This window comes from Acidovorax sp. FW305-C-20-28, from assembly GCF_058783375.1.
The window spans coordinates 111,511-163,061 of sequence record NZ_JBYSYM010000016.1; the positions used below are offsets into that span (position 1 = coordinate 111,511).

General features: G+C 68.5%; 48 protein-coding genes and 1 pseudogene (1 of these 49 running past the window's edge). 20 read left to right on the forward strand and 29 right to left on the reverse strand.

From position 1 onward, the window contains the following. Positions 1-591: the 5' portion of an alanine racemase gene (gene alr, locus AC3WOH_RS19020; protein ID WP_492230874.1), read on the reverse strand. The gene continues 516 nt to the left of window position 1, outside the view; only the first 591 of its 1,107 coding nucleotides appear in the window; its start codon is at positions 589-591; its stop codon lies beyond the left edge, outside the window. 134 nt (positions 592-725) lie between these two features. Between alr and lplT the strand changes: the two genes are divergently transcribed. Both lplT and AC3WOH_RS19030 read left to right on the forward strand, forming a co-directional pair. Then, on the forward strand, positions 726-2,030 hold the full coding sequence (lplT, locus tag AC3WOH_RS19025; protein ID WP_492230875.1) for a lysophospholipid transporter LplT: 1,305 nt from the start codon (positions 726-728) through the stop codon (positions 2,028-2,030). Between the two features lie 294 nt (positions 2,031-2,324). Then, a complete protein-coding gene (locus AC3WOH_RS19030) occupies positions 2,325-2,810 on the forward strand; it encodes a glutathione peroxidase (protein WP_492230876.1) in 486 nt (161 codons plus the stop codon). A gap of 13 nt (positions 2,811-2,823) precedes the next feature. Here the strand turns inward: AC3WOH_RS19030 and AC3WOH_RS19035 are convergent, their stop codons facing one another. Further along, complete coding sequence (locus tag AC3WOH_RS19035) at positions 2,824-3,264, reverse strand: GNAT family N-acetyltransferase (protein WP_492230877.1); 441 nt, start codon at positions 3,262-3,264, stop codon at positions 2,824-2,826. A gap of 49 nt (positions 3,265-3,313) precedes the next feature. Then, positions 3,314-4,537 (reverse strand): acyltransferase family protein, encoded by a 1,224-nt coding sequence (locus tag AC3WOH_RS19040; RefSeq protein WP_492230878.1) that lies wholly within the window; start codon positions 4,535-4,537, stop codon positions 3,314-3,316. Positions 4,538-4,679: 142 nt separating this feature from the next. On the opposite strand from AC3WOH_RS19040, the gene AC3WOH_RS19045 reads away from it, so the two are divergent. Then, complete coding sequence (locus tag AC3WOH_RS19045; RefSeq protein ID WP_492230879.1) at positions 4,680-5,618, forward strand: LytTR family DNA-binding domain-containing protein; 939 nt, start codon at positions 4,680-4,682, stop codon at positions 5,616-5,618. Here AC3WOH_RS19045 and AC3WOH_RS19050 read toward each other — a convergent pair whose 3' ends face one another. From AC3WOH_RS19050 to AC3WOH_RS19090, 9 genes are all read right to left on the reverse strand, one after another. After that, a complete protein-coding gene (locus tag AC3WOH_RS19050) occupies positions 5,619-6,182 on the reverse strand; it encodes a dihydrofolate reductase family protein (RefSeq protein WP_492230880.1) in 564 nt (187 codons plus the stop codon). It abuts the gene before it with no gap. Further along, positions 6,179-6,907 (reverse strand): helix-turn-helix transcriptional regulator, encoded by a 729-nt coding sequence (locus AC3WOH_RS19055; protein ID WP_492230881.1) that lies wholly within the window; start codon positions 6,905-6,907, stop codon positions 6,179-6,181. The genes AC3WOH_RS19050 and AC3WOH_RS19055 overlap by 4 nt, the downstream gene beginning before the upstream one ends. Before the next feature lie 12 nt (positions 6,908-6,919). Continuing rightward, positions 6,920-7,384: a GyrI-like domain-containing protein gene (locus AC3WOH_RS19060; protein WP_492230882.1), complete on the reverse strand. Its 465-nt coding sequence runs from the start codon at positions 7,382-7,384 to the stop codon at positions 6,920-6,922. 197 nt (positions 7,385-7,581) lie between these two features. After that, positions 7,582-8,508 carry a ProQ/FINO family protein gene (locus tag AC3WOH_RS19065; protein WP_492230883.1) on the reverse strand — a complete coding sequence of 309 codons (927 nt, stop codon included), beginning with the start codon at positions 8,506-8,508 and terminating at the stop codon, positions 7,582-7,584. 66 nt (positions 8,509-8,574) lie between these two features. Next, on the reverse strand, positions 8,575-9,825 hold the full coding sequence (glcF, locus tag AC3WOH_RS19070) for a glycolate oxidase subunit GlcF (protein ID WP_492230884.1): 1,251 nt from the start codon (positions 9,823-9,825) through the stop codon (positions 8,575-8,577). Between the two features lie 56 nt (positions 9,826-9,881). Further along, the gene (glcE, locus tag AC3WOH_RS19075; RefSeq protein WP_492230885.1) at positions 9,882-11,006 is read right to left on the reverse strand and encodes a glycolate oxidase subunit GlcE; all 1,125 of its coding nucleotides are present in this window, start codon (positions 11,004-11,006) and stop codon (positions 9,882-9,884) included. Between the two features lie 272 nt (positions 11,007-11,278). Continuing rightward, positions 11,279-12,709, reverse strand: coding sequence for an ammonium transporter (locus AC3WOH_RS19080; protein ID WP_492230886.1), 1,431 nt, complete (start codon positions 12,707-12,709; stop codon positions 11,279-11,281). A 35-nt stretch (positions 12,710-12,744) separates the two neighbouring features. After that, positions 12,745-13,083 carry a P-II family nitrogen regulator gene (gene glnK / locus AC3WOH_RS19085; RefSeq protein ID WP_007851823.1) on the reverse strand — a complete coding sequence of 113 codons (339 nt, stop codon included), beginning with the start codon at positions 13,081-13,083 and terminating at the stop codon, positions 12,745-12,747. A gap of 45 nt (positions 13,084-13,128) precedes the next feature. Continuing rightward, positions 13,129-13,839 carry a TorF family putative porin gene (locus tag AC3WOH_RS19090; RefSeq protein ID WP_492230887.1) on the reverse strand — a complete coding sequence of 237 codons (711 nt, stop codon included), beginning with the start codon at positions 13,837-13,839 and terminating at the stop codon, positions 13,129-13,131. A 215-nt stretch (positions 13,840-14,054) separates the two neighbouring features. Between AC3WOH_RS19090 and AC3WOH_RS19095 the strand changes: the two genes are divergently transcribed. Further along, complete coding sequence (locus AC3WOH_RS19095; RefSeq protein WP_492230888.1) at positions 14,055-15,590, forward strand: YifB family Mg chelatase-like AAA ATPase; 1,536 nt, start codon at positions 14,055-14,057, stop codon at positions 15,588-15,590. Positions 15,591-15,625: 35 nt separating this feature from the next. Continuing rightward, a complete protein-coding gene (locus tag AC3WOH_RS19100) occupies positions 15,626-16,093 on the forward strand; it encodes a MarR family winged helix-turn-helix transcriptional regulator (protein ID WP_492230889.1) in 468 nt (155 codons plus the stop codon). Positions 16,094-16,105: 12 nt separating this feature from the next. Here AC3WOH_RS19100 and AC3WOH_RS19105 read toward each other — a convergent pair whose 3' ends face one another. After that, positions 16,106-16,984 (reverse strand): amidohydrolase family protein, encoded by an 879-nt coding sequence (locus AC3WOH_RS19105; RefSeq protein ID WP_184854987.1) that lies wholly within the window; start codon positions 16,982-16,984, stop codon positions 16,106-16,108. A 158-nt stretch (positions 16,985-17,142) separates the two neighbouring features. On the opposite strand from AC3WOH_RS19105, the gene AC3WOH_RS19110 reads away from it, so the two are divergent. The 7 genes from AC3WOH_RS19110 to AC3WOH_RS19140 all read left to right on the forward strand — a co-directional run bounded on the left by AC3WOH_RS19110 (position 17,143) and on the right by AC3WOH_RS19140 (position 26,103). Next, positions 17,143-17,925 (forward strand): crotonase/enoyl-CoA hydratase family protein, encoded by a 783-nt coding sequence (locus AC3WOH_RS19110; protein WP_492230890.1) that lies wholly within the window; start codon positions 17,143-17,145, stop codon positions 17,923-17,925. A gap of 203 nt (positions 17,926-18,128) precedes the next feature. Then, positions 18,129-20,006, forward strand: a complete 1,878-nt coding sequence (locus AC3WOH_RS19115) for a feruloyl-CoA synthase (RefSeq protein ID WP_492230891.1) — start codon at positions 18,129-18,131, stop codon at positions 20,004-20,006. 26 nt (positions 20,007-20,032) lie between these two features. Further along, the gene (locus AC3WOH_RS19120; protein ID WP_492230892.1) at positions 20,033-20,818 is read left to right on the forward strand and encodes an SDR family NAD(P)-dependent oxidoreductase; all 786 of its coding nucleotides are present in this window, start codon (positions 20,033-20,035) and stop codon (positions 20,816-20,818) included. A gap of 53 nt (positions 20,819-20,871) precedes the next feature. After that, the gene (locus AC3WOH_RS19125; protein WP_492230893.1) at positions 20,872-21,864 is read left to right on the forward strand and encodes a Bug family tripartite tricarboxylate transporter substrate binding protein; all 993 of its coding nucleotides are present in this window, start codon (positions 20,872-20,874) and stop codon (positions 21,862-21,864) included. Positions 21,865-21,967: 103 nt separating this feature from the next. Continuing rightward, positions 21,968-23,707, forward strand: a complete 1,740-nt coding sequence (locus AC3WOH_RS19130; protein WP_492230894.1) for an acyl-CoA dehydrogenase family protein — start codon at positions 21,968-21,970, stop codon at positions 23,705-23,707. Between the two features lie 104 nt (positions 23,708-23,811). Next, positions 23,812-25,566 (forward strand): tannase/feruloyl esterase family alpha/beta hydrolase, encoded by a 1,755-nt coding sequence (locus tag AC3WOH_RS19135; RefSeq protein WP_492230895.1) that lies wholly within the window; start codon positions 23,812-23,814, stop codon positions 25,564-25,566. A gap of 108 nt (positions 25,567-25,674) precedes the next feature. Then, positions 25,675-26,103 (forward strand): VOC family protein, encoded by a 429-nt coding sequence (locus tag AC3WOH_RS19140; protein WP_492230896.1) that lies wholly within the window; start codon positions 25,675-25,677, stop codon positions 26,101-26,103. Here AC3WOH_RS19140 and AC3WOH_RS19145 read toward each other — a convergent pair. From AC3WOH_RS19145 to pcaB, 3 genes are all read right to left on the reverse strand, one after another. Continuing rightward, the gene (locus tag AC3WOH_RS19145; RefSeq protein WP_492230897.1) at positions 26,093-27,592 is read right to left on the reverse strand and encodes a fumarate hydratase; all 1,500 of its coding nucleotides are present in this window, start codon (positions 27,590-27,592) and stop codon (positions 26,093-26,095) included. The two genes, AC3WOH_RS19140 and AC3WOH_RS19145, sit on opposite strands and share 11 nt — an antisense overlap. A 16-nt stretch (positions 27,593-27,608) precedes the next feature. Then, on the reverse strand, positions 27,609-28,592 hold the full coding sequence (locus tag AC3WOH_RS19150; protein WP_492230898.1) for a tripartite tricarboxylate transporter substrate-binding protein: 984 nt from the start codon (positions 28,590-28,592) through the stop codon (positions 27,609-27,611). Between the two features lie 63 nt (positions 28,593-28,655). Beyond that, the gene (gene pcaB, locus AC3WOH_RS19155; protein WP_492230899.1) at positions 28,656-30,032 is read right to left on the reverse strand and encodes a 3-carboxy-cis,cis-muconate cycloisomerase; all 1,377 of its coding nucleotides are present in this window, start codon (positions 30,030-30,032) and stop codon (positions 28,656-28,658) included. 126 nt (positions 30,033-30,158) lie between these two features. Here pcaB and AC3WOH_RS19160 point away from each other — a divergent pair, with 126 nt between their 5' ends. The 3 genes from AC3WOH_RS19160 (at position 30,159) to AC3WOH_RS19170 (ending at position 31,863) form a co-directional block, all read left to right on the forward strand. Next, complete coding sequence (locus AC3WOH_RS19160; RefSeq protein WP_492230900.1) at positions 30,159-30,896, forward strand: GntR family transcriptional regulator; 738 nt, start codon at positions 30,159-30,161, stop codon at positions 30,894-30,896. Between the two features lie 87 nt (positions 30,897-30,983). Continuing rightward, a complete protein-coding gene (locus tag AC3WOH_RS19165) occupies positions 30,984-31,364 on the forward strand; it encodes a VOC family protein (protein ID WP_492230901.1) in 381 nt (126 codons plus the stop codon). Then, the gene (locus AC3WOH_RS19170; RefSeq protein ID WP_492230902.1) at positions 31,321-31,863 is read left to right on the forward strand and encodes an EVE domain-containing protein; all 543 of its coding nucleotides are present in this window, start codon (positions 31,321-31,323) and stop codon (positions 31,861-31,863) included. Before AC3WOH_RS19165 ends, AC3WOH_RS19170 begins: the two co-directional genes overlap by 44 nt. A 3-nt stretch (positions 31,864-31,866) precedes the next feature. Here the strand turns inward: AC3WOH_RS19170 and AC3WOH_RS19175 are convergent, their stop codons facing one another. The 13 genes from AC3WOH_RS19175 to AC3WOH_RS19235 all read right to left on the reverse strand — a co-directional run bounded on the left by AC3WOH_RS19175 (position 31,867) and on the right by AC3WOH_RS19235 (position 47,777). Beyond that, positions 31,867-32,304 carry a hypothetical protein gene (locus AC3WOH_RS19175; protein ID WP_492230903.1) on the reverse strand — a complete coding sequence of 146 codons (438 nt, stop codon included), beginning with the start codon at positions 32,302-32,304 and terminating at the stop codon, positions 31,867-31,869. Positions 32,305-32,614: 310 nt separating this feature from the next. Beyond that, positions 32,615-36,358, reverse strand: coding sequence for a molybdopterin cofactor-binding domain-containing protein (locus AC3WOH_RS19180; protein WP_492230904.1), 3,744 nt, complete (start codon positions 36,356-36,358; stop codon positions 32,615-32,617). Further along, a complete protein-coding gene (locus AC3WOH_RS19185) occupies positions 36,355-36,873 on the reverse strand; it encodes a (2Fe-2S)-binding protein (protein WP_492230905.1) in 519 nt (172 codons plus the stop codon). Before AC3WOH_RS19185 ends, AC3WOH_RS19180 begins: the two co-directional genes overlap by 4 nt. An 18-nt stretch (positions 36,874-36,891) precedes the next feature. Then, complete coding sequence (locus AC3WOH_RS19190; protein ID WP_492230906.1) at positions 36,892-38,067, reverse strand: ABC transporter substrate-binding protein; 1,176 nt, start codon at positions 38,065-38,067, stop codon at positions 36,892-36,894. Between the two features lie 198 nt (positions 38,068-38,265). Further along, positions 38,266-38,991, reverse strand: a complete 726-nt coding sequence (gene pncA, locus AC3WOH_RS19195; protein ID WP_492230918.1) for a bifunctional nicotinamidase/pyrazinamidase — start codon at positions 38,989-38,991, stop codon at positions 38,266-38,268. Between the two features lie 72 nt (positions 38,992-39,063). Then, positions 39,064-39,813: an ABC transporter ATP-binding protein gene (locus tag AC3WOH_RS19200; protein WP_492230907.1), complete on the reverse strand. Its 750-nt coding sequence runs from the start codon at positions 39,811-39,813 to the stop codon at positions 39,064-39,066. Continuing rightward, positions 39,813-40,607 (reverse strand): ABC transporter ATP-binding protein, encoded by a 795-nt coding sequence (locus AC3WOH_RS19205; RefSeq protein WP_492230908.1) that lies wholly within the window; start codon positions 40,605-40,607, stop codon positions 39,813-39,815. Before AC3WOH_RS19205 ends, AC3WOH_RS19200 begins: the two co-directional genes overlap by 1 nt. Then, entirely contained in the window at positions 40,604-42,499 is a 1,896-nt protein-coding gene (locus AC3WOH_RS19210) for an ABC transporter permease (protein WP_492230909.1), read from the reverse strand. The genes AC3WOH_RS19205 and AC3WOH_RS19210 overlap by 4 nt, the downstream gene beginning before the upstream one ends. A 133-nt stretch (positions 42,500-42,632) precedes the next feature. Continuing rightward, entirely contained in the window at positions 42,633-43,838 is a 1,206-nt protein-coding gene (locus AC3WOH_RS19215; RefSeq protein WP_492230910.1) for an ABC transporter substrate-binding protein, read from the reverse strand. Between the two features lie 91 nt (positions 43,839-43,929). Next, entirely contained in the window at positions 43,930-44,514 is a 585-nt protein-coding gene (locus tag AC3WOH_RS19220) for an amino acid synthesis family protein (RefSeq protein WP_492230911.1), read from the reverse strand. Positions 44,515-44,558: 44 nt separating this feature from the next. Further along, positions 44,559-45,200 (reverse strand): amino acid synthesis family protein, encoded by a 642-nt coding sequence (locus AC3WOH_RS19225; RefSeq protein WP_492230912.1) that lies wholly within the window; start codon positions 45,198-45,200, stop codon positions 44,559-44,561. Positions 45,201-45,220: 20 nt separating this feature from the next. Next, positions 45,221-46,144 carry a UPF0280 family protein gene (locus tag AC3WOH_RS19230; protein WP_492230913.1) on the reverse strand — a complete coding sequence of 308 codons (924 nt, stop codon included), beginning with the start codon at positions 46,142-46,144 and terminating at the stop codon, positions 45,221-45,223. A 10-nt stretch (positions 46,145-46,154) separates the two neighbouring features. Then, entirely contained in the window at positions 46,155-47,777 is a 1,623-nt protein-coding gene (locus AC3WOH_RS19235) for a 6-hydroxynicotinate reductase (RefSeq protein WP_492230914.1), read from the reverse strand. A gap of 175 nt (positions 47,778-47,952) precedes the next feature. Between AC3WOH_RS19235 and fdxA the strand changes: the two genes are divergently transcribed. The 5 genes and pseudogenes from fdxA to AC3WOH_RS19260 form a co-directional block, all read left to right on the forward strand. After that, the gene (gene fdxA / locus AC3WOH_RS19240) at positions 47,953-48,282 is read left to right on the forward strand and encodes a ferredoxin FdxA (protein ID WP_492230915.1); all 330 of its coding nucleotides are present in this window, start codon (positions 47,953-47,955) and stop codon (positions 48,280-48,282) included. 69 nt (positions 48,283-48,351) lie between these two features. Then, a complete protein-coding gene (locus AC3WOH_RS19245) occupies positions 48,352-49,125 on the forward strand; it encodes a ferredoxin--NADP reductase (RefSeq protein ID WP_184855012.1) in 774 nt (257 codons plus the stop codon). A gap of 61 nt (positions 49,126-49,186) precedes the next feature. Next, complete coding sequence (locus tag AC3WOH_RS19250) at positions 49,187-49,873, forward strand: TetR/AcrR family transcriptional regulator (protein WP_492230916.1); 687 nt, start codon at positions 49,187-49,189, stop codon at positions 49,871-49,873. Positions 49,874-50,117: 244 nt separating this feature from the next. Next, positions 50,118-51,305 (forward strand): amidohydrolase family protein, encoded by a 1,188-nt coding sequence (locus tag AC3WOH_RS19255; RefSeq protein ID WP_492230917.1) that lies wholly within the window; start codon positions 50,118-50,120, stop codon positions 51,303-51,305. Positions 51,306-51,402: 97 nt separating this feature from the next. Beyond that, positions 51,403-51,551: pseudogene (locus tag AC3WOH_RS19260) on the forward strand (electron transfer flavoprotein subunit beta/FixA family protein); the annotation flags it as partial.

Sequence of the window (51,551 nt, forward strand, 5' to 3'; positions counted from 1 at the left end):
GCGCAAGGTGGCGGCGCTGTTGGAGAGTGTGCGCTCACCCGGCAGATCGGCCGTGGCCTCGTTGAAGGCTGCCATCTGGTGGGCAATGCCGCGCGGGCCGTCGGCATCGCTGAAGTGGGTCATGAACGAGATCTCGTCCACCTGCGGCAGCGCATTGAGCCGTGCCCAGGCCGCGCGGTAGCGCTGGGGCGTGAAGCCCAGGCGGTTCATGCCCGAGTTCATCTTGAGGAACACGCGGTGCGGCACCTGGGTCTTGTGCGCGGCCAGCATATCGATCTGCTCGTCGCAGTGCACGGCATGCCACAGACCCAGTCGCGAGCACAGCTCCAGGTCGCGCGCCTCGAACACGCCTTCGAGCAGCAGGATGGGACCACGCCAGCCCAGCTGGCGCACGCGTTCGGCCTCGGCCAGATCGATCATGGCAAAGCCATCGGCGCCGCGCAGGCCTTCGTAGGCACGCTCGATGCCGTGGCCATAGGCATTGGCCTTGACCACGGCCCAGACCTTGGCATCCGGCACACTCTTGCGCACGCGCTCCAGGTTGTGGTGCAGGGCGGCGGTATGGATGGTGGCGTGTATCGGGCGTGGCATGGGGTTTGACCGGGTGGGATGCCCTGGATTCTGGCACCGTGACCGTTTACCCACGTGATATAACCATCTGTCGGCCACCCGGCTCCCCATATTTAACAGGGCATCAGTTCGCCTGATGCAGCACCAGCCATTCGATGAAGCGCGGTTTCTACACCATCATGTCGGCGCAGTTTTTCAGCTCGCTGGCCGACAACGCACTTTTCGTGGCAGCGGTCGAACTCCTTCGTTCCGAAGGTGCGCCCGAATGGCAGCGCGCCGCGCTGGTGCCCATGTTCGCGCTGTTCTACGTGGTGCTGGCGCCCTTCGTGGGGGCCTTCGCCGACGCCCTGCCCAAAGGGCGGGTGATGTTCGTGAGCAATGCCATCAAGGTACTGGGCTGCCTGATGATGCTCTTTGGCTCACACCCGCTGATCGCCTACGCGGTGGTGGGCCTGGGCGCAGCGGCCTACTCGCCCGCCAAATACGGCATCCTCACCGAACTGCTGCCGGCCTCCCAGCTGGTCAAGGCCAATGGCTGGATCGAGGGGCTGACCATCGCCTCCATCATCCTCGGTGTGCTGCTCGGTGGCCAGCTCGTGGGGCACAGCATCTCGGGCATGATGCTGAGCTTCGATTTCCCGGTGATCGACACCGGCGTGGACACGCCCGCCGAGGCGGCCATCGCCGGATTGATCGCGATCTACGTGCTGGCGGCCTGGTTCAACACCCGCATTCCGCACACCGGCGTGGAAATGCGCCCCATGCGCGCCGACCCCTCGCGCAGCATCCTGGCCAATACCCTGGCGCTGCTGCCCGACTTCTGGGCCTGCAACAACCGCCTGTGGCGCGACAAGCTGGGCCAGATTTCGCTGGCCACCACCACCCTGTTCTGGGGTGCGGGCGGCAACCTCAAGTTCATCGTGCTGGCCTGGGCCGGCGTGGCCCTGGGCTACAACACCACACAGGCCTCGGCGCTCACAGGGGTGGTGGCCATCGGCACCGCGGTGGGCGCCGTGGTGGCGTCCATGCGCATGCGGCTGGACATGGCCACCCGGGTCATCCCGCTGGGCATCGCGATGGGCCTGCTGCTGATCCTGATGGTGTTCATCAAGAACATCTGGCTGGCCATTCCCTTCCTCATCCTGCTGGGCGGGCTGGGCGGCTACCTGGTCGTGCCCATGAATGCCTTGCTGCAGCACCGGGGCCACAACCTCATGGGCGCCGGCCGCTCCATCGCCGTGCAGAACTTCAACGAACAGGCCTGCATCCTGGCGCTGGGCGCGTTCTACAGCCTGTCGCTCAAGTTCGGCCTGTCGGTCTTCGGCGCCATCACCATCTTCGGCCTGGTGGTCGCCGGCATCATGTGGATCATCCGCCGCTGGCACCAGAACAACTGCGTGACCCACCGCGAAGAGGTCGAGCACCTGCTGCACATTGCGCGGCAGGATGCGCACCACTAGGCTCCCCCTGAGGCGCTGCGCGCCTCGGTGCGTCCGCCAGAGGCGGCCGCTCTTCGTTGCCGTCCAAGCCTGCGCAGGCAGGCTTGGAGCCGCGGCACTCAGCCCCCTCCCCCGTATCGCTGCGCGATGCGGGAGGGGACGCCACCCGTGCGGCGGGGCGGCCCTTGCACGGCGGCGCTGGCTTGGGCCGCGCATCTGCATAGATTGCGCCTCCAGTAAAGCCCTGTGACATCGATGCAGGCAGACAAGCCACGCAGCGGCTACCATGGCTCCTTCATCCACCGAGGAGCCCCGATGCCCGAGACCATCTACGATTTCGAAGCCCTGCAGATGAATGGGCAGAGCGTGCCGCTCTCGCAGTACCGGGGCAAGGTGCTGCTCATCGTGAACACGGCCAGTGCCTGCGGGTTCACGCCGCAGTTCGGGGGGCTGGAAGAGCTGCACAAGGAGTACGGCGGCAAGGGCCTGGTGGTGCTGGGTTTTCCATGCAACCAGTTCGGCAGCCAGGACCCGGGCAGCAACGACGAGATCGCGAGCTTCTGCCAACTCAACTATGGCGTGAGCTTTCCGATGATGGCCAAGATCGACGTCAACGGCGCCGACGCCTCTCCGCTGTACAAGTGGCTCACCGCCGAGGCGCCAGGCCTTTTGGGCAGCAAGGCCATCAAGTGGAATTTCACCAAATTCCTGGTGGGCAAGGACGGCCAGGTGATCCGCCGCTATGCCCCGCAGGATGCACCCAAGAAGCTCGCGGGCGATATCGAGGCCGCGCTGGCCTGATCCGGCCGCCTACCTACCCCTGCCAGCGGCAGAGCACGCGCTCGCGGCCTGTGACAGGGTTGCGGTCGTGTGCGCCTTCCTGCAGGCCGCAGCGCGCATAGAAGCGGCGTGCGCCCAGGTTGCCGCTGGCCACGTGCAGCGACCAGCCCGCCGGGCACAGCGCGCAGACCCGGTCCACCAAGGCTGCGCCGATGCCCTGCCCTTGCAGTTCGGGCGCCACGAAAAGCTGGTGCAGATAGCCAGCCCCCACATCCAGCACCAGAAACGCAACGGCGCGCCCATGCCACTCGCCCACCAGGGTGAGGCACGGCGGCCCGAACTCCGCCTGCACCCGCTCCTGCCAATGCGCCAGCGGCGCGAGCTCGGCCACCGCAGGGTTGGCCGAGGCCCAGGCATGCCGCCACAGCGCGGCCAGTGCAGAGGCATCGTCCCTCCCTGCGGGGCGCAGGGGCATCGGCCCAGGCAAGGGGAATGCAGCAGTCTCCATGGCGTCGTCGTCTCATTCAGCGAACCGCCAGTATCCCTCCAGGCGCCGCCTTGGCCTGTGCCGCCCCGATCGGCGGCAGGCCGAACAGCGGCCGCAGCCAGCGCGAGCGCCGCACCACTCCCGTCAGTGCCCAGCACAGCAGCACCGTGCCGGCCAGCAAGGCGAGCGGTTCCAGCACCGGACCCAATGGCCAGCGCGCCAGGGCGACCGCGAGCACGATGGTGGCTGTCTGGTGCAGCACATACCAGGGGTAGACGGCCTCGCGCGCCCAGGGCAGCCAGCGCCAGGGCCGGTTGAGCCGGTGGTGGGCCCAGCCCAGGAGGGCCAGCAGCATGCCCCACAGGTACAGGTCGGCCAGCACCCGCACGGCGGTGCGTGCCAGCCAGCCGCCGTTCTGCACGGCAGGCCCGCGCAGGAGCACGAACAGCGCCAGCAGGAGCAGCGCCCCCGCCAGGCTGCGCCAGCGCAGACGCACCAGCTCGGCCCACAGGCCGGCGTCGAGCCCCATCCAGTACCCGTACAGGAACAGCGTGAAGTACACCGCATGCAGCCAGGCATCGTGGACCAGATCGTGCGTGGGCGGGAAGTGGCGCCACAACAGCAGCGAGTACAGCACCAGGGGCAGCACGGGCAGCAGGAACAATGCGCCGCCCCGCAACCCGGTGAAGGCTGCGCGCAGCCGCTGCCCCCAGGCCGACTCCAGACAGGGCAACAGCAGCGCCAGCACCACCGTGTAGGCCCACAGGTAGGCCAGGTACCACAGGTGGTTCCAGGTCACGCCCACCTCCCAGCCATCGAAGGCGCCGGCCGGCCAGCCGCCGCCGCCGCCGCCGCTGAAATAGCGGAGCAGAAAGGCCCCGAAGCCGGGAGCGATCAGACCGTTGGCAACGCCCTGGGCATAGGGCTGGTAGGGCACCACCACCGCCATGCCGAACGCCAGCGGCAACAGCAGGCGCCAGCTGCGCAGCCGGATCAGCCCCGGCACGGCCTTGCGGCCGCGCACCAGTCCGAACGCCAGCCCGGAGACCAGGAACACCAGGTCCATGCGCCAGAGATTGAGCGCCCGCATGGGCGCCTGCAGCCACTCGGCCGCATGCGGGCTCTTGAGGTGCCAGTGCCAGTCGGCCACGTAGTACATGGCCACGTGGTAGACGATGACCAGGGCGAAGGCGAACGCGCGCAAGGCATCGATGTCATGGCGGCGCGGGGCCGCAGAGGGAAGGTGGTGGGGATCGGTCATGCCCCCATGCTCGCGCCGCACGGCCTGTGCCCTGCCCCCTGCGGGACGGGGACCCATGCACTTTGGGATGGGCGGTGGCCGGCAGGGACGAAGATCGGGCCCGTGTTCCCACCCGATCCAGGCCCTTGCCTACACTGGCGGCATGTCGTCCCCGCCCACCCTGCCCTGGCCCGAGCGCTACCGCCCGCTGCGCCGCCGCGCCGAAATCGGCTTCTGGGCCACGGTGCTGCTGGTGCAGGCGGCCTTCAACAGCGTGGTGACCCTGATCGACCTGCGTTCCGCGGGCCGGCCGGTGGCCGCTTGGGAGCCGGCGCTGTGGGAGCTGTCCAGCGTGCTGGTGGTGGGCCTGCTGATCCCTGCCATCGTGGCCTTGGAGCGCCGCGTTCCCCTGCACTGGGACACGCTGCGCCGCCACCTGCCCTGGCATGTGCTGGCCAGCCTGGTGTATTGCACCGTTCACCTGGCGGCCATGATCGCGCTGCGGCATACCGCCTACGCCGCGCTGGGCGCCGAATACCGGCTGAACGGCCCCTGGTGGGCGCAGTGGGGCTACGAGTACCTCAAGGACGTGCGCACCTATGCACTCATCGTGTGCGCCCTGGTGAGCTACCGCTTCGTGCTGCTGCGCCTGCAGGGCGAGGCCCGGGTGCTGGACGCGCCCGAGCCCTCGCCCCTGCAGGAGATGCCCGCCACCCCAGCCGTGGAATCCGCAGAGCCGTCCCTCCCGCCTGCCCAGGTACCGCGGCCCGAGCGCTTTCTGGTGCGCAAGCTGCGCCGCGAGTTCCTGATCGCCGCCAACGACATCGCCTGGCTGCAGGCCGAGGCCAACTACGTGGGACTGCACGTCAACGGGCACGACTACCTGGTGCGTTCGACCCTCACGGACTTTCTCATCCAGCTGGACCCGGCGCGCTTTGTGCGCGTGCACCGCAGCTATGCCGTGAACCTGGACGCCGTGGCCGAGATCGAGCCCTTGGACAGCGGCGATGCGCGCCTGGTGATGCGGGATGGCAGCACCGTGCCCTGCAGCCGGCGCTACCGTAGCGCGCTCACAGATCCGTCCGGCACCACGCCTGGCTGATCAGCGCCCGGGGGTTAGCGCATCACCCACACGCTGAAAATGCTGGGTCAGCACACCGTTGGGGTAGGCCTGGTGCGTACGCAACGCCCAGCGCTGCGGCGGCATCGGCTGCTGCGCACCCCACAGGGGCAGGCCGGCGCCCAGGGTGACCGGAATGGTGGCCAGCATCAGGTGGTCCACCAGGCCCGCCTGCAGGAACTGCCCCGCCACCTGGCCACCGCCCACCAGCCAGACATGCCGGAGCCCCAGACCGGACCATTGCGCCACCAGGTCGCGGGGTTGCGCGGCGCCCCAGCGCACGCAGGAGGGCAGTGCCCCCTGCGCGGGCGCCAGCTGGCGGCTGAGCACCCAGGCCGGCCGTTCACCATACGGCCAGTCGCCAAACGACCGCGTCACCTCATAGGTGCTGCGCCCCATGGCCAGGCCATCCACCGTGGCCATGAAGTCGGCCAGCCCATAGTCGGTACCGGCCTGCTCGAAAGGGTGCAGCCAGTCGAGTTCGCCCTGCTGCCCGGCAATGAAGCCATCGAGCGTGGCGGCGACGTAGTAGGTGATCTCGGTCATGCGCAGGGGGCGGCTTCGTCGCCCATGGGGGTGGGCCGCCAGGCGTCCTCGGCCTCGACCTGGCGCAGCATGTCGGCCAGGGTCTTGCCGGGTTCCTGGCGGAACTGTTCGGGCAGCACCGTGAGTTCCGCGATGCGGTCGATGCGAAAGCCGCGGAAATCGTTGCGCAGCTCGCACCAGGCCGACAGGGTCCAGACCTTGCCCCAATAGAAGCAGCCCAACGGTCGCAGGCGGCGCACCGAGGGCCGGCCCTGCACGTCGGCATAGTCGATCTGCACCACATGGCGGCTGTGCACGGCCTCGCGCAAAGCCTGCAGGGTGGCCTGGGAGCGCGGCCCCAGGCCCACGGAAGGGGCATAGAGCGCCTGCGCCTCGGCCGCCACGCGTGCCTCGGGTGGCAGCACCGAGAGGATCTTGCCCAGCGCCCCTTCGACCTCGCGTGCCAGCCCGGCATCGAGCCAGGCCTGGGCCAGCCGCGCGGCCGCCACCAGGGCATTCGCCTCGCCCTGGCTGAACATCAGCGGCGGCAGATCAAAGCCTGCGCCCAGGCGGTAGCCCACACCGGCCTCGCCCTCGATGGGCACGCCCTGGTGCTGCAGGTCGGCCACGTCGCGGTAGATGGTGCGTTGGGACACCTCCAGCCGCTCGGCCAGGAAGGCGGCGGTGGACAGGCGCCGCCCACGGATGAGCTGGACGATCTGGAACAGGCGGTCGGCGCGGCGCATGGGATGGGGAGATCAGATGCCGATATGGATGGCCACGCGGTCGGGGCCGGGATAGGCCTCGAAGTCCGTGGCGAAGCGGCGCTTGATCTGCGGGTTCTCGGCAAAGTAGCGCCACACTTGGCCCCAGGCATCGATCACCATCTGCGGCATGGTGCCTTGGCCGTGGAAGACCAGGTAGTCGCCCGCCTCGATTTCCACCGTGGTGGCACCGCCCACGATCTCTGCGCCCGTGGGCGCGTCCACGCCGGCCGTGACATCAAAGGCACCATGCTCGTTGGATTCGTAGGCGCTGTAGACGCCGAAGATGCGGCCGTCGGCGCCTGGCTTGGGCAGCTTGTGCTCCCAGCTTTCGCTGAAGAAGCGGTCCCACAGACCGCCGATGCGCGCGGTCTCGGGGCTCATCTCGTCGCTGTTGCGGGTGCGCACGGCAATGCCGGCAACGCGGAAGGCAGGAATCTTTTCAGAAACGGGTGGCATGCGGTTCTCTCTCTCTTGGTTTGTCAGGAGCCGTGATGGTGCCGGCCCCCTGCTGACAACCCTGTGTCAGCAGGATGGCGCGGCGCGCGGCAAATTGCAACCAGAGGAAAGAGAGGCCGCCAACCCGCCCGAAGGCCGGGCTGCTGCCAAGGCCTTGTCAGCAGCCCACCCCGGGGGAAGTAAGCCTGTGCAGCGGCTCAGGCCGCAGGGGCGGTGGTCGCTGCAGCGGTGGCAGCCGCGGCCACCACGCTGCGATAACGGCGTGCGCGCTCCAGCGTCTGGCCGGCCGCTCGCGCGGCCATGCCGTACATGTCGGCGAAAGCCTCCAGGGTCTGGCCGCTGGCCTCGAACGCGCGCAGCAGGGCTTCGTCACGGGCGTTGCGCGCGGCCCATTCGGCAAACGCCTCTTCGAGCAGGGCATTGGCCTCGTCGTCGCGGCCGGTGACCAGCTCGGTGTAGGCCTCGCGCGTCAGGCCCGAGGCCTCGAAGGCCTGGACCAGGCGGTTGCGCAGCTTGGGCAGCAGGTCTTCGCCGGCGCGCGCCTTGCTGTTCTTGCGGCGGCGGTAGACCTCCAGCAGGGCATGGTGCACATGCTCGGGCGCCATGGCTTCCACCGGCTTGCCGGCGAGGTCGTGGCGCTTGTCGCCCGCGGCCACGCTCTGCAGGTAGCGGGTGGAACGGGTGTGGATGCCCAGGGCTGCCTTGAGCGCTTCGCGCTCGAACAGCTCGGGGTGGGCCGCCTGCAGGTCCTGGAAGATGCCGCGCTTGAGCGGGCGGAACACTGCGCCGAAGAGCTGTGGGTACAGGCCGGCCAGTTGCTCCAGCACAGGGTGGGTGCGCGGTGGCGTGCGCTGGGCGCCGGCAGGGGCCGCGGCGGCCCCCTTCACCTCGGGCGCAATGGCGTCACGCGGGCGCTGGCTGCCGCCATCGGGCTTGCCACCGCGACCGCCACGGCCCCCGCGGCTGCGCCGGCCCTTGCCGGCAGGCGCCTGGGCTGGCGAATCCCCGCCCTCGGCTCCAGCCGGGGCCACGGCGGGGGCAGGCGATGCGGCCTGGTCCGCCGTGGAGGCAGCGGCGGCGGGCGCGGCGATCTTCTGTTCTTGTTCTGGCACGTTGTCGGTCATGGCGTAGCGAGGAAGGGGGCAAGAAAACCCTCAATCATGCCAGCCTTGGGCTGGAAAGCCTAAAAATCAGGCCAAAGCCTCATCCAGCACCTCGATCCAGTGGCGCACGGGCGTGGCCGTGCCGCTTTGCAGGTGCGTGATGCAGCCGATGTTGGCCGAGAGGATGGCCGTGGGCGGCTGCTCGCCCAAGGCCTCACCCAAGGCGCCGAGCTTGCGGTCGCGCAACTGGTAGGACAGACCGGGGTTGAGCACCGAATAGGTGCCGGCCGAGCCGCAGCACAGGTGCGACTCGTTGCGCGCCACGCGCAGCGTGAAGCCCAGCTTGGCGAGGTGCGTCTCGACCCCGCCGCGCAGCTTCTGCCCATGCTGCAGCGTGCAGGGCGGGTGGTAGGCATACTGCACCCCAGCCTGTGGTTGGACGCGCCCGGCCAGCCGCTCGGCCAGTTCGGGCAGCAGGTCCGGCAGCAGCTCGGACAGGTCGCGCGTGAGTTCACTGATGCGCGCCGCCTTGGCCGCATACTGCGCATCGTCCTGCAGGATATGGCCGTACTCCTTGACGGTGACGCCGCAGCCCGAGGCATTCATGACGATGCATTCCACCCCGCCCGCCTCCACCAGCGGCCACCAGGCGTCGATGTTGGCGCGCATCTGGGCCTTGCCGCCCTCCTGGTCGTTGAGGTGGAACTTGACCGCGCCGCAGCAGCCGGCCTTGGGCGCCACCAAGGTCTGGATGCCCGCGGCATCGAGCACGCGCGCCGTGGCGGTGTTGATGCCGGGCATCATCGCGGGCTGCACGCAGCCGGCCAGCATGAGCACCTTGCGCGCGTGTTCGCGGGTGGGCCAGGCGCCCGCATCGCGCGCAGCGGGCACCTTGGCCTTGAGCGCCGCGGGCAGCAGGCCGCGAACCATCTGGCCGGCCTTCATCGCGGGGGCGAACAGCGGCGAGGGCAGCCCTTCCTTGAGCGCCCAGCGCAGGGCCTTTTCGCCGGCAGGGCGCGGCACCTTCTCGTCCACGATCTTGCGGCCGATGTCCACCAGGTGGCCGTACTGCACGCCGCTCGGGCAGGTGCTCTCGCAGTTGCGGCAGGTCAGGCAGCGGTCCAGGTGCATCTGGGTGGCACGCGTGGGCGCCTGGCCTTCGAGCACCTGCTTGATCAGGTAGATGCGACCGCGCGGGCCATCGAGTTCGTCGCCCAGCAACTGGTAGGTGGGGCAGGTGGCCGTGCAGAAGCCACAGTGAACACACTTGCGCAGGATGGCCTCGGCCTGCTGGCCATCGGCGCGGGCGCGGTATTCAGGGGAGAGTTGGGTTTGCATGGTGCATGCCTGGCAGTTGAAGGGGTGTCGGCTGTGGCCGGCAGAGCGGCGCGGCCCTACCAGCCTGCCGCCATGCGCCCGGGATTGAAGATGCCTGCCGGATCGAAGCTGTGCTTGAGGCGCGCATGGATCTGCTCCAGCGCCCGGGAAGGCAGCGGTGCATGCCCTGCGCCCCCGGGCTCGCGCGCCGCGGGTGCGCGGAACACCGCGGCGCTGCCGCCCGCGGACCGGGCCGCTTCGCGCAGCGCATCGCCGGCAGCTTCGGGCGCCAGCACCCAGCGCAAGGCCCCATGCCATTCCACCAGGGCCTGGGCGGCCTCGGGCAGCGCCAGCACGGGCGCGGTGGCGGGCAGGGACAGGCGCCACAGGGCCTGGTCGGGCCGGCGCGCGGCAAACCAGGGCAGCACCTGATCGCGGCATGCCGCCCACTGGGCAGCGGCCATGGCAGGGTCCAGGCGCTCGCCCCCCAGGCTGCGGCAGGCCGCCTCGACCGCGGCCACGGCGCCACGCAGGCGCAGGTACAGCACGCCACCATCCGCGCCAGCCTCCCAGCGGCTGGCGTTGAGGGGCAGGGGCTGGCCGCCCCAGGCATGCAGCCGGCGCAGCGCCTCGTCCTGCCCGCATTCAAACCGCAGCGTGGCCTCGGAGGGCACCATGGGCAGCACCTTGAGGCTGACCTCGGTGAGCAGGCCCAGCGTGCCCCAGGAGCCCGCCATGAGGCGCGGTACGTCATAGCCCGCCACGTTCTTCATGACCTGGCCGCCGAAGGTCAACAGTTCGGCCTGGCCGTTGAGCAGCACCACGCCCAGCAGGTAGTCGCGCACCGCGCCCACACTGGCGCGGGCCGGGCCCGAAAGGCCGGCCGCGACCATGCCGCCGACCGTGCCGGCCTGGGCTGGAGTGCCGAAGTGCGGGGGTTCGAACGGCAGGCACTGCCCTTTTGCGGCCAGGGCGGCTTCCAGCTCGGCCAGCGGCGTGCCGCTGCGCACGGTGACCACGAGCTCGCTCGGCTCGTAGTCGACGATGCCCGTGAGCACCCGGGTATCCAGCACCTCGCCATGCAGGGCCAGGCCATGGAAGTCCTTGCTACCCCCGCCGCGGATGCGCAAGGGGGTCTGGTCGGCCGCGGCGGCGCGCACGCGTTCGGTGATCTGGGCAAGGGCGGAATCCATGCCGTGCATCGTAGCGGCTGCACCCCGCCCGGGCCTTGGCCGTGGCCGTGAATTTTTTGAACGGCCGGCGTGAGAACGGCGATGGCCCCGTGCCGCGCGGCCATGAAAAACCCGCCAGCAGGCGGGTTGGTCAAAAAGAAGCCCGCCGGAAGGCGGGCCAAGGGATCCGTGGAGGATTCCGAGGAGACTCTCGCAGAAAACCAAACTCAACAACTCGGGAGAGGCCGGGCTGCGGCACCACCAGACACCGCAGCCTGCGGCCTATCCCATTCTCACGCTCATCAACGGTTGTAGGCCGTTTCGCCGTGGGACGTGATGTCCAGACCTTCGCGTTCGGCTTCTTCCGAGACACGCAGGCCCACCAGCAGGTCAGCGATCTTGTAGGAGATGAAGGCCACGACGCCGGACCACACGATGGTGAACAGCACGCTCTTGACCTGGATCCACACTTGAGCGCCCATGGCGAAGGTGTCGGGCGTCAGGCCACCCGTGCCACCCAGGCCCTTGGAGGCAAACACGCCAGTCAGGATGGCGCCCAGGATACCGCCCACGCCGTGCACGCCGAACACGTCGAACGCATCGTCCACGTTGAGCATGCGCTTCAAGCCACCCACACCCCACAGGCAGACGATGCCGGCGATCAGGCCCAGCACGATGGAACCCATGGGGCCCACGAAGCCGGCAGCAGGCGTCACGGCCACCAGGCCAGCGACGGCACCCGAGGCAGCGCCCAGCATCGAGGCCTTGCCCTTGTGCAGTGCTTCACCGGCGATCCAGCTCAGCGTGGCGGCAGCGGTGGCCAGCACGGTGTTCACGAAGGCCAGGCCGGCACCGGCGTTGGCGGCACCGGCGGAGCCGGCGTTGAAGCCGAACCAGCCCACCCACAGCAGCGAGGCACCCACCATGGTCAGCGTCAGGCTGTGGGGCGTCAGGGCTTCCTTGCCGAAGCCGATGCGCTTGCCCACCATGTAGGCGCCCACCAGACCGGCGATACCGGCGTTGATGTGCACCACGGTGCCGCCGGCGAAGTCCAGCGCGCCGTCAGCGCCCAGCAGGCCGCCGCCCCACACGATGTGGGCCATGGGCACGTAGCTGAAGGTGAACCACAGCACCGAGAAGATCAGCACGGCGGAGAACTTGATGCGCTCGGCGAAGGAGCCGACGATCAGCGCCACGGTGATGGCTGCGAACGTGCCCTGGAAGGCCACGAACACGTACTCGGGGATGGTGATCAGGGCACCGAAGGTCTCCTGCGTCACGCCCTTGAGGAAGATCTTGTCCAGCCCGCCGAAGAACTTGCCTTCACCCGAGAAAGCCAGGCTGTAGCCGTAGATGGCCCACAGCAGCGAGATCAGCGAGAAGACCACGAAGACCTGCATCAGCACGGACAGCATGTTCTTGGAGCGACCCAGGCCACCGTAGAACAGTGCCAGGCCGGGGATGGTCATCAGGATGACCAGCAGCGTGGAGGTCAGCATCCAGGCGGTGTCGCCGGAATCGACCTTGGGAACGGGGGCAGCCGGAGCGGCTTCGGAGGCAGCGGCAGCGGGCGCGGCAGCAGGGGCTGCTGCGGCAGGTGCAGCAGCAGCGGCTGGTGCGGCTTCGGCCGGTGCCGATGCCGCCGCGTCAGCGGCGGGGGCCTGGGCCAGCGACAGTCCACCAACGGACAGCAGGCTCAACCCCAGGATGAAGGAAGCAAGCAGTTTTTTCATGGCTCTTTTCTCTTGTGTGTGATGCGGCGTGCCTTTTAGAGGGCTTCCTTGCCGGTTTCGCCGGTGCGGATGCGCACCACCTGCTCGAGGTGCGTCACGAAAATCTTGCCGTCGCCGATCTTGCCGGTGCGTGCCGCGGCCTCGATGGCCTCGATCACGCGGTCCACCAGTTCATCGGCCACGGCGGCTTCGATCTTGACCTTGGGCAGGAAGTCGACCACGTACTCTGCGCCGCGGTACAACTCGGTATGGCCCTTCTGGCGCCCGAAGCCCTTGACCTCGGTCACCGTGATCCCCTGAACCCCGATGTCCGACAGGGCTTCACGCACCTCGTCGAGCTTGAAGGGTTTGATGATGGCTGTCACCATTTTCATTTTTGGTTCCTCCGGGAAGGGGCGCACAGCGCGCCCCCAAAAGATTTACAGGGTTTTGGTCAGCGTGACGATCACGCGCGACTTGTTGACAGGGCCGAAGTAGTCCTTCTTGTTGGCGCCCACCACGGCCGCGCCCAGCGACAGGCCCGAGCCGAAGTCATAGGCACCGCCCACGCTGTAGTCGATGTAGTTGGGGGCCACGATGTCGCCACCGAAGCGCGTGTAGCCCACCGATGCCTTGACGGTGATCTTGGGCGCCACTTCCTGCGCGAAGGCCAGGTTCAGATAGCCGGTGTTGCGGCCCTTGAAGCCGGGGCCGGCGTAGGCGAAGTAGTCCTTGGACAGGGTGTGCGAGTACTTGGCGGTCACGGGGCCGAAGGTGGCGGCGCCATAGACTTCGGTGGTGTTGCCGTTGCTGTTGCCGGGGTAGATGTAGGTCAGGAGGCCCACGTCCAGGTCGACCGAGCCGGCCTTGAACTTGTAGCCGCCGTAGACATCGGACTCGATGGAGTTGCGAGGCAGCCAGTCGACGCTGGAGTTCCAGTTGCCGACGTAGAAGCCCGATTCGCCGAAGGCGTAGTCGAAGCCGCCCTGGATGGCGGGCTTGACGGCCTTGACCTTGGAGGCATCCTGGTCCTGGCCACGGAACTTGTAGTTGGTGGTCAGGCTGACGTTGCCCGTCAGCTGGGCGCTGGCCAGCAGAGGCAGGGTTGCGACAAGGGCAGCGCCCAGGAACTTGATGGATGCGCGGGTCATGTTTCCTCCGGGTTGGACAAAGTAGGGACAAGCGCTTTAAGCATGGACCGTGCCATGCGCCACCGGCAGGCAATCCGCCCGCGATCGGGGCAGATGGGGATTCCCTATTAAAGTGAGGGTTGAGGGGATTGCAGGCACGCACCACCATGGTGCGATCGTGAAGCATTTCACGCCAGCGCACCATAAAACGCACCCATCTGGGGAGAAAGTCATCCATGAGTCTTGCTTTGGTGCAAAGCCGCGCCCTTCTGGGGCTGCGGGCACCGGCCGTCACCGTTGAAGTGCACCTGGCCAATGGCCTGCCCAGCTTCACCCTGGTGGGGCTGGCCGAGGTGGAGGTCAAGGAGGCCCGCGAGCGCGTGCGCTCGGCGCTGCAGAACGCCGGGCTCGAATTCCCCCACAACAAGCGCATCACCGTGAACCTGGCCCCGGCCGACCTGCCCAAGGATTCGGGCCGCTTTGACCTGCCCATCGCCCTGGGCATTCTCGCGGCCAGCGGGCAGATCGATGGCAGCCGGCTGGCGGGCCATGAGTTCGCCGGGGAGCTGTCGCTCTCGGGCGAGTTGCGCCCGGTGCGCGGGGCGCTGGCCACCAGCCTGGCCTTGCAGGCGCAGCAGATCACCGTGCAACTGGTGCTGCCGCCCGGCAGCGCCGAAGAGGCCGCCCTGGTGCCCGAGGCCCAGGTGGTGCGTGCGCGCCACCTGCTCGACGTGGTGGGCGCCTTCCTGCCGCCCGGCACCCCCGTGCCCGAGGGGGATGGCGAAGGCTTCACGCGCCTGCAGCCCACGCCCATGCTGGCCTCGCAGCAAGGGCCCGACATGGCCGACGTGAAAGGCCAGGCGATGGCCAAGCGCGCGCTGGAGATTGCCGCGGCCGGCGGCCACAGCGTGCTGATGGCCGGCCCGCCCGGCTCGGGCAAGTCCATGCTGGCGCTGCGCTTTGCCGGCTTGCTGCCGCCCATGACGGTGCAAGAGGCCCTGGAGAGCGCGGCCATTTCCAGCCTGGCGGGACGCTTCAGCCCCGAGCGCTGGGGCCTGCGGCCCACGGGTCAGCCCCACCATACGGCCAGCGCCGTGGCGCTGGTGGGGGGTGGCTCGCCACCGCGCCCCGGAGAGATTTCTCTGGCCCACCATGGAATTCTTTTTTTGGATGAGCTCCCGGAGTTCCCGAGGGCCGCCTTGGAGGCGTTGCGTGAACCGCTGGAAACCGGCCACATCGCCATCGCGCGCGCCGCACAGCGTGCCGACTACCCGGCCCGGTTCCAGATGGTCGCGGCCATGAACCCCTGCCCTTGCGGCTTTCTCGGCTCCACCCAGCGCGCCTGCCGCTGCACGCCCGACCAGATCGCGCGCTACCAGGGCAAGCTCAGCGGACCGCTGCTGGACCGCATCGACCTGCATGTGGAGGTGCCCGCCGTGCCTTCGGAGCAATTGCTCAAGGCGCCGCCCGGCGAGTCCAGTGCCGCGATCCGCGCGCGCGTGGTACAGGCCCGCGCCCGGGCCCTGGAGCGCCAGGGCAAGACCAACCAGGCGCTGCAAGGCCAGGAGATCGATGCCCACCTGCACCTGGAGGATGCGGCCGCCAAGTTCCTCAACACGGCTGCTGCGCGCCTGGGCTGGTCGGCGCGCAGCACGCACCGCGCGCTCAAGGTGGCGCGCACCATTGCCGACCTTGCGGGTGCGGATGCCACCGCTGTCGGACATGTCGCCGAGGCAGTGCAATACCGGCGCGTGCTGCGCAGTCCAGCCTGAACGCTATAGTCTCCCCACATCCTGCAGCATCACCCATGGCCAGCGCTTCCTCCCCCACCCTTGCACCCACTGCCACCGACGTGGTCGACAACAGCTATCTGCGCACGCTGGTGGGCTACAACGCACGCCGCGCGTCGTTGTCCATCATCGAGGTGTTCATGGAGCGCATGGCGGTCTATGGGCTCAAGGTGGTGGATTTCTCGGTGCTCTCGCTGGTGGCGCACAACCCCGGCATCACCTCGCGCCAGCTGTGCGCCACGCTGGGCGTGCTGCCCCCCAACCTGGTGGGCCTGATCGCCGCGCTGGACCGGCGCGGCCTGATCGAGCGCCGCCCGCACCCGAGCGACGGGCGCGCCATGGGCCTGCACCTGACCCCGGCCGGTGAAGACCTGTGCGGCCAGGCCGAGCAGACCGCAGCGCAGCTGGAGGTCGACGCCACGTCGCGCCTCACGGCGACCGAGCGCAAGACGCTGATCCGCCTGCTGCAGAAGGTCTACGACTGATCCTCTCGCGGCTCAGGCCTTCGCCGGCTTGTCCAGCCCCAGCAGGCGCACCGCATTGCCCTTGAGGATGCCGGGCATCACCTCGGGCTTGAAGCCGGCGTCCTGGAAATCCTTCATCCAGCGCTCAGGAGTGATCAGCGGGTAGTCGCTGCCGAACAGGATCCGGTCCTTGAGCAAGGTGTTGGCGTACTGCACCAGCTGCTTGGGAAAGTACTTGGGGCTCCAGCCCGACAGGTCGATCCAGACATTGGGCTTGTGCGTGGCGACCGACAGCGCCTCGTCCTGCCAGGGGAAGCTCGGGTGCGCCATGACGATCTGCATGTCGGGGAAGTCGATGGCCACATCGTCCAGGTGCATGGGGTTGCTGTACTCCAGGCGCAGGCCGCCGCCGCAGCGCATGCCGCTGCCGATGCCGCTGTGGCCGGTGTGGAAGATGGCAGGCATGCCGTACTCGGCGATCACCTCGTAGATCGGCCAGGCCATCTGGTCGTAGGGGTGGTAGCCCTGCACCGTGGGGTGGAACTTGAAGCCCTTGACACCGTGCTCCTCGATCAGGCGGCGCGCCTCGCGCGCCCCCATCTTGCCCTTGTGCGGGTCGATGCTGGCGAAGGCCATCATCATGTCGCTGTTGGCCTTGGCGGCCTCGGCAATCTCCTCGTTGGGGATGCGCCGGCGGCCCATCTTGGACTCGGCATCCACGGTGAACATCACCAGGCCGATCTTCTGTTCGCGGTAGTAGGCCACGGTCTCGGCGATGGTGGGCCGGCGGCCGTTCTTGAAGTACTTGTCGGCGGCGCGGTCGTACTCCTCGCCGTAGTTGTCGAACGGGTTCCAGCAGCTCACCTCGGCATGGGTGTGGATGTCGATGGCGATCAGGTTCTCGTGGTCCATATGTGTCTCCTATGGTGACCGGGCTTTCACGGCGCCGCCCTTCAGCATGCATCAGCGCACATGACGCAGATCAAGGGTAACTACTGATGAAAAACCGGCTTGGATTGCTTGAATTGGTTATTAACTATAACCACAATCCACCCATTACGAAAGCCACCATGACCCATCCAGACATCCATTTCGAGCTCTCCGGTGACGAGAAGGAGATCGCCGTCATCCGCCTGACGCGCAGCGCCAAACGCAATGCCCTGAACGACGGCCTGATCCTGGCCCTGCGCGACCTGTTCGAGAAGATGCCCGCCGGCGTGCGCGCCGCAGTCATCGACGGTGAAGGCCCGCACTTCTGCGCCGGCCTGGACCTGTCCGAGCTCAAGGAGCGCGACGCGGGCCAGGGCCTGTACCACTCGCGCATGTGGCATGCCGCGCTCGAGCGCGTGCAGTACGGCCCCGTGCCCGTGATCGCCGCGCTGCATGGCGCCGTGGTGGGCGGCGGGCTGGAGCTGGCCAGCGCCTGCCACATCCGCGTGGCCGACGAGTCCACCTTCTACGCGCTGCCCGAGGGCTCGCGCGGCATCTTCGTGGGCGGCGGCGGAGCCGTGCGCATCCCCAAGCTGATCGGCGCGGCGCGCATGACGGACATGATGCTCACCGGCCGCGTCTACAACGCGCAGGACGGCGAGAGGGCCGGCTTCGCCCAGTACCTGGTACCCGAGGGCCAGGCCTTCGCCAAGGCACTGGAGCTGGCCGCCCGCGTGGCGCAGAACGCACCGTTGACCAACTACGCGCTGATGCACGCCCTGCCGCGCATCGCCGAGCAGCCCGCGGACCAGGGCTTCCTCACCGAGGCCATGATGGCCGCGATCGCCCAGAGCGCGCCCGAGGCCAAGTCGCGCCTGGCGGACTTCCTGGAAGGCCGCGCCGCCAAGGTCCGCAAGGACTAGAGAAGGTGCGAACGAATCCGCCATGCCCGCTCATCCCGCCAAAACACGCGCGCTCGTCGTTGCAAATGCTCGCCATAGCCCGAGCTATGGCTGCGCTTTGCGCCTAGATCACACGCGTTTTGACGGCCTGCTCGGACACGTCGAATCCATTCACACCTTCTACCCCACCGCGCATCTCTCACGCATCTGATGGACATCGACCCATGAGCGACCTCTCCACTCCCCTGGCCCCGCCCCGCTACCGCCCCGTGCCCTTCGGCGTCACCCGCGTCAGCGTGCGCGAGGGGGCACCCGGCGTGCGCTACCTGCAGGCCGACCTGCCCCTGGGCGCCTATGCGCGCCGGGTCACGGACTACCTGGTGCACTGGGCCGAGGCGGAGCCCGAGCGCAGCTTCCTCGCGCGCCGTGTGCAGCACGCCGATGGCAGCACCGGCGACTGGCAGCACGTGACCTACGCGCAGGCACTGGACGCCGCGCGCAGCATCGGCCAGGCCCTGCTGGACCGGGGCCTTTCCGCCGAGCGCCCGGTGGTCGTGCTCAGCGAGAACAGCCTGGAGCATGCGCTGATGGCGCTGGGTTGCATCTATGCCGGCGTGCCCTACTGCCCGGTCTCGCCGGCCTATGCCACGGTGAGCCAGGACTACGACAAGCTGCGCCATGTGCTGGACACGCTGACGCCGGGCCTGGTGTTCGCGGCCGATGGCGCACGCTTTGGCCGCGCCATCACGGCCACCGTGGCAGCGGACGTGGAGGTCGTGCTGGCCCAGGGTGCCATCGAGGGCCGTGCGGCCACCACCTTCCAGAGCCTGCGCAATACCGTGGCCACGCCTGCCGTGGATGCGGCCATGCACGCCACCGGGCCGGGCACCATCGTGAAGTTCCTGTTCACCAGCGGCTCCACCAAGATGCCCAAGCCGGTGGTCAACACCCAGCGCATGTGGTGCGCCAACCTGCAGCAGATCACGCTGTCGCTGCCGGTGCTGGCCGAAGCCCCGCCGGTGCTGGTGGACTGGCTGCCCTGGAACCACACCTTCGGCAGCAACCACAACTTCGGCCTCACGCTGCAGCATGGCGGCACGCTCTACATCGACGACGGCAAGCCCACCGCGGCCCTGATAGCCGAGACCCTGCGCAACCTGCGCGAGATCGCGCCCACCGTGTACTTCAACGTGCCCACCGGCTTCGAGATGATCGCCGAGGCGATGAAGACCGACGCTGCGCTGCGCCGCCAGCTGCTGTCGCGCGTGCGCATGTTCTTCTACTCCGGCGCGGGCCTGGCCCAGCCCATCTGGGACAGCCTGCACGCCACGCAGGAGGCCGAGATCGGCGAACGCATCGTGATGTCCACCGGCCTCGGAATGACCGAGTCGGCCCCCTCGGCCATGTTCTGCAACAGCCCCGACGTGCGCTCGGGCCACATCGGTGCGCCCGTGCCGGGCATGGTGCTCAAGCTGGTCGACGTGGATGGCAAGACCGAGGTGCGCTACCGCGGCCCCAATGTGACGCCGGGCTACTGGCGCTCGGACGCCGCCACACGCGAGGCCTTCGACGACGAGGGTTATCTGTGCACGGGCGACGCCGTGCAGTGGATCGACGAGCAGGACATCCACCGCGGCCTGCGCTTCGATGGCCGCATCGCCGAGGACTTCAAGCTCTCCACCGGCACCTTCGTGAGCGTGGGCCCCATGCGCGCCAAGATCGTCGTGGCCGGCGCCCCCTACATCCAGGATGCGGTGCTCACCGGCCTGAACCAGAAGGAGGTGGGTGCCCTGCTGTTCCTCAGCCCCGCCTGCCGCGAAGTGAGCGGCCTGCCGGCCGACGCCTCCTGGTCCGAGGTCATCGCCAGCACCGGCGTGCGCCAGCGCATCCAGGCCGTCATCGACCACCTGGCACGCGAATCCACGGGCAGTGCCAGCCGCGTGGCCCGCGCACTGCTGATGGCCGAGCCACCCTCGCTCGACAAGGGCGAGATCACCGACAAGGGCTCCATCAACCAGCGCGCCGTGCTCAAGCACCGCGATGCCCTGGTGCAGGCCCTGCACGACGGCACCGCGCCCGGGACCCTCGTCCCCGCCGCCTGAAGCGCACCACCCAAAGGACATATTCCATGCAGATCCAAGGACAGACCGCCCTCGTCACCGGCGCCGCATCGGGCCTGGGCGAGGCCACCGCGCGCGAACTGGCGCGCCTGGGCGCCAAGGTTGCGGTGCTCGACGTGAACACCGCGCTGGCCATCCAGGTGGCCGAGAGCATCAACGCGCAGCACGGCACCGGCACGGCCGTGGCCTGCGCCTGCGACATCACCCAGACCGACAGCGTGGTGGCGGCCCTGGCCCAGGCCGAAGCGGCCCTGGGCCCGGCGCGCATCCTCATGAACGTGGCCGGCATCGGCAGCGCCAAGCGCGTGGTGCAGCGCGACGGCAGTGCCGCGCCGCTCGAAGACTTCGCCCGCGTGGTGGGCATCAACCTGATCGGCAGCTACAACATCAGCCGGCTGTTCGCCGCGGCCTGCGCCAAACTGGCGCCGCTCGACAACGGCGAGCGCGGTGTGATGGTGTTCACGGCCTCGGTGGCGGCCTTCGACGGTCAGGTGGGCCAGCAGGCCTACAGCGCCTCCAAGGGCGGCCTGGTGGGCATGACGCTGCCCATGGCACGCGACCTGGCGCAGCACGGCATCCGCGTGTGCACGGTGGCACCCGGCCTGTTCGCCACCCCGCTCATGAAGGAGTTGCCCGAGGCCGTGCAGCAGTCGCTGGCGGCCAGCATCCCCTTCCCGCCGCGCCTGGGCAAGCCCGAAGAGTTCGCCGAACTGGCGGCCCACATCGTGACCAACGGCCACCTCAACGGCGAGGTGATCCGGCTCGATGGCGCGCTGCGCATGGCGCCCAGATAGCCCCTTCCTGTTCCCTGCCCCGTCAACACACCATACCTATACCGGAGACAAGCATGACGACGACACGACGCCACCTTTTGCAAACCCTGGGCAGCGCTGCCGCGCTCGGTGCGCTCTACCCCCTGTCCGCCTTCGCGCAGGCGCTGGACCAGGTCAAGATCATGTACGGCTTTCCAGCCGGCAGCGCGGGCGACAGCGTGGCCCGGCGCGTGGCCGAAAAGCTGGGCGGCACGGCGTACAGCAAGAACCCGGGCTTCGTCGAGAACAAGCCGGGCGCCGGTGGCCGCATTGCGGTGGAAACGCTGAAGAACGCCCCCGCCGACGGCTCGGTGCTCACGCTGGCACCGGTCTCGGCCCTGTCGGTGTACCCGCACATCTACCCCAAGCTCAGCTACAAGCCCGAGGACGTGGTGCCCGTCTCCATCGGCGCGATCATGCACCACGGCCTGGCTGTGGGCCCGGGCGTGCCGGCCGAGGTGAAGACGCTCAAGGACTTCCTGGCCTGGGCCAAGGCCAATCCGGAGAAGGCCAGCTACGGCTCCCCCGGCGCGGGCTCCATGCCCCACCTGCTGGGTGCGCTGCTGGGCATCCGCTCGGGGGTAGAGCTCAAGCACGTGCCCTACCGCGGCACCGTGCCCAGCATCACCGACCTGGTGGGCGGCCAGATCGCTGCTGCCATGAATCCCAGCGGCGACTACCTGCAGTACATGAAGACCGGCCGCGTGCGCGTGCTGGCCACCTCGGGCAAGAAGCGCTCGCCCTACCTGCCCGATGTGCCCACCTTCATCGAGCTGGGCTATCCCGACGTGACCTCCGAAGAATGGTTCGGCTTCTACGCCCCGGCCAAGACGCCCGCCGCCACGCTGGCCAGTGCCAATGCGGCCATCACCGGCGCACTGAAGGACAAGACCGTGATCGACGCGCTGGGCGTCGTCGGCCTGGTGGCCCATGGCAGCACGGCGCAGGAGATGCTGGCCGACCAGAAAGCCGAGTTTGAGCGCTGGGGCCCGCTGGTCAAGCAGATCGGGTTCACGGCCGAGTCCTGATCTGCGGAGCGGGCGCTGCCGTGGACCGGCCCAGCCGGTTGCGGGGCGGCGTCCTGCCGTCAATGCCCCTTGCCCTTCCACGCCAGCCCACCGCGCAACGACCATGCAAGCACACCAGACCCTGGCCGATATCCAGCACCTGCTGAGCGAGGTGCTGCAGGCCCCTGCGCAGTGGCAGGCGCTGGCGCCGTTTGCCGACACCGATGGCGGGCTGGCGGCGCAGGTGTTGGACGAGGCCGCGAAGTTTGTCGACAGTGCCATCGCTCCGCTTCAGCGCCGTGGCGATGAAGAAGGTTGCCGCTTCGATGCGGGCACCGTCACCACGCCCGCTGGGTTCCGCGCGGCCTACCAGGACTTCTGGCAGGCGGGCTGGCCTTCTCTGGCCTGTGCACCCGAGGATGGTGGCCAGGGCCTGCCCGCGGTGCTCGAATGCGTGCTCTATGAATGGCTGGCCGGCGCCAACCATGGCTGGACCATGGCGCCCGGTCTGCTGCACGGCGCCTACGAATGCCTGCGCCACCATGGCAGCGAAGCCCTGAAGGCTCAGTACCTGCCGAAAATCGCCAGTGGCGAGTGGCTGGCCACCATGTGCCTGACCGAGGCCCATGCGGGCAGCGACCTGGGCCTGGTGCGCACGCGCGGCGTGCCGCAGGCCGATGGCAGCGTGCGCATGGACGGCAGCAAGATCTTCATCTCCGGCGGCGAGCACGACCTGACCGACAACATCGTGCACCTGGTGCTGGCGCGCCTGCCCGATGCGCCGGCCGGCCCCAAGGGGCTGTCGCTGTTCCTCGTGCCCAAGGTACTACCAGACGGCGGGCGCAATGCCGTGGTGTGCGAGCGCATCGAGGAAAAGATGGGCCTGCACGGCAGCCCCACCTGCGTGATGCGCTTCGACGATGCCACGGGCTGGCGGGTGGGCCAGCCCCACCAGGGCCTGGCCGCGATGTTCGTGATGATGAATGCCGCGCGCCTGCACGTGGGCCTGCAGGGGCTGGGGCTGCTGGAAGCCGCCTGGCAAAAGGCCAGCGCCTATGCACAGGAGCGCCGCCAGATGAGGGCGCCCAAGGCCGCAGGCCGCGCTGCATCCCCTGGCCCCGACCCGATTGCCGAACACCCGGCCATGCGCCGCATCCTGACCACGCAGCGCGCCTGGATCGATGGCGGGCGCGTGCTGGCCTACCACACGGCCCTGCAGCTCGACCTGGCGCACCACCATGCCGACGCCACCGAGCGCGCCGCGGCCCAGCGCTGGTGCGCGCTGGTCACGCCCGTGCTCAAGGCCGCGCTGACCGACCAGGCCTTCCACGGCGCGAGCGCCTGCCTGCAGGTCTTCGGCGGCCATGGCTATGTGCGCGAATGGGGCATCGAGCAGGTGGTGCGCGATGCGCGCGTGGCCATGATCTACGAGGGCACCAACGAGATCCAGGCCATCGACCTGCTGGTGCGCAAGGTGCTGGCCGATGGGGGCCAGGGCCTGTGCGCCCTGCTCGCCTCGCTGCGCCATGGCCTGCCGCAGGGCGACGCCGCCAACGCCCGGCGCAATGCCCTGGCCGACACCACGCGCGCACTGGCCGCCGCCGCGGTTACCGAGCCAGAACTGCCCTACTGGGTGGCCGACGACTACCTGCGCGCCGTGGCCCTGGTGCTGCTGGAATGGGCCTGGGCACGCATCGCCGCCGCCCCTGCCAGCCAGGGCCCGCGCTGGGCCGAACCGGCCGAGGCCTTTGCCACCTGGGTACTGCCCGAATTCGACATGCGCCTGGCCATCATCCGCCAGCGCCTGTCCACCGCCGCTGCCGACGTCCACCGACGTACCGCGCCCGCCATGGCTGCCGCCTGACGGTCCACGCCTTCCGCTTCCGCTTTCCCCCACCCCAGCGCTCCGAGGCTGCGCTGCGGGTCTGCCTGCCTGCGCCTTGCGACAACACACGAGGAGACAACACCATGAAGAAGAGGAACGAGGGTATCTGGAAGCTGCACGGACTGGGCCGCCCCCTGGCATGGGCGGCCCTGCCAGCGGCGGCACTGCTGGTCGCCGGCTGCGGTGGATCGGACGGTGGGCTGCGGCAACTGTCGGCGGCATCGCCGGGCACGCTGCAGTCCTGCGCCAACCTGGCCACCACGCTGGCACTGCCCAACACGCGCATCACCTCCGCCGTGCCCGTGGCGGAGGGCGAGCTCAAGGCCACCGGCGTGAACACCCCCATCCCGGCGCATTGCCTGGTCAAGGGCGCGATGAACCAGCGCACCAGCGCGGTCGACGGCGCGAGCTACGCCATCGGCTTCGAGATGCGCATGCCCGTGGCCTGGAACGGCCGCTTCCTCTACCAGGCCAATGGTGGCCTGGACGGCAGCGTGGTCACCGCCCTGGGCGCGACCAGCGGCGGTGCGCCCGTGGCACCGGCCTTGAGCCAGGGCTTCGCGGTGCTCAGCTCCGACGCGGGCCACAGCGCACCCACGCCCTTCTTCGGCGTGGACCCGCAGGCCCGGCTGGACTATGGCTACACCGCCGTTGGCAGCCTTACGCCCATGGCCAAGGACCTGATCAAGAGCGCCTACGGCAAGGCGCCGGACCGCTCGTACTTCGCGGGCTGCTCCAACGGCGGGCGCCACGCCATGGTGGCGGCTTCGCGCTATGCGGACCAGTACGACGGCATCCTGGCCGGCAACCCGGGCTTTCACCTGCCCAAGGCGGCCACGGCCCAGTTGTGGAAGGCCCAGCAGTACGCCAAGGTCTCCACACCCGACGCGAACGGCCAGCCCGATCTGAACACCTCGGTGACCGCGGCCGAGTACAGGCTGCTGGGCAGCCGCATCCTGGCCAAGTGCGATGCGCTCGATGGCGTGACCGATGGCCAGGTGAACGATGTGGCAGCCTGCCAGACGGCCTTCAACCTGCAGACCGATGTGCCCAGCTGCGCGCCGGGCGCCGCACGCGACGGCAGCTGCCTGACCCCGGCGCAGAAGACCGTGCTGGCCGACATCTTCGCCGGCCCCAAGAACAGCAAGGGCGAGGCGCTGTACACCGGCACCTGGTTCGACCCGGGTGTGGGCGGCACCAACTTCGCGCAGTGGCACCTGGGCTCGCCCGCCACGCGCGATGCCGGGGCCGTGGCCTTCATCTTCACCTCACCCCCGTCCACGGTGGCCGCCTTCAGTGCGACCACGGGCCTGCAGTACGCCCTGGCGTTCAGCATGGAGACCGACTACCCGAAGATGTTCGCCACCAGCGCGCTCTACCCCGAGTCGCCCTGGTCCTTCATGACGCCGCCCAATGAGGCCGACCTCGGTACCCTGAAGGACCGTGGCGCCAAGATGATGGTCTACCACGGCATCGCCGATGGCGTGTTCTCGCCCGTGGACACCGCGAACTGGATGGACCGCCTGCAGGCCAGCCACCAGGGCAATGCGGCCAGCTTTGCCCGCCTGTACATGGTGCCGAGCATGAACCACTGCTCGGGCGGCCCCGCCACCGACCAGTTCGACATGCTGGCCCCGCTGGTGCAGTGGGTGGAACAGGGCAAGGCCCCCGACACCGTGCTGGCCCAGGCGCGTGGCGCCGGGGCCAACGTGGTGAACGCGGAGCTGCCCGCCAGTTGGTCGGCCAACCGCACGCGCCCGCTGTGCGTCTACCCCAAGGTGGCGCGCTACAACGGCACGGGCGATGTGGAAAGCGCCAGCAGCTTCAGTTGCAGGTGAGCGGATGATTGCCGGGTAGCCACCCGGTCACAGCGGTAACAGGGGGTGAGCGCGATGGCGTCCGCCCCCTGGCCCCTGGCACACTGCGCTGAACTCCGAGGAGACAGCATGGAAACCCAGGAACTGCATCGCGGCCGGCTGATCGACCATATCCAGCTGGTGGTGCGCGATCTGCCGGCCAGCCAGGCCTTCTACAGCGCCATCTTCGAGGTGCTCAAGGTGCCCATGGGCGGCACCGCCGAAGACTACTTCTGGGCCGACGAGCTGTTCGTCTCCACCTCGAAGAGCGCCGCGGCCCAGGGCCACCTCACGGGCCGCCACCACCTGGCCTTCCAGGCGCAGGACGAGGCCATGGTGCAGGCCTTTTACAAAGCCGCACTGGCCCACGGCGGCAAGGACAACGGCGCGCCCGGCGAGCGGCCCTACCACCCCGGCTACTACGCGGCCTTTGTGCTCGACCCCGATGGCAACAACATCGAGGCGGTGTTCCACGGCAAGGCACAGCGCAGCGCGCCTTCCGTGAAGATCACGTTCTAGCCTCGGCAAAACGGTGGATGGTGCGCCCGTGCGCATCCACGGCCACCGTGACCGGAAAGTCCACCACCTCGAACTCGTGGATGGCCTCCATGCCCAGGTCGGCAAAGGCCAGCACGCGCGCCTTGCGGATCGCACGTGAGAGCAGGTAGGCCGCGCCGCCCGTGGCTGCCAGGTAGGCAGCGCCATGCTTTCGGATGGAGGCAATCGCCTCGGGCCCGCGCTCGGCCTTGCCCACCATGGCCAGCAGCCCGGTCTGCGCCAGCAGCGGCTCCACAAAGCGGTCCATGCGCGTGGCGGTGGTCGGGCCGGCCGGGCCCACGGCCTCGCCGGCCACGGCGTCCACCGGGCCCACGTAGTACAGGGTGCGGCCGCGCAGCTCCACCGGCAGCGGCTCGCCGCGCTGCAGCAGGTCCACCAGGCGCTTGTGCGCGGCATCGCGTGCGGTGAGCAGGGTGCCCGTGAGCAGCAGGGTCTGGCCGACCTTCCATCGGCCGACTTCGGCGCGGTTCAGCGTGTCCAGGTCCACGCGCACGGCATCCTCCACCGTGAAGTGGTCGGGAATGCCGTCCCAGGCATCGAGTGACAGGTCCGGCAGCGCGGCCGGGCCTGAACCGTCGAGTGTGAGGTGCAGGTAGCGCGTGGCCGCGCAGTTGGGGATCAGCGCCACGGGGATGGTGGCTGCATGGCAGGGCGCGGTGCGCACCTTCACATCGAGCACGGCCGAGAGCCCCCCGAGCCCCTGAGCGCCGATGCCGAGCGCATTGCTGCGCGCATGCAGGTCCAGACGCAAGGCTTCTTCGGGCGTGGCCGCGCCGCGTGCGCGCAGTGCGTCGATGTCGATGGCATCGAACAGCGAGCGTTTGGCCAGCAGCATGGCCTGCTCGGGGCTGCCGCCGATGCCGATGCCCAGCACGCCCGGCGGGCACCAGCCCGCGCCCATGCCGGGCAATTGCGCCAGCACCCAGTCGGCCACGCTGTCGCTGGGGTTGAGCGTGGCAAAGCGCGCCTTCACGTCGCCGCCGCCGCCCTTGGCCACCACCAGCAGCTCCAGCGCATCGCCCTCCACCAGTTCGCAGTGCACGATGGAAGGGGTGTTGTCGCGCGTGTTGGTGCGCGCACCGAGGGGATCGGCGACCATGGTCGCGCGCAAGGGGTTGGCCGGGTCGCCATAGGCGGTACGCACCGCTTCGTCCACCACGGCCTGCAGGCTGCGCAGCGGACCACCGTCATGGCGCACGAAGGACACGCCCATGCCGATGCGCAGGAACACCTGGGCCACCCCCGTGTCCTGGCACAGCGGGCGCCGGCCCAGGGCCGCCATGCGGCTATTGACCAGCAACTGGCCCATGGCGGCGCGCGCAGGGGCATGGGTTTCGGCCGCATGCGCGCGGCGCAGCGCGCGCACGAAGTCGGGCGGGTGCCGGTGGCTGATGAACTGCAGCGCCTGGGCGATGCTGGTGGCCAGGTCTTCCTGCGCGATGCGGGTCATGGGCTGTGTGGTCCGCTCAGTCGATCTGGATCTTGGCGTCGGTGGCCACCTTGCGCCACTTTTCCACCTCGGCTGCGGTGTGTTTCGCAAACGCCTCTGGGGCGTACTGCGCCTCGGGTAACAAATGGATGCCCTGGGTCGCCATGCGTGCCGTCCAGGTCTTGTCGGCCAGGGCCTTGAGGTAGGCCTGGTGGAGCTTTTGCACCACGTCCTTGGGCGCGCCCTTGGGTGCGTACAGGCCGTACCAGGTGGCGGCCTCGAAGCCGGGCAGGGTCTTGTCGGCCAGCGGGGCCACGTTGGGGTACTGCTGCGGCATGGGCGTGAGCGAGGTCAGCGCAATCGCATTGAGCCGCCCGCCCGTGACCTGGGGCAGCGCGGTGTTGCTCTGGTCGAACATGGCTTCCACCTGGCCGCCCACCAGGTCGTTCATGGCCGGCGCCGCGCCCTTGTAGGAGATGGAGGTGACCTCGATGCCGGCGCGCGACTCGAACAGCGCTGCGATCAGGTGCGAGGTGGAGCCCACGCCCGCATTGCCGAAGTTGATCTTGCGCGGGTTGGCCTTGGCCGCGGCGATGAGCTCGGCAGCCGTCTTGTAGGGCGAGCTTTTGGGCACCAGCAGCACCAGCGGGGTGTCGGGGAAGCGGAACACCGCGTCGAAGTCCTTGACCGGGTCGTAGGCCAGCTTCTTGTACAGCGAGGGCGCCGCGCCCATGTAGCCCATGTGGCCGACCAGGAAGGTGTAGCCGTCGGGCGCCGACTTGGCGGCCTTGGCCGCGCCGATGGTGCCGCCCGCGCCGGCCGCGTTCTCGATCACGATGGACTGGCCCACCTGCCGCCCCACCTTGTCGGCAATGTCGCGCGCCATGGCATCGGTGGGTCCGCCCGCCGCGAACGGCACGATCCAGGTGATCGGCTTGGCGGGCCAGGCCTGCTGGGCGTGGGCGAAGGTGGCGGCGCACAGCAATGCGGCGGCCGCACCAAGGGTCTTGGCGGTGTTCATGACGTGTCTCCTGGAATGGTTGTGGGAAGGAACGGAAAGCGCAAGAGGGGGCTGATCGGGTGCTCAGCGGTCGGTTGCCGCCGACGCGGCCACGGCACGGTCCACCATGGCGGGGGCCAGGCCCAGGTAGTTGGCGGGGTCGGTGAGCCGGTCGATGGCCGCGCGGTCGAAGTGGCGCACCACCTCGGGCAGCGCGGCCAGCGCCTCGGCCAGGGTGCCCCCCCGCTCGTTGACGGTGCGGCAGGCGCCGTAGACCACGTCGTGCGCCTGCTGGCGGCCCATGGCCGGGGCCAGGCCCATCATCACGGCCTCGGCCACGATCAGGCCGCGGCTGATACCGAGGTTGCTGCGCATGCGCGCCTCGTCCACGATCAGGCCGCCCAGCGCGAACTTGGCCTGGTGCAGCGCGCCGGCGGTCAGGACGAAGCTCTCGGGCAGCGCCAGCCATTCGGCATGCCAGGGGCCGGTGGCGCGCTCGAAGTCCTGCACCATGGCGTCGAGCATCAGCCCCGCCTGCTGGCGCACGGCCTTGGAGGCCGCCAGCATCAGCTCGCTGGAGATCGGGTTGCGCTTTTGCGGCATGGTGCTGCTCGCGCCCCGGCCCTTCACGAAGGGCTCGTAGACCTCGGCGAACTCGGTGGAGGCCATGATCATGATGTCCAGCGCAATCTTGCCCAGCGAGCCGGTGACCAGGGCCAGCAGGTTCACTGCCTCGGCAAAGCCGTCGCGCGCCACATGCCAGGTGGTCGCGGGCACGGCCAGGTTGAGTTCATCGGCCAGCGCGGCCTGCACCTCGAAGCCCTTGTCGCCCAGCGAGGCCAGCGTGCCCGCGGCCCCGGCGAACTGCACCACCAGCACGCGCTTGCGCAGCTCGGCCAGGCGCTCCTGGTGGCGGTCGAACATGGCCAGCCAGATGGCGACCTTGTAGCCAAAGGTCACGGGCAGGGCCTGCTGCAGGTGGGTGCGGCCGGCCATGGGCGTGTCGCGGTGCTTGGCTGCCAGCGCAGCCAGGATGCCGCGCAGTTCGCGGATATCGGCCTCCACCAGCGCCAGGCCGTCGCGCAGCTGCAGCACGTTGGCCGTGTCCATGATGTCCTGCGTGGTCGCGCCCCAGTGCACGTAGCGCCCGGCCTCGCCGCACATCTCCACGAGCTGGTGCACCAGCGGCAGGATGGGATAGCCCACGATGTCGGTCTCGTGCCGCATGTGATCGAAGTCCACGCGCTCCAGGCGCGACTCGCGGGCAATGGCTTCGGCCGCCTCGGCCGGAATCACGCCGCAGCGCGCCTCGGCACGGGCCAACGCCACCTCCACCTCGATGTAGCGCGCGATCAGCGTGCTGTCGGAGAACACCTCGCGCATGCGCGGCGTGCCGAAGGCATCGCGGAACAGCACCGAATCGAGGACCGTGCTGGCAGGGGAAAACAGGGAAGAGGACATGGCAGGCCGGATATGTTGATAAAATACGAACATATATAAATGTTCGAACAAATACGCTTGTATGAACTGTAGATATGTTCGAACAAAACTCAGCCTGGGGTTTTCCCTAGGCAGGAACCTGCCTGCATGACCACTGCCAAGCCCCCCGACCTCGCCCGCGACCTGTCCGAGGGCATTGCCTCCGGCCGCTACGCCGTGGGCACGTTATTGCCCACCGAGTTCGAGTTGTGCGCGCAGTACGGGCTGAGCCGCTACGCGGTGCGCAAGGCCCTGGACGGGCTGCAGGAGCTGGGCCTGATCTCGCGGCGCAAGAACGTGGGCACGCGCGTGGAGGCCCAGCGGCCCCAGGCCGGCTTCACGCAGTCCATCGCCACCGTGGAAGAACTCGCGCGCTTCGGCGCCGAGCACATGCGCACCGTGCAGTCGGTCAATGAGGTGGTTGCGGACCTGGCCCTCGCCCAGGACCTGGGCTGCCCCGGCGGCACGCGCTGGCTGCACATCGCCTGCCTGCGCATGGAGGGCGGCAGCACGCGCAAGGCGCGCCCCATCTGCTGGCTGGACCTGTACATCGACCCGGCCTACGCCGACATCGGCCCCATCGTGCGCGACGCGCCCGAGACCCTGGCCAGCACCCTCATCGAGGAGCGCTATGGCCGGCGCATCGCCCGCATCCGCCAGGACATCGAGGCCGTGCTGGTGCCGCGCGAGCATGCCGAGGCCCTGCGCGCCGAGGCCGGTGCGCCGGCGCTCAAGATCACGCGCCACTACCTCGACGCGGCCGACCAGGTGTTCGAGATCTCGGTCTCGCTGCACCCGGCAGACCGCTTCAAGTTCTCGCTGGAACTGAGCCGTTCGCGCGAGTAACAACGCTGCTGCTACCGTACTGACAAGCCGCTGTCAGCAGCAGGTCATCACCATCGGGGCTTCTTCATTCACACGCAAGGAGCACCCATGAAAAACGCCATCACCTGGTTCGAGATCCCCACCACCCAGCTGGACCGCGCCCAGGCCTTCTACGAGGCCGTACTGGGCCAGACCATGCGCCGCGAGGCCATGGGCCCGAGCGAAGGCGCAGTGTTCGCCTACGACCCCGAGGCCGATGGCACGGGCGGCGCCCTGCTCATGGGGCCGACCGCGCCGCAGCCCGCGCCCGGCGCCGGCACCCTGGTCTACCTGGATGCCTCGCCCTCGCTCGACGAGGCGCTGGACCGCGTGCTGGCCCAGGGCGGCCAGGTGGCCCTGCCGCGCCAAGCCCTGCCGCCGGGCCTGGGCTTCTTCGCGCACATCCATGACCTGGATGGCAACCGCGTGGGCCTGCATGCGCTGGCCTGAGCCGGCGCAATCGGCCCTGTGGGCCGAGGCTGCCCCGCCCGCTTCCCCACCGCGCGGCAACTGGATCGCCGTGGCCTGCGCCGACCATGCGCGGCGCGGCTGTGCCGAGCCCGGTGCCGGCTTCATGCAGGTCTGCCATGGCAAGGCGGCACCGCTGCGGCGCATGCAGGCAGGTGACCGCGTGGCCTACTACGCGCCCACGGTCAGCATGGGCGGCAGCGACCGGCTGCAGGCCTTCGTCTCCGTGGGTCTGGTGAAGACCGGCGATCCCTATGCCTTCGACATGGGCGGCGGCTTCGTGCCCTACCGCCGGGGCGTGGACTATGTGCCGGCCCGCGAGGCGCCCATCGCGCCGCTGCTCGACCACTTCGACTTCGTGCAGGACCGCACGCGCTGGGGCTATGCATTCCGCTTCGGCCTGGTGGCCATCAACGACCATGACATGCGCCTCATTGCCGACGCCATGGGCGCGGACCGCAACAGCCTGATGTTCAACTGAGAGTCACGGCGCCGTGGCGCCAGGCACATAGGCATCGATGGGGGCAGGCTCCTGGTCGCCCGGCCCCTGCAGGGCGAGCTTGGACCAGGACCAGTACTCGACGTCTGCCGCCTTGTAGCTCCCGTAGGACTGCCCGCCCCAGGAGAAGAACGAGCCGGTGTGGCCGGTGGAAAGGGTGTGGATGCCCACGGCCAAGGCACCGTCCTTCATGCGCGCCAGGCGAAAGCCGCGGCGGATGCTGGTGCCGCCGTAGTGGTTGGCGGCAGAAGTGTCCCTGGGCTTCAGTTCGAGCATGCCCGACGTACAGCCCAGCTCGCTTCTGCCATAGGTGGCCAGGCTCCACTGCCTGGCGAGCACATTGCGCACATTGCGCGCCCGGTTCACCAGCCGCGTGCGCACCACCGTCTGCCCGCCTGGCGGTTGCTGTACCCAGATCTGCATCTCCCGACCGTTGACAGGCACTGGAAGCCCGCCATCCCACGGCGTGCGGTTGCTGGGGATCTTGCCCCCTGCATATTCACCAGCCACCGGCGGCCAGGCGTAGACGCCTTGCAGGGACGGGCAGCCGACCAGCGAACTCTGCCTGGCCCCGAATTCCGCCGGTGGCTCGGGTGCGCCACGAACGTCGTTGCCACACGCAGCCAGCAGCAGGCACCAAGCCGCAAAGGCTGTGCAGCATGCCATCCGGTACAGGTCCATCCGATGGAACTCCATGGTCAAAGGGGTTCCATTGTGGCGAATAGTCCACTGACTAGGGATGCGCCGGCCCCGCCCGTACCCGCGCCAGCGCCGCCGGCACATCGGTCCAGGCCGGCCGGCCCGGGGCGTAGCGCTGGCGCATATAGCCCGCCAGTTCGGTGATCTGCGCATCGCTGAGCGCATGGCCGAAACCCGGCATGAAGCCCAGCTCGCGTGAAGCGGGCTCGCGGATGCCATGGACGATGACTTGCAGCAGGTTGTCGGGCCGGTCGCTGTGCAGGTTGCTGTTGAGCGCCAGCGGCACATTGGCGCCCAGCAGCTTGGGGCCGTCGCCATCGTGGTGGCAGGCAGCGCAAGCGCCGTTGAACAGGCGCTGGGCCTGGCCGGGCTGGGGCGCCAATGCGGCCGCCCGCGCCACGGCGGCCTGGGCCTTTGCCGCAGCGTCGGCGGCGGGTTCCGGGGCCGCATTGAACGAGGCCAGGTAGGTGGCCATGGCGCGGATGTCTTCGTCGGGCAGTTGCGCCAGTTCCTGCACCACCGGCGCCATGGGGCCCGAGGCCACGCCGTGCTCCGGGCTGTGGCCCTTGCGCAGGTAGCTGTAGAGCGAATCGGCGGTCCAGGGCACGGGGGCTTTGGAGAGGCCCGTGAGCGCAGGCGCCTCCCAGCCATCGACCTGCGCGCCCGAGAGGAAGGCCGCGCCGCCCATCTCCGCCCCCAGCGCGTTGCGCGGCGTGTGGCAGGCGCCGCAGTGGCCGGCCCCCTGCACCAGGTAGGCGCCGCGGTTCCATTCGGGCGGGCGCGTGGGGTCGGGCTTCCAGGGCGTGGCATCGTGGAACAGCGCGTTCCAGCCGGCCATGAGCGGGCGAACGCTGAACGGGAAGGCCAGTTGCGTTTTCGGCACCTCAGCGCGCACCGGCGGCTGGGCCATGAGCCAGGCGTACAGCGCGGTCAGATCGTCGTCACTCATCTTGGCGAACGAGGTGTAGGGGAAGGCGGGGTACAGGTGCTTGCCGTCGCGCGAGATGCCCTCGCGCATGGCGCGCTGGAAGGCGCTGAAGGACCACTGGCCGATGCCGGTCTCCGCATCGGGCGTGAGGTTGGTGGTGTAGACCGTGCCGAAGGGCGTGTCCATGGCACGCCCGCCGGCATTGGGCGTGCCGCCGGCTGCGGTGTGGCAGACCACGCAGTCGCCAGCCGCGGCGACCAGGCGACCGCGCTCGATGGTGGCGGCGTTGTAGACCGAGGCACCGCCCGCCGTCTGCGCCACCGGTGCGATGGCCGGGCGCCAGCCCAGCAATGCGGCGCCCATGGCCAGGCCGCCCGCAACCAAGGCCAGCGCCCGCCCCCAGGGGCTGCGCTTTTTGGGCCAGGTGGCGGTAGCCGGTACGGCGGGCGCAGGCAGCTCCAGCGTGGGCAGCACATCGGCCGGCTGCACCGGCGAGGCTTCGGGGGCACTACCGCCCTGCCCTGAGGCCGCGCCCAGCGGGTTGAGGCCCGCGCGCACCACCTCGGGTGTGAACGGCGGCGCGCGAAAGCGCACGCCCGTGGCATCGAAGATGGCGTTGGCGATGGCCGCCGTGCCGGGCACCGAGGAGGATTCGCCCGAGCCCAGCGGCGCCTCGTCCTGCCGGGGCATGTGCATGACCTCGATGACCGGCACCTCGCGGAAGCTCAGGATGGGGTAACTGCCCCATTCGCGCGTGTCCACGGCCTGCGTGACCGGATCGAAGCGCACCTGCTCCTTGAGCGCGCGGCTGGTGGTCTGCACCACGTTACCGTGCACCTGGTGCTCCACGCCTGCAGGGTTGACCATGAGGCCGGTATCGTGGCCCACGACCACGCGGCGCACATGCACCTCGCCGGTCTTCTTGTTCACGTCCACGTCGGCCACCCAGGCGGCCCAGGCGGCGCCGAAGCCTGGCCACTTGCTGTGGATGTAGCGCGCGTAGGCAAAGCCCTGGCCCTGCACCCAATCGCCATCGACTCCTTGCAGGTCACCCGGGCCAGGCACGCGCGGCCCGGTGTGCGGCAGCCAGCCGGCCTTCTCGGCCGTGGCCTTGACGAGTTCTGCCGCGCGCGGGTCGCTCAGCAGTTGCAGGCGGAACTCGACCGGGTCCACACCGGCGGCCGTGGCCAGCTCGTCCACATAGGATTCGTGCGCGAAGGAATTGGGCAGGGCAGAGACGCCGCGCAGCCACGAGGCGCGCACGATGGGCGCCATGTCGTTCACGGCCACGCGCAGGTTGTCGTAGTCGTAGGGCGGGCGTGCCGTGCGGTCGCCCATCTCGTAGGCCTGGGCCAGCGGCTCGATGGTGCGGGTGAGCAACAGGGCCAGCGTGGGCGCGCCGTTGGACGGGTACGAGGTCTCGAAATCGTAGGCCGCCACCGAGCCATCGGCGTTGAGACCGCCGCGCACCTGCATGAGCTGGGCCGTGCCCTTGGGCTCCCACAGGTGCTCCTGCTCGCGCGTGAGCTGCACGCGCACGGGCGCGCCCACGGCGCGCGAGAGCAGCGCGGCATCGGCCGCCACATCGTCGGCGCCGTTGCGGCCATAGCAGCCTGCGGCCTCCATGCGCACCAGGTCGATGTCCACGTCGGCCAAGCCCATCAGGCGCGCCAGGTCGGCGCGCAGCACATGGGGGTTCTGCGTGCCGGCCCAGACGGCCATGCGCGCGCGGCCGGAGGCATCGTCCTGGCGCCACTCGGCCACCGCACACGAGGGGCCGATGGAGCCGTGCAGCTGGTAGGGCCAGACATAGGTGCGCGGCATGGACTGCTCGGCACCGGCCAGGGCCGCGTCCACGTCACCCTCGTCCACCAGGCGGCGCTGGGTAGAGGGGTTGGTGCGGATGGCCTGCGCAATGGCTTCGGGGCTGTCCTGCCGGGGAAAGCCGGGCCAGGGTTTCCAGCGCACCACCAGGCAGCGCTGGGCCTCCTCGGCCTGTTCCTCGCGCTCGGCGACGATGCCCACGAAGTCGCGGATGACCACCACGGCGCGGATGCCCGGGATGTGGGCGATGGACGACTGGTCCACCGACTCCAGCGTGTTGCCGATGAAGTCGCCATGGTCGGCCCCTGCATAGGGCGGGCGCACGACGCGGCCATGCAGCATGCCGGGCACGCGCATGTCGTGCACGAAGACCAGCTCGCCGCTGACCTTGGCCGGTATGTCCACGCGCTGCACCGACTGGCCCACCACCGTGTAGTCGGCCGTGGGCTTGGTGGGCGTGGCGTCGGCCAGCTCCAGCGCGGTGTGCGTTCCGGCGAGCAGTTCGCCATAGGCCACCTGGCGCGCCGGGTCGGCCGCCACCTGCACCATGCCGGCACGCACCTGCAGCGCGTCGGCAGCCACGCCCAGGTGCTCTGCGGCCCGGGCCAGCAAGCAGTGGCGTGCCTGGGCCGCCGCGATGCGCAGCGGCCTGGCATGGATCTGGATCGAGGCGCTTGCAATCGTGGCGCCCTGGTTGGGCGCCCGCGTGGTATCGCCCAACACCATGTTCACATGCGCCAGCGGCACTTCGAGTTCTTCGGCCACGATCTGCGCCAAGGCCGTGCGAATGCCGGTGCCCAGGTCCACATGGCCGTTGAGCGCGGTCACGCTGCCGTCGTCCCAGACGGCGATCAGGATCTCCACCCCCTCGGCCGGGTTGCCGGCCACCAGGGCCGGCTGGCCCTTGACGGGCGGCGGCGCGGGCGGCGGGTTGCGCACCACCAGCAGCACGCCCTGGGCCGCATGGAAGTCGGCACGCGTGAGCGGGCTGTGCGCGCGCAGCGAGGAAGCAGCAGGTGCGTTCATGCCGCCACCCCGCGCACCAGCACGGCCGCGCGCTGCACGGCGCGGATGATCTCCACATGCGTGCCACAGCGGCACAGGTTGCCCGAGAGCTCACGGCGGATGGCGGCCTCGTCGGGATCGGGGTTGCGCTCGAGCAGCGCCACCGCCATCATCACCATGCCGCTCAGGCAGTAGCCGCACTGGGCCGCCTGTTCATCGACAAACGCCTGCTGCACCGGGTGCAGGCCGGCATCGCACGCCGTGCCCTGGCAGCGCGCGGGCAGGCCCTCCAGCGTGGTCACCTCGCGGCCTGCCACGCCGCGCGCGGGGATCACGCAGGCCCGCGCCGCCACCCCATCCACCAGCACCGTGCAGGCGCCGCACTGGCCCAGGCCGCAGCCGTACTTGGGACCGTTGAGCGAAAGGTCGTTGCGCAACACATGCAGCAGCGTGGCGCCCGCGCTAGGGGTGCCTGCTGGCAATTCACATGGCTGGCCGTTGACGGAAAGGGAGAGAACGGTGGCTGGGGTCTGCATTGTTCCTGTGGGGGTCGGTCAGCGCCTGAGGCTGCCGGTGCGGGTGTACATCTCCAGGTCCACGAAGTTGGACCCATTGTGGTTGTTCGGACCGTACTGCACCGGGAAATCGCCGAACTTGGTGGTGCCCATGTCTTCCATGGCCTTGATGAAGGCCTCGCGCGTGAGGTTTCGCCCGGCGCGCTTGAGCCCTTCGACGAACACGCGCGCGGCGATATAGCCTTCGAGCATGGTGTAGCTGTCGATCTTGGCGCCCGCGTCGGTGCGGTCCTTGCGGTAGTCCACGACGATGGGCATGCGGCTGGCCTGCGGTGACGGCACGATGTTGGCCGTGACCAGTCCTTCGATGCCGCCATTGAGGCGCTGTGCAGAACCCGGCGCATCGGTGATGCCCACCGAGATGGTGTACAGCGGCGATGCGGCGCCCGCCGCGCGGTAGTCGCGCAGGAAGACCTCGACCATCTTGCCGGCCACGATCATCACCACGGCGCCGGGCTGGGCCTTGGTGAGCTGCGCCACCTGGGCCTTGGCGTCGGTGGCGGCGATCTCCATGGGCACGGATTCGACCACCTTGACCTTCAGGCCCTGGGCGATCTGCAGGCAGGTTTCGAGGTTGGACTTGCCGAAGGCGCTGTTCTGGTAGATGACGGCGATGTTCGTGATGCCCAGCGTGGCCAGGTGGCCCACGATCTTGCGCAGCTCGGTCTCGTAGCTGGCGCGCACATGGAACAGGTAGCGGTTGTGCGTGGTGCGAAACGAGGTGGTGCCCACCAGCGGCGCGAACATGGGCACGCCGGCCTTCTCGGCCAGCGGCATGGCAGCGATCAGGTTGCCTGTGGCCACGTAGCCGATCAGGGCGAAGACCTTTTCCTCATCGATCAGGCGCGCCGTGTTCTCGGCGGTCTTCTTGGGCTCGTAGGCGTCGTCGAGCGAAACGAGATCAAGCTTGCGGTCGAACACCCCGCCAGCCTTGTTGATGCGGTCGAAGTAGAGCGCGATGCCGGCCTTGTAGTCCACGCCGAAATCCTTGGCGGGCCCGGTGAAGACTGCAGACTGCCCGACCTTGATGCCCTTGTCCGTCACCCCCGTCTCGGCCGCCGCAGCCGTGCCGGCGCTGCCCAGGGCCGTGGCGGCCAGGGTCATCAGCACAGCCCTGCGGTCGGTGCGCCCACTCTCTATCTCACGAAACTTCATGAAACGCTCCTTACATCAAACGTGGAAGTGTCCCCTTTAGAGAAGGGGTCCTGCAAGCCCTGGTCCGGTGTGTTGCGAAACCGTCAATACCAGGGTGCCTACGGATTGCTCCGCGGGCACCCTGCGGTCAGACGCAAGACCCATGCCGAGGACGGCCTTCCACCTTGGCGCAATGGCTCCCGATCACGCGCTCCTGGCTCAGGCCAGGGCAATGTCCTCCGACTGGATGCGCTTGACGCCCTTGGCCTTCATCTGCTTCCACGCGGCTTCGAGCGAGCCGTTGAGGTCGATGGCGCGGCAGGCGTCTTCCACCACATAGGTCTCGAAACGCAGGCGCTTGGCGTCCAGCGCCGTCCAGGCCACGCAGAAATCCGTGGCAAGGCCGGTCACGAACACCGTCTTGATGCCGCGCTGCTTCAGATACCCCGCCAGGCCCGTGGAGGTCTTGCGGTCGGCCTCCTCGAAGGCCGAGTAGCTGTCCACATGCTCGTGGAAGCCCTTGCGCAGGATCACCTGGGCCTGGGGCAGCTTGAGGTCCTTGTGCAGGGCCGCGTCGTCGGTGCCGCGCACGCAGTGGTCGGGCCACAGCACCTGCTGGCCGTAGCTCAGTTTCGTGGTCTCGAAGGGTTTCTTGCCCGCATGCGTGCTGGCGAACGAGGCATGGCCCGGCGTATGCCAGTCCTGAGTGACGACCACGTTCTCGAACGCCGTGGCGATGCGGTTGATGACCGGCACCACCTCGTCGCCCTTGGCCACGGGCAGCGTGCCGCCGGGCACGAAGCAGTTCTGCACGTCCACCACGATCAGGGCCGCCCGCTCGCCGGGCTTGATCTTGCCCGCAGCGAAGGCCAGGGGCAGGCCGCCCCCCGCAAGGGCAAGGGCAGCAGCGGATTGGAGAAAGGAACGGCGCTTGGCAGGGATCATCATGGCGGACACTCCGGTTGGGAACGCACTGGCACAGATCGGCGGGGCCCACCGGGCCCCGCCGGGAAATCCTCACACGCTCAGGTAGGACCTGCGCACCTCGTCGTTGGCGGCCAGTTCGGCCATGGACGCCTGGTAGCGGATCTGGCCCTTTTCGAGCACATAGGCGCGGTCGGAGACGAGTTCGGCGAAATGCATGTTCTGTTCGGACAGCAGGATGCTCACGCCCTGGGCCTTGAGCTCCAGGATCATCTGCGCCATCTGCTCCACGATCACCGGGGCCACGCCTTCCGAGGGCTCGTCCAGCAGCACCAGGTAGGGGTTGCCCATGAGGGTGCGGGCCACGGTCAGCATCTGCTGCTCGCCGCCGCTCATGCGGCCGCCAGGGCGCTGGGGCATCTCGCCCAGGTTGGGGAACAGCTTGAACAGGGCCTCGGGCGTCCACAGCGGCGCGGCCGTGCCGTCGGGCCAGTGGCGTGCGGGCTGGCGGCCCACTTCGAGGTTCTCCATCACCGAGAGGTCGGTGAACACGCGGCGGTCCTCGGGCACGAAGCCCAGGCCCAGGCGCGCGGCGTCGTGCGGGTCGCTTTTCGACAGGTCCTTGCCCATGAAGCGGATCTGGCCCTTGCGCTTGGCCAGCATGCCCATCAGCGTCTTGAGCGTGGTGGACTTGCCCGCGCCGTTGCGCCCCATCAGGGCCACGACCTCGCCGCGGCGCACATCGAGGTCCACGTCGTACAGGATCTGCGCCGCGCCATACCAGGCCTGCAGGCCCTTGGCCTCGAGCAGCACTTCCCTGGGTTCGTTCGTCGTCGTGCTCATCATGCGGTCTCCGCGGGCGCAGCCGCTGTCGTCGTCGTCTTTTTCTCGAAGGTCTTGCCGGTGCCGAAGTACACCTCCTGCACCTTGGGGTGGTCGCGCAGCTCCAGGGGCTTGCCCTCGGCGATCAGGCGGCCGCGCGCCAGCACGATCATGCGGTCGGCATACGCGAACACCACATCCATGCTGTGCTCGGTGAACAGCACGGCCATGCCGCGGTCGATCACCAGCTGCTTGGTCAGCGCCATGAGCTCGTTGCGCTCCTTGGGCGCCATGCCGGCGGTGGGCTCGTCCATGAGCAGCAGCTTGGGCGCATTGGCCATGGCGATGGCCAGTTCCACACGCTTCACGTCACCGTAGGCCAGCACGCTGCAGGGCCGGTCGGCCTGGGCCTTCATGCCCACCTGTTCGAGCAGGGCCAGGGCCTCGTCGCGCTTGTGGTCCGAGGCCTTGCGGAACATCGAGAACAGCCGGCTGTCGTGCGAGATCAGCGCCATCTGCACGTTCTCCACCACAGTCAGCGAGGAGAAGGTCTCGGCGATCTGAAAGGTGCGGCCCACGCCCAGGCGCCAGATGTCGCGCGGCTTGCGGCCCACGAGCTCCTGGCCGTTGAGCTGGATGGAGCCCGCATCGGCCTGCAACTGCCCGTTGACCATGTTGAAGGTGGTGGACTTGCCCGCGCCGTTGGGGCCGATCAGGGCCAGCAGCTCGCCGGCCGCCAGCTCGAAATGGATGCCGTCGACGGCCTTGACCCCGCCGAACGACTTGCCCAGGCCGGTGACTTTGAGCAGGCTCATGCTGCCTCCTTCGCTTCGCGCTTGTTATCGAAGAGTTGCTTGATGGCGCCGGCAATGCCCTGCGGGAACAGCAGCACCAGGATCAGGATGATGGCGCCCAGCATGGCGCGCCAGTAGTCGGTGTTGCGCGCCACGGTGTCGTGCAGCCAGGTGAAGGTGACGGCACCCACCACCGGGCCGGCCAGCGTCTGGATACCGCCCAGGAGCACCATGACCAGGCCGTCGACCGACTTGCCCACGTGCAGCGCCTCGGGCGAGATGCTGCCCTTGGAGAAGGCGAACAACGCACCGCCCAGGCCCGCGAACAGGCCGGCGATGACGAAGGCCGTCCACTGCATGCGCTTGACGTCGATGCCGATGGCGTCCGCCCGCAGCACCGAGTCGCGCCCGGCGCGCAGCGCATAGCCGAAGGGCGAGAACAGCACCCGGCGCAGAGCCAACACGCCGCCCACCACCAGGGCCAGCGTGAGGAAGTAGTAGTTGCGCTTGTCCGACAGCCACTGCGCCGGCCACACGCCCGTGAGGCCGTTGCTGCCGCCCGTGAAGCCGTCCCACTGGTAGCAGATGGCCCAGGTGATCTGCGCGAAGGCCAGCGTCAGCATGGCCAGGTACACGCCCGACAGGCGCACGCAGAACCAGCCGTAGAGCAGCGCACCCGCGGCGGCGGCCAGCGGTGCCAGCACCAGGGCCACTTCCATGGGGATGCCGGCCGAGCGCACCAGCAGCGCGGCCGCATAGGCCCCGAGGCCGAAGTACGCCGCATGGCCGAAAGAGTGCATGCCCGCCGGGCCCATGATGAAGTGCAGGCTGGCGGCGAACAGGGCGGCGATCAGCAGGTCGATCATCAGCACCGTGAGGTAGGGCGAGCCGGTCGTCACGAAGGGCAGCACCACGAGCACGGCCACCAGCGCGGCAGCGCCGATCTTGTACCAGGGCGGCGAGGCGCGCAGCGGCGCTTCAGGAATGCCGGTGTTGCGGCTGGCGGCCTGGGCCTTGCCCATCAGACCCCAGGGGCGCACCACGAGCACAACCGCCATCACGAGGAATTCGACCACCAGGGTGAGCTTGGAGAAGGAGACGCTGTAGCCGAAGATCTCGACCACACCGAGCCAGATGCAGACAGCCTTGATCTCGGCGATCAACAGGGCCGCCACATAGGCCCCCGGGATGGAACCCATGCCGCCCACCACCACCACCACGAAGGCGGCGCCGATGGTGTTGAGGTCCATCTCCAGCGTGGCCGGTTCGCGCGGCAGTTGCAGCGCGCCGCCCAGGCCGGCCAGCAGGGCACCCAGGGCGAACACGGCCGTGAACAGCCAGGCCTGGTTCACGCCCAGGGCGCTGACCATCTCGCGGTCCTGCCTGGCGGCGCGCACCAGCGTGCCCCAGCGGGTGCGGGTGAGCAGCAGCCACAGCAGGCCCAGCACCACCGGGCCGACGACGATCAGGAACAGGTCATACGACGGGAATTGCCGGCCCAGGATGCTGACCGAGCCCGACAGGCCCGGCGCGCGCGGGCCGAGCAGTTCCTCGGGGCCCCAGATCCAGAGCGCGGCATCCTTGATCACCAGCACCAGCGCAAAGGTCGCCAGCAGCTGGAACAGCTCGGGCGCCTTGTAGATGCGGCGCAGCAGCACCACCTCCACCAGGGCGCCGAGCACGCCGACCACCACGGCCGAGAGCAGCAGCGCGGGCCAGAAGCCCAGGCCCGTGCCCAGCTTGGCCACCAGCGAGTAGGCGACGTAGATGCCCACCATGAAGAACGAGCCATGCGCGAAATTGACGATGCGTGTGACACCGAAGATCAGCGACAGCCCGGCCCCCACGAGGAACAGCGAGGAAGCCCCCGCCAGCCCATTGAGCAGCTGAACGATAAAACTCGAAAAACTCATTCCAGATCCTTCGGCAACACTTGTCCCTCGGGCATGTCCGTCTGCCCGTTCGCGTGCATGTGGGGTAGCAATATGGCCTTGGCGGCTGGCGGGCGCAAGAGCCCACCAGCCGCGTCAGGCCGGGGACCAGCCGTCAGTCGGCCGGGCGCATCTTCTTGACTTCGTCGTTCGAGGGCTGCACCTTGGCGCCGTCCACGTAGCGGTAGTCGACCATCACGCCCTTTCCGCCTTCGTTCTTGGAGCGGCCCACGTAGCCGCCCATGGTGGACTGGTTGTCCTCGGGGCGGTAGGTGATACGGCCGAAGGGCGTGGGCACCTGCAGGCCCTTGAAGGCGACGACCAGCTTCTCGGTGTCGGTGGAGTTGGCCTTCTTGATGCCCTCGCCCAGCGACTTGATGGCGCTGTAGCCGACCACCGAGCCCAGGCGCGGGTAGTCGTTGAACTTGGCCTGGTAGGCGGTGTGGAAGGCCTTGTGCTCAGGCGTCTGCAGGCCGTACCAGGGGTAGCCGGTCACGATCCAGCCGTTGGGGGCTTCGTCCTTGAGCGGGTCCATGTACTCGGGCTCGCCGGTCAGCAGGCTGACCACTTCACGGTCCTTGAACAGGCCACGCGTGTTGCCCTCGCGCACGAACTTGGACAGGTCGGCACCGAACAGCACGTTGAAGATGGCATCGGGCTTGGCATCGGCCAGGGCCTGCACCACGCTGCCCGAGTCGACCTTGCCCAGCGGCGGCGCCTGTTCGACGACGAATTCCACATCGGGCTGGGCCGCCTTGAGCAACTGCTTGAAGGTGGCCACGGCCGACTGGCCGTACTCGTAGTTGGGGTAGACCAGCGCCCAGCGCTTCTTCTTCAGGGCCACGGCGTCGGGCACCATCATCGACACCTGCATGTAGGTGGAGGGGCGCAGGCGGTAGGTGTAGCGGTTGCCGTTCTGCCAGACGATCTTGTCGGTCAGCGGCTCGCCGGCCAGGAAGAAGAATTTCTTTTGCTTGGCGAAGTCGGTCAGCGCCAGGCCCACGTGCGAGAGGAAGGAGCCGGTGAGCACGTCGACCTTCTCGCGCGAGACCAGTTCCTCGGCGGCGCGCACGGCATCGCCGGGGTTGCCGTTGTCGTCGCGGATCACGAGCTGGACCTTCTTGCCCAGCAGGCCGCCCGCGGCGTTGATCTCGTCCACGGCCAGTTCCATGCCCTTCTTGTAGGGCTCGAGGAAGGCGGGCTGGGCCTTGTAGCTGTTGATCTCACCGATCTTGATGACATCCTGGGCCATGGCGGGAGCCAGGGTGGCGGCCAGCGCGGCGGCGGCCGTAACACGCATGAGGGTCTTTAGCATCGTCATGGGAACACTCCTGAGGGATTGGATGGGAGAGAAACAGCGGGGCAAACGGTAAGTATCGGGGAGACTGCAGGTCACGGGTGTGGCGGTGCGCTCAGCGCAGGCCGTCCTTGCCCTGGATTTCTGCGGTCGTGAGGCCGCCAATGCGCGGCAGCGGGCGGCCGCCGGCCGTCACGACCACTGCCACCACGATCTCGTTGGCGCGTGGTGCATCGGCCACACGGGCCTCCATGGCATCGAAATGGCTGCGCACGTAAGCAGCATCCTTGTGGCCCAGGGGCACGTCGATGGCGGCACCCAGGCCGCCGATCTTCTTGCTCGACGGCACCAGCGCGGCGCCCTTTTCCACCGCCACGCGCAGCGGCGCGCCCAGCTTGGGGTGCAGGATGGCGGCGGCATGCTCCAGCTCGCCGCCCTCGCCCACGATGGCGGCCTTGCCGTAGCTTTCGGCCTGGCCGGGCGCGATGCCCAGGGCCTGCACGCAGCGCTCGCCCAACAGGCCGCCGAGTTCTTCGCCGATGGCGATCAGCGCGTCCAGGTTCTGCTCGAAGCGGCCGGCAAAGGGGTTCTCGATGACGGCCATGGCCAGGGCCTTGCGCACGGGCGGATTGACCTCCTGGCCCATTTCCACGCGCACTTCGTCGGTCTGGACGATGATTTTCCGGATCTTGGCGGGCATGTGTGTACTCCTTGGTCTCTCGTATCGTTATGGGTGGCAGGGGATCAGCGCAGGCCGTTCCACTGGCTGATGTCTTCGGCCTTGAGCCCGCCCACGCGGGCATGGATGCGCGCGCCGGTGGTCATGGCCAGGATGAAGACGATTTCGTCGGCGCGCGGTGCGCCGGGCACGCGCACCTCGATGGCATCGAAATGGCTGCGCACGTAGCTGGCGTTGATGTGGGTGAGCGGCACATCGAGCGCAGCGCCAGGGCCGCCCACCTTCTTGGTGGAGGGCACGATGGACAGCGCATTGCCCGGCTGTCCGGTCTTCTCCTCGGCCTGGCCCTTGGCGTAGGCGTTGCGGTCGCCCTTCCAGCCGAGCAGCTCGCGCATGGCATAGCCGCCCGGCACATGCCACAGCGCGCCATGCTCCAGCTCGCCGGCCGCGCCGACGATGGCGCCCTTGCCATAGGTGGCGATGCGCTCAGCCGGCACGCCCATGGCAGCCAGCAGGCGCTGCGCCATGTCCAGGCCCACGCCCTGCAGCGCATCCATCATGGGCAGGATGTCGGCTTCGTAGCGGCCGGCATAGGGGTTGGTGAGCACCGCGCCGATGGCGCCGCGCAGCAGCGGTGCACCGGTTTCGGGACCGAATTCGTGCCGGATTTCCTCAACATGGGTGAAAACGCGTCGGATCTGGATCATGGGATGGCCTGTGCAATTCATTAAGCAAATACTGAACCAACTTCGAAAACGGCGCCGGATTTCCCGGGCGCTGCGTGCTCCAACAGGCCGGTGGCCGATGGCGTCGCCATCCATTGCCCCTGGCATGAGAGCAGCGCGCACCACAGGTGACCGCCAGCCTGCAATTCTTGCGCTTTTTCCAGCCCGGCCTGCAGGGCCTGGCGCACCAGCGCCGGGGGCAGGTCGGGCACATCGACCGTCACGGGGATGCTGCCCAGGTCACTGTCGTCCTTGACCTCCCAAGCGGGCCTGCGCACGATGCGCGCATCCTGCACGTTCACCGCGTTGGCCACCACGGTGGCGGCGGCATCGGCCTGGGCCGCCGTGGTGGCCAGGATGGTGACGCTGTCGGCAATGCCCAGCGAATGGCTGCGCCCGCGCCAGCCGCTGGTGGCAATGCCGCGCACGGGCAGGGTGCTGGCGATGCGGAAGGCCCCGTCGAGCAGCAGGCCTTGTTGCAGCTGCGCCGCATCGAGTGCGGCGATGTCGGCGTACACGCCGACCCGCGCCGCTTCGCCCGCTGCCAGGTGCAGCGCGATGTCGCCGCCATTGTTCACCCAGGCCCGCTGCACGCCATCCACCACATAGCAGGACAGCAGCTCCTGCGCCACCGAACCCGCGACCGCAGCCATGGGGGTGATGAAGTCCTGGCGAAACGGCCGGCAGGCCTGCCACATGCGGCGCGCGACGGGGCCTTGCAGCGGGCATTCGCCTTCGCCCACCGGCGCGCGCAGGCCGGGCAGCTCGCGCACCAGTTCCTGCAGCAGGCCTTCGAAGCGCACCCAGGCGCGCGCATGCGCGGCGGCCACGGCCAGCGCATCGCCTTCGGCCTGGACGATGATGTCCATGGGGCCATGCTGCAGGTGCCAGCGGCCCGGGGACAGCAGTTGACGGGTGGCTTGCATGGCGCAGCCCTCAGCCCAGCAGCGGGGGACGGCCCAGCGGCCAGGGGTTGGCCGACGGCAGGGCCAGCCAGGAGGCCGACAGCGGCGCACCATCGTTGTGCCAGGCACCGCGTTCGAGCACCTCGCGCAGGCTGCGCACCTCGCTCATGTGGCCGCCCAGCAACTCGTAGTCGCTGCGGCGCATGCTGAATTCGATGGGCGCCACGATGGCCGGCGTGGGCACCGTGCCAAAGCTGTTGTCGGGCATGCGCAGCACATCGGCCATCACGGTGATGCCACCGCCGGGCCAGACATAGGCCGGCGCGCCGCCGCAGGTCACGTTCACCAGGGCATTCTTGATGGAGCGCGTGAGCAGCACCGGGTTCTCGGTGACGCCGGCACGCAGGCTGCCGCCCGCGCCGCCGAGGAACAGCACCGAGGTCAGCGAGGGCTCGCAGTTCTCGCCGATGCGGTCCACGATGCGGCGCACGGCCTCGGGCATTTCGGCCTCCACCGGCACCAGCGATTCGTCGAGCACATACCAGCTCGCGTGTTCGCCGGTCGTGGAGGTCATCAGCAGGCGCAGGCCGGGCCAGGCCACGGATTCGTCCCAGCCTTCGATGATGGACAGGGGGTCGGCGATGTCGGTGCCGCCCCAGCCCGTGCCGGGGTTGGCCACCTGGAAATAGCGGCCCGGCGTGGACTTGCGCCCGCGCATCTTGATACCCGAGGACTTCATGTCCAGGCAGCGGCCGGCCTGGTGCTCGGTGAGCACGCCGGTGATGTGGTCGTCCACTACCACCACCTCGTCGGCCTGGCCAAAGAACTGGCGCGCAAAGATGCCGATGGCCGCCGAGCCGCAGCCCACGCGCATGCGCTGCTCGGCCACGCCGTTGACGATGGGCGCCTGCCCGGCCTGGATCACGAGCTGCGAGCCGCCATCGATGGTCAGCTCCACCGCCTGCTTGTTGCCCAGCGCCTGCATCATCTCGTTGGCGATGCGCCCTTCTTTCTTGCTGCCGCCCGTGAGGTGGTGCACCCCGCCCAGCGACAGCATCTGCGAGCCGTATTCGGCCGTGGTGACATGGCCCACGACCTCGCCCTTGCAGCGCACATTGGCCTGCTCGGGGCCGAGAAAGCGGTCGGTGTCGATCTTCACCTTGAAGCTGCAGTAGCTGAAGATGCCTTCAGTGACCACGGTGACCATGTCCACGCCATCGGCCTTTGAGCCCACGATGAAAGGCGCGGGCTTGTAGTCGGGGTAGGTGGTGGAGGAGCCTACGCCGGTGACGAAGACTTCTTCGGTCAGCAGCAGGTCGCCATTCCAGGTGGGTTGGCCGGCAGGGGCCTCGGCAGCGTCGGCACCGGCTTCGATGGCACGGCCCGAGAAGGGCACCAGCTTGGCCTCGCCATCCTCGATGGTCTTGCGCAGCAGCACCACGGGATCGACCCGCACCAGCACGCCGGCCTGGTTGGCATAGCGGTCGCAGGCGCCGCTGCGACCCTCGGAAATCTGGCACAGCACGGGGCAGGCGTTGCACTCCACCTTGGCCGCGTTCATGCGCTCATTGCGCGGCCGGGCCCGTTCGAGCACCTGCGGCAGCTCGGGTGCATCCATGCCGGGAAGTCCGTCGGTCTTGGTGTGTTCAGTCATCGTGGCAACCCATTCCTCGCACCGATTTCAGTGCTTGTACGTTCATGGCGTTTTGTGTAGCATTCACTTAACAAAAATGTGGTGATCACTACATTTGAGGCGAATGTAGCGCAATCATTCGCAGTCCGCAATAGTGTTTGCGCGCCCCCTGAAATGGTGCACAAGGAGCCCCAAAATGACGCACGTAGTCACAGACGCATGCATTCGGTGCAAGTACACCGACTGCGTGGATGTATGCCCGGTCGATTGTTTCAAGGAGGGGCCCGAGTACCTGGTGATTGACCCCGACGAATGCATCGACTGCGCGGTCTGCATTCCCGAATGCCCGGCCAATGCCATCTATGCCGAGGACGACCTGCCCGAAGGCATGGAAATCTTCCTGGCCTTCAACAAAAAGCTGGCTCCGGGCCTGCCCACTATCACCAAAAGAAAACCGCCTTTGCCAGATGCGGAACAATGGAGGGTTGTGCGCCACAAGCTTTCCGGCCTGGATGTCAGCTTTTGACGCCTGCGGCCCCAGCCTTTCAGCCAGCTTTTACACCCGTTTTCTCAACTTTTAGCCGACGTTACGACCATGAGCGCCTTTCTTGAAGAACGCGTGCTGTCCGTCAACCACCTGACGGACCGCCTTTTTTCGTTCAAAACCACCCGCGACACCGCGCTGCGGTTCTCCAATGGCCACTTCACCATGATCGGCCTGCGCGTGAACGGCAAACCACTGCTGCGCGCCTACAGCATCGCCAGCGCCAACTACGAGGAGCACCTGGAGTTCCTGTCGATCAAGGTGCCCGATGGCCCGCTGACCTCGCGCCTGCAGAACATCCAGGTGGGTGATTCCATCGTCGTGGGCAAGAAGCCCACCGGCACCCTGCTGATCGACTACCTGCTGCCCGCCAAGCGCCTGTACATGCTGTCCACCGGCACAGGCCTGGCCCCCTTCCTGAGCCTGATCCGCGACCCCGAGACCTATGAGAAGTTCGAGGAAGTGGTGCTGGTGCACGGCGTGCGCGAGGTCAAGGAACTGGCCTACCACGACTACATCACCAAGGAACTGCCCGAGCACGAGTTCCTGGGCGAGATGGTGAGCAAGCAGCTCAAGTACTACCCCACCGTGACGCGCGAGGAGTTCAAGAACCAGGGCCGCGTGACCACCGTGATCGAGAACGGCCAGCTCGCGCGCGACCTGGGCCTGCCCGCCCTGAACCCGGTGGAAGACCGGGTGATGATCTGCGGCAGCCCCGAGATGCTGCGCGACCTCAAGCACATGATGGAAGAGCGCGGCTTCAAGGAAGGCAACACCACCAAGCCCGGTGATTTCGTGATCGAGCGCGCCTTCGCGGAGCAGTAATATCTCCGGCAGGCCCGGCCCCTGCACCGCAGGGGCCGCCCTGCCACCCAACGGATCATCCATGTCGGCCACACCCACCAAGACCCGGACTGCTTCCACCCGCGCCCCCTCCGCCCGCCGCACCGGCGTGCGCGAGCAGGCAGCGCAAACCACCCGCGACAACATCCTCAAGGCCGCGATCAAGGTGTTCGCGCGCTACGGTTACGAAGGCGGCAGCGTGGAGAAGATCTCCAAGGCGGCCAAGTCCTTCGACCGGATGATCTACTACTACTTCGGCAGCAAGGAAGGCCTGTTCATCGAGGTGCTCGAAGAGATCTACCGGCGCATGAACGACGCCGAGACGGCCCTCGATATCCGCCTCGACACCCCGGTCGAGGCCCTCAAGGCCGTGGTGCGCTTTGTCAGCCAGTACTACCGCAAGCACCCCGAGTTCGTCACGCTGCTCAACACCGAGAACCTGCACAAGGGCAAGCACATCTCCAAGTCGATGCGCGCGCGCGAGTATTCCTCGCCGGCCGTGTCGGTGATCGAGCAGGTGCTGGCCGCGGGCGTGGCGAGCAAGGAGTTCCGCGCCGACCTGCGCGCGCGCGACCTGTACCTGCTGATCGCCTCCATGGGCTACTTCTACCAATCCAACCGCTACACGCTCTCGGCCTTCCTGGGCGAGGACATCGACCAGCCCGAAGCCGTCGCCCACTGGGACGACTTCATGATCGATACCGTGCTTCGGACTGTGCGCGCCGCCTGAGGCGCAGCACGCACTCCCCGGGCCCATGGCCCCCATCTTGCAAGCGCTTCTCGCCGGTGCACGTGACCAGCGAGGGGCGCAGCCTGCCTGCCTCGCGGCCCCGCCCAGCTTTTGGACAAGAGCGCTTTGCAGTGCATTCCACCTTGCACGACGCGCACCTCTTATGTAGTATTTACTACACGAATTGCAGCCCCACGATCGCAGCAGTTTGCCCCTTCCATCCCTCCCCCGACTGGAACCCTCCATGGCAGACCTCTCCACCAACGCAACCTCCGGCAAAGTCGTCATCAAGAACATCGGCCTGCTGCTCTCGGGCGACCTCGAACGCCCCATCCTCGATGCCGACACCATCGTCGTGAACGACGGCCTCATCGTGGCCGTGGGCCGCGAGAAGGACTGCGACACCGAACACGCGCGCACCACCATCGACGCACGCGGTACCTGCGTGGCCCCCGGCCTGATCGACAGCCACGTGCACCCCGTGTTCGGCGACTGGACGCCGCGCCAGAACCAGATCGGCTGGATCGACTCGACCATGAACGGCGGAGTGACCACCATGATTTCGGCCGGCGAAGTGCACCTGCCCGGCCGGCCCAAGGACATCGTGGGCGTGAAGGCCCTGGCCATCACCGCGCAGCGCGCGTTCGACAACTTTCGCCCCGGTGGCGTAAAGGTGATCGCCGGCGCGCCGGTGATCGAGAAGGGCATGGTCGAGCAGGACTTCAAGGACATGGCCGAGGCCGGCGTGAAGCTGCTCGGCGAGGTGGGCCTGGGCTCGGTCAAGGCCGGCTACGAGGCCAAGGAGATGGTGGCCTGGGCGCGCAAGCACGGCATCCAGAGCACCATCCACACCGGCGGCCCGTCGATTCCCGGCTCGGGCCTGATCGACAAGGACGTGGTGCTGGAAGCCGATGCCGACGTGATCGGCCACATCAACGGCGGCCACACCTCGCTGCCCTGGAAGCATGTGTGCGAGCTGTGCGAGAAGTCTTCGCGCGCCATCGAGCTGGTGCACAACGGCAACGAGAAGATCGCCATCGAGGCCGCGCGCGCCGCCATGGAACTCAAGTGCCCGCACCGCGTGATCCTGGGCACCGACGGTCCCGCGGGCTCGGGCGTGCAGCCCCTGGGCATGCTGCGCATGATCGCGCTGATCTCGAGCTTCGCCAACATCCCGGCCGAGCTGGTGTTCTGCTTTGCCACGGGCAACACGGCGCGCATCCGCGACCTCAACTGCGGGCTGATCGAGCCGGGCCGCGCAGCCGACTTCGTGTTCATGGACCGCGCCCAGCACACGGCCGGCGCCACCCTGCTCGAAAGCGTGCAGCTGGGCGACATCCCGGGCATCGGCATGGTGATGATCGACGGCATCGTGCGCTGCGGTCGCAGCCGCAACACGCCGCCCGCGACCGAAATTCCGGTGGTGCTCTGAGCCCCAGGCCCTGAACCCCTTCAGCACACCCGCTTCATTTACCGCGCTGGTGCCCGCACCAGCGCCCCTGTTTCTTTGTACTGATGGAGTTCTTCCAATGAAAGTAATCGTCCCCGTCAAGCGCGTGGTGGACTACAACGTCAAGGTCCGCGTCAAATCGGACTTGCGCGGTGTGGACATCGCCAACGTGAAGATGAGCATGAACCCCTTTGACGAAATCGCCGTCGAAGAGGCCGTGCGCCTCAA

What these genes read in the sequence shown, in the direction of transcription:
- lplT (WP_492230875.1), top strand. Translation starts at nt 726, where the DNA reads ATGAAGCGCGGTTTCTACACCATCATGTCGGCGCAGTTTTTCAGCTCG.
- AC3WOH_RS19030 (WP_492230876.1), top strand. Translation starts at nt 2,325, where the DNA reads ATGCCCGAGACCATCTACGATTTCGAAGCCCTGCAGATGAATGGGCAG.
- AC3WOH_RS19035 (WP_492230877.1), bottom strand. Translation starts at nt 3,264, where the DNA reads ATGCCCCTGCGCCCCGCAGGGAGGGACGATGCCTCTGCACTGGCCGCG.
- AC3WOH_RS19040 (WP_492230878.1), bottom strand. Translation starts at nt 4,537, where the DNA reads ATGACCGATCCCCACCACCTTCCCTCTGCGGCCCCGCGCCGCCATGAC.
- AC3WOH_RS19045 (WP_492230879.1), top strand. Translation starts at nt 4,680, where the DNA reads ATGTCGTCCCCGCCCACCCTGCCCTGGCCCGAGCGCTACCGCCCGCTG.
- AC3WOH_RS19050 (WP_492230880.1), bottom strand. Translation starts at nt 6,182, where the DNA reads ATGACCGAGATCACCTACTACGTCGCCGCCACGCTCGATGGCTTCATT.
- AC3WOH_RS19055 (WP_492230881.1), bottom strand. Translation starts at nt 6,907, where the DNA reads ATGCGCCGCGCCGACCGCCTGTTCCAGATCGTCCAGCTCATCCGTGGG.
- AC3WOH_RS19060 (WP_492230882.1), bottom strand. Translation starts at nt 7,384, where the DNA reads ATGCCACCCGTTTCTGAAAAGATTCCTGCCTTCCGCGTTGCCGGCATT.
- AC3WOH_RS19065 (WP_492230883.1), bottom strand. Translation starts at nt 8,508, where the DNA reads ATGACCGACAACGTGCCAGAACAAGAACAGAAGATCGCCGCGCCCGCC.
- glcF (WP_492230884.1), bottom strand. Translation starts at nt 9,825, where the DNA reads ATGCAAACCCAACTCTCCCCTGAATACCGCGCCCGCGCCGATGGCCAG.
- glcE (WP_492230885.1), bottom strand. Translation starts at nt 11,006, where the DNA reads ATGCACGGCATGGATTCCGCCCTTGCCCAGATCACCGAACGCGTGCGC.
- AC3WOH_RS19080 (WP_492230886.1), bottom strand. Translation starts at nt 12,709, where the DNA reads ATGAAAAAACTGCTTGCTTCCTTCATCCTGGGGTTGAGCCTGCTGTCC.
- glnK (WP_007851823.1), bottom strand. Translation starts at nt 13,083, where the DNA reads ATGAAAATGGTGACAGCCATCATCAAACCCTTCAAGCTCGACGAGGTG.
- AC3WOH_RS19090 (WP_492230887.1), bottom strand. Translation starts at nt 13,839, where the DNA reads ATGACCCGCGCATCCATCAAGTTCCTGGGCGCTGCCCTTGTCGCAACC.
- AC3WOH_RS19095 (WP_492230888.1), top strand. Translation starts at nt 14,055, where the DNA reads ATGAGTCTTGCTTTGGTGCAAAGCCGCGCCCTTCTGGGGCTGCGGGCA.
- AC3WOH_RS19100 (WP_492230889.1), top strand. Translation starts at nt 15,626, where the DNA reads ATGGCCAGCGCTTCCTCCCCCACCCTTGCACCCACTGCCACCGACGTG.
- AC3WOH_RS19105 (WP_184854987.1), bottom strand. Translation starts at nt 16,984, where the DNA reads ATGGACCACGAGAACCTGATCGCCATCGACATCCACACCCATGCCGAG.
- AC3WOH_RS19110 (WP_492230890.1), top strand. Translation starts at nt 17,143, where the DNA reads ATGACCCATCCAGACATCCATTTCGAGCTCTCCGGTGACGAGAAGGAG.
- AC3WOH_RS19115 (WP_492230891.1), top strand. Translation starts at nt 18,129, where the DNA reads ATGAGCGACCTCTCCACTCCCCTGGCCCCGCCCCGCTACCGCCCCGTG.
- AC3WOH_RS19120 (WP_492230892.1), top strand. Translation starts at nt 20,033, where the DNA reads ATGCAGATCCAAGGACAGACCGCCCTCGTCACCGGCGCCGCATCGGGC.
- AC3WOH_RS19125 (WP_492230893.1), top strand. Translation starts at nt 20,872, where the DNA reads ATGACGACGACACGACGCCACCTTTTGCAAACCCTGGGCAGCGCTGCC.
- AC3WOH_RS19130 (WP_492230894.1), top strand. Translation starts at nt 21,968, where the DNA reads ATGCAAGCACACCAGACCCTGGCCGATATCCAGCACCTGCTGAGCGAG.
- AC3WOH_RS19135 (WP_492230895.1), top strand. Translation starts at nt 23,812, where the DNA reads ATGAAGAAGAGGAACGAGGGTATCTGGAAGCTGCACGGACTGGGCCGC.
- AC3WOH_RS19140 (WP_492230896.1), top strand. Translation starts at nt 25,675, where the DNA reads ATGGAAACCCAGGAACTGCATCGCGGCCGGCTGATCGACCATATCCAG.
- AC3WOH_RS19145 (WP_492230897.1), bottom strand. Translation starts at nt 27,592, where the DNA reads ATGACCCGCATCGCGCAGGAAGACCTGGCCACCAGCATCGCCCAGGCG.
- AC3WOH_RS19150 (WP_492230898.1), bottom strand. Translation starts at nt 28,592, where the DNA reads ATGAACACCGCCAAGACCCTTGGTGCGGCCGCCGCATTGCTGTGCGCC.
- pcaB (WP_492230899.1), bottom strand. Translation starts at nt 30,032, where the DNA reads ATGTCCTCTTCCCTGTTTTCCCCTGCCAGCACGGTCCTCGATTCGGTG.
- AC3WOH_RS19160 (WP_492230900.1), top strand. Translation starts at nt 30,159, where the DNA reads ATGACCACTGCCAAGCCCCCCGACCTCGCCCGCGACCTGTCCGAGGGC.
- AC3WOH_RS19165 (WP_492230901.1), top strand. Translation starts at nt 30,984, where the DNA reads ATGAAAAACGCCATCACCTGGTTCGAGATCCCCACCACCCAGCTGGAC.
- AC3WOH_RS19170 (WP_492230902.1), top strand. Translation starts at nt 31,321, where the DNA reads ATGACCTGGATGGCAACCGCGTGGGCCTGCATGCGCTGGCCTGAGCCG.
- AC3WOH_RS19175 (WP_492230903.1), bottom strand. Translation starts at nt 32,304, where the DNA reads ATGCAGATCTGGGTACAGCAACCGCCAGGCGGGCAGACGGTGGTGCGC.
- AC3WOH_RS19180 (WP_492230904.1), bottom strand. Translation starts at nt 36,358, where the DNA reads ATGAACGCACCTGCTGCTTCCTCGCTGCGCGCGCACAGCCCGCTCACG.
- AC3WOH_RS19185 (WP_492230905.1), bottom strand. Translation starts at nt 36,873, where the DNA reads ATGCAGACCCCAGCCACCGTTCTCTCCCTTTCCGTCAACGGCCAGCCA.
- AC3WOH_RS19190 (WP_492230906.1), bottom strand. Translation starts at nt 38,067, where the DNA reads ATGAAGTTTCGTGAGATAGAGAGTGGGCGCACCGACCGCAGGGCTGTG.
- pncA (WP_492230918.1), bottom strand. Translation starts at nt 38,991, where the DNA reads ATGATCCCTGCCAAGCGCCGTTCCTTTCTCCAATCCGCTGCTGCCCTT.
- AC3WOH_RS19200 (WP_492230907.1), bottom strand. Translation starts at nt 39,813, where the DNA reads ATGAGCACGACGACGAACGAACCCAGGGAAGTGCTGCTCGAGGCCAAG.
- AC3WOH_RS19205 (WP_492230908.1), bottom strand. Translation starts at nt 40,607, where the DNA reads ATGAGCCTGCTCAAAGTCACCGGCCTGGGCAAGTCGTTCGGCGGGGTC.
- AC3WOH_RS19210 (WP_492230909.1), bottom strand. Translation starts at nt 42,499, where the DNA reads ATGAGTTTTTCGAGTTTTATCGTTCAGCTGCTCAATGGGCTGGCGGGG.
- AC3WOH_RS19215 (WP_492230910.1), bottom strand. Translation starts at nt 43,838, where the DNA reads ATGACGATGCTAAAGACCCTCATGCGTGTTACGGCCGCCGCCGCGCTG.
- AC3WOH_RS19220 (WP_492230911.1), bottom strand. Translation starts at nt 44,514, where the DNA reads ATGCCCGCCAAGATCCGGAAAATCATCGTCCAGACCGACGAAGTGCGC.
- AC3WOH_RS19225 (WP_492230912.1), bottom strand. Translation starts at nt 45,200, where the DNA reads ATGATCCAGATCCGACGCGTTTTCACCCATGTTGAGGAAATCCGGCAC.
- AC3WOH_RS19230 (WP_492230913.1), bottom strand. Translation starts at nt 46,144, where the DNA reads ATGCAAGCCACCCGTCAACTGCTGTCCCCGGGCCGCTGGCACCTGCAG.
- AC3WOH_RS19235 (WP_492230914.1), bottom strand. Translation starts at nt 47,777, where the DNA reads ATGACTGAACACACCAAGACCGACGGACTTCCCGGCATGGATGCACCC.
- fdxA (WP_492230915.1), top strand. Translation starts at nt 47,953, where the DNA reads ATGACGCACGTAGTCACAGACGCATGCATTCGGTGCAAGTACACCGAC.
- AC3WOH_RS19245 (WP_184855012.1), top strand. Translation starts at nt 48,352, where the DNA reads ATGAGCGCCTTTCTTGAAGAACGCGTGCTGTCCGTCAACCACCTGACG.
- AC3WOH_RS19250 (WP_492230916.1), top strand. Translation starts at nt 49,187, where the DNA reads ATGTCGGCCACACCCACCAAGACCCGGACTGCTTCCACCCGCGCCCCC.
- AC3WOH_RS19255 (WP_492230917.1), top strand. Translation starts at nt 50,118, where the DNA reads ATGGCAGACCTCTCCACCAACGCAACCTCCGGCAAAGTCGTCATCAAG.